Below are 57,671 nucleotides of genomic sequence, written 5' to 3' on the forward strand. Positions count from 1 at the left end.
TCGACTTGCTGAGCGCTTCGGACAAGGAACTGCGTGGCATCCGGGGCAAACGGATCTCGATGATCTTCCAGGACCCCATGACATCCCTGAATCCCTACATGCGGATACGGGACCAGTTGACGGAACCCCTTGAACTCCACCTCGGCATGAAGGGAAAACCTGCCGAAGCCCGCGCCATCGAGGCTCTCGAAGAAGTCGGAATCCCTGATGCCGCCTCAAGGATCGGCTCGTATCCTCACGAGTTCTCAGGCGGCATGCGCCAACGCGTCATGATTGCCATGGCCCTGATCACCCGTCCCGAACTACTCATTTGCGACGAACCGACCACCGCCCTCGATGTGACGGTTCAGAAGCAGGTCCTCGATTTGATCCGTGATCGCCAGAAGGATCTCGGGACCGCAGTCGTATTCATCACCCATGACCTCGAAGTCGTCTCCCAAGTCTGCGACCACGTGAATGTGATGTATGCCGGTCGCATCGTGGAAAGCGCTACGCGCAAGGAGCTCTTTGCCAACCCGCTTCACGCCTACACCCGGTCGCTGCTCCAGAGCATCCCGGCCCGCCATCAGAAGGGCGAAGAACTCTACACCATCCCCGGCCTGCCGCCCGACATGTCGAACCCGCCCGCCGGATGCGCGTTCCAACCCCGGAACCGGATCGGCAACTCCGATGCCTGCCTGATGGATCGGTCGCCCCAGTTGAAGGAAATCCAGCCAGGCCACTACGCCCAGGACTGCCCGGGCTGCCTCGCCTCGTAAAAACTGAAATGGAGCACGGCAAGACCGTGCTCCATCCCAAAGATCGCTGCTACCGCGTATCGGCTCAGCCGGTCACACGCATCGGCATGATCACGTAAAGGAAGCTGCCGTCGATCCGGACCACACCCGGGCTCATCTCGTCGATCAAGTCGAGATAAACGGTCTCTTCCTCGAGATTCTGCAGCGGAGCCTTCATGAACTCAGGATTGAATGCGATCTGCATCTCCTTGCCTTCATAGGGAACCTCAAGTGTTTCCTTGGCCTCACCCACATCCGGCGAGTTCGCACTGACTTCCACGCTGTTCTTGCCGAATACCAGTTTCACCGAGTTCGACTTGTCCGAGGAAAGCAGCGAAACACGACGGACGGTCTCAAGCATCGCCTCACGAGGCAGCTCGACACGTTCGCTCGAATCGCCGGGGATCACTTGGCGGTAGTTCGGGTAGTTGCCCTCGATCAGCTTACTGACCAGCAGATGCTCGCCGACCGAGAAGGAAATCTGACTGTCGCTGAGGCGAAGCAGCACCTCACCCTCCGTGCCCAGCAAACGCTGCAATTCCTGAACCGCCTTGGTCGGGATGATCACATCCACTTCTTGGCTCGCTGGGAAATCCAGGTCGCTCTCGACCATGGCAAGACGGCGGCCATCCGTCGCCACCAGGGTCATCTTGCCCTCACGGAAAGAGGTGTAGATGCCGTTGAGCACATAGCGCGTCTCGTCGGTGGAAATCGCATAGCCGGTCTTCTTCAGACCGTCGAGGAGCAGCTGTTGGGGAATGCGATATTCGTTTGCCCCGTCGAAATCCGGCAAAGGCGGGAAATCGTCCTGCCCCAGACCAATGATCTTGAAGAATGACGGACCACACTGGATCGAGGCCGTGTTCTTCGCATCCACCGAGACTTCCACCTCGCTGGCGGGTAGCTCACGAATGATGTTCACCAGTTTCTTCGCAGGAAGCGTGGTCGCACCTTCCTTCTGAATGTTGGCCTCGACCGATCCGGTGATGCCAACGTCCAGATCCGTGGTTGTGAGTTGGAGACGACCGTTCTCAGCGACCAACAACACGTTGGAGAGAATCGGGAGGGTGGTCCGGGTGCTGACGACGTGCTGCACCTTCTGCAGCCCTTCGAGGAGCGCCTCTTTGGAAACGGTAAACTTCATTGCTGATCCAAGCGCTTGTTCCGTGGTGCGCTTGCCCAATGCTTTTCGCTTTTATGAAGCGTTTGCAAGCCTTCGTTTTGACTCCGGCAAGGTTCTACGAATTTTGACAGAGCTCGCTGAATTTCAAAAACTTTTGCAAGTTGTTCAGCGTCTGAGCTCCGACTCGATAAACTGCACCTGTTCCCTCACTTGCCGGTCGGTTTCAATCTGCGCTTTTACCTTCTTCACCGCGTGAATGACGGTACCGTGATCCCGCCCACCGAACGCATCCCCAATCTCCACCAGAGAGCATTTCGTGTGGGTCCGACTCAGATACATCGCGATCTGCCTAGGCACGGCGATACTCGCCGGGCGCCGCCGACTCGTCATGTCGGCCAGACGCATGTCGAACTGCTCGGCCACCAAACGCTGGATCGAGTCGATCGTCACCTGCCGGCTGTTTTCTTCGCGAAAGAGATCCCGGAGGAGGTGCTCCACCTTATCGACCGTCACGCGCTCACCCGCCAGCGACGCGAAGGTCCCGACCCGCATCAGGCCACCTTCAAGACGGCGCACGTTGGTGGTCAGGCGCTCGGCGAGCAGACGGATGATGCCATCATCCACCTTCACGCCCCACTCGGCCACCTTGTGCTGGAGGATGGCCAGCCGGGTCTCGAAGCCAGGAGGCTGCAACTCGACGGTCAGACCACACTCGAAACGCGACACCAACCGGGGCTCGAGGTTCTTGATCTCAGAGGCAGGGCGGTCACTGGTCAGGATCACCTGGCAGCGTCCATCCAGCAGGGTGTTGAAGGTGTGGAAGAACTCCTCCTGGGAGCGCTCCTTCCCTGCGATGAACTGAACATCATCGATCAGCATCATCTCGGCGGTGCGATACCGCCGCCTGAACCGCTCGAGATCGCCCTTGCGGACCGCATCAATGAACTCGTTGGTGAACTTCTCGCAGGTCATGTAGACAACCTTGCCAGAGGCTTCGCTGGCAAGCCGCTGGCGCCCAACCGCCTGCATCAGGTGGGTCTTCCCCAATCCAGGTCCGCCGTGAATGAAGAGGGGGTTGAATGCCGATCCCTTGCCGGTGGCCACCGCTTCGCAGGCAGCATGGGCAAACTGGCTGTTCGCGCCCACCACGAAGGAGTCGAAGGTGAACGAAGGATTCAACCCAACACGCTTCAAACGCTTCTCCACCTCGATGCCGTCGTCCTCGCCGACCGTGTCCGGGAACAAATCCTCGGCATCCTCCGAATCCACGGATTCCTGCACGACCTCGCTTTTCGCAACCTTGGCCTGCTCGATCACCAACTGCACCTCCACCACCTCATCGACCATCTCGTTCAAGGCCGCATGGAGTTCGGTCATGTAGTTGCTCTCGATCCATACCTGATGGATCTCATTGGGAATCCCGATCTTGGCCACGCGGTTCTCCACCTCGACCAGACGACACGCCTTAAACCAACGCTCGAACGCATCCACGCTGACGAGTTCACTGAGACGACCCCGTACGGCCGCCCAAGCATCCTCCATGTCCACGCCGCGCTCCCCATGGCCCTCACTGTCCTTCACCTCCACCTGTTCCATCTGATTTTCCGACTCTAAAAAATTTGGTTTTTCTTTCACACACCCCTAACGACATCGCCTTCGACTGCCCCGGTGCAGGGAGGTTTTTACCCCTCATCCCAGCTCCAAGAGAAACCCTTTTCAAAGCCCTCTAACAGATGGAGCAACCACCCCTGTTTCCACGGGCGTTCCACGGCTCGGATTTTTTTAAATCTTGACCAAGGGAACACTTAACGCAGCTAAACCATTCGCACCCACGCAGATCTTTGCACTCATTCCATTTTGCTATTTATAAGCTCTTTGTGGTATTTTTTACGCGCAATCCGTGAGTGTCGAATTCGTCACACTCTACAAAACTTTCCCCTTCACCACTGCGACCTTCGAGGTGAGATCGCAAGTCTCCTATGCTGAGTGTGTTGTCGCACATCCTCCGCCGGAGTTCCACTCACGGCGTCCTGATTCGGCGATGAATCAGGCTGCTTGCTTCCTCTCGTAGTTCTTCCCCGGCAGCCATCCACAAAGGAAGGTCAGAACGGCGGTGACCGGCCACGTCCAAGCGTAACAGAACAGAGACAGCACCTTGCCCTCTTCAAGCAAGTCGGCGTCAAAGGTGTGGAACACGCTGAGCCAAGTCAGGGGGACATCGACATTGCCGAGCAGCACCCAGATGTCGGGCCGGATCAGCGCCACCAGGGCAAACGAAGCCGCAGCGCCCACGATCAGGCCCGGGATACTGCCGCGACCCACCATCGCGCACACCATCAGCCCCAACAGGGGGCCGACCGTGTATGAAGTCATTCCGAACGCGAGCGGAAGAATCGGGATACCCTCCCGCGCCTCATTGAGCAACAAGGTGAACCCCGTCAGAAGCAGGCCCCAGATCATGACCAGCACCCGGGACTTCCACACCAGGTTGAGCTTTTCCATCTCCTCATCGGTCCGGTCTTCCGGGTGATACCAGAGCGACAAGGTGGTCTGGCTGAGCGCGGCCAGGATCGAGTCCAGACTCGAAATTGAGGCCGCAAATACGCCGGCGAGCAGCAACCCGCTGACCCCGGCCGGCAGGACGGTCACAATCCACATCGGGAAAATGTAGTCGTGCTCTCCCGTCACCCGAACCTGGCTGTTCCCTATCGTGTCAGCCCCGGCCTTCACCAACTCGGCCTCTGCTTCGTTGAAAGGGTGAAGATGATAGTGAACGAAGAGGGCGGCCCCCACCATGAGCATCAGCAGCGTAAGCACCTGGCCCACGCAGCTGAACATCAGGGCCTTGCCCGCGTCCTTCGCATTCCGGCAACAGAACATGCGCTGGGCATTCAGCTGATCGACCCCAAAGGCCGTCAGATTCTGGAAAGGCACGGCAAAAATCGCCACCCAGAACGTGAACTGCAACTCCCGCTCAAACCCGAAAGTGAAGTCCATGACCCGAGTGCGCCCGAAGGAATCCGCCAAACTCCAGAACTCCCCGAAGCCACCGGGAACGCCCCCAACGATCCAGATCAGTGCGAGAACGCCCCCGAAGGCGAACAGGATGAACTGCATCACATCGGTCCAAATGACCGTCTGCATCCCCCCCATCAGCGTCCAACCGATCGCAAAGAGCCCGATGATCAGGATGCTGATTTCGATCGGGAGCCCGGTCACCACCTTCAGGGGAATGGCCGCGACAAGCACTCGGACACTCTGTCCCAGGATGCTTCCCAAGGTGAATAGGACCGTCGCGATCTTTTTCGCACCTCTACCCAAGCGGCGCCCCATGTAGTCGTAGGGACTGTAAATCTCCTGCTCGTAGTAAAGCGGCACGAGGAACTTCGCGATGAGGAAGCGGGCAAGAATCGAGCCGATCGCCCACTGCAAGTAGGAGAAATCACCATTGAGGGCGAAGAGAGTGCCCGGCACGCCGATGAAGGTGACTCCGCTGATCTCCGTAGCGATGATTGAGCCACTGACGGCTGGCCACGGCAGCGAGCGTCCGCCGAGGAAGAAATCCTTGATCGTGGACTGCTTGCCACTCATCCGATGACCTACCCACGTGCACAGCACCAGATAACCGAGCAGCACGCCCCAGTCCCATTTCGTAAAAGCACCGGCCAAGCCAACGATCTCCATGGCCGAAGTTAGGGAGATTGTCGGCTCAGCGTCCACGCCGGATTTGCCATCCTGTCGGATCCGCCCCACGCTCTGCCCGATGAACGCATCCCAGCTCGCGGAACTTCTCCACCGCCGACTCTCCATCATCGGCGATCATGAATGGCGGGATCGCGATCCGGATGGTCAGTTTGCGGCCCTCAAGGAGGTGTCCGAAGCAATCGACCGCTGGCACCGCGAACACCGGCATGAAATCGACGCCCGCCTTGATCATTTTCTGACAGGCGCTTCCTACGAAAAGGCGCTTCGCTACGTAGAATCCGAAGGTTCTTGGCGAGGCCACTGACTTTCTGCCAAACGCGGGGATCCACTCTTGCTCATGGCTCTGCAGGGCCCTTAGTCTGCCGCCAAGCACAGTGAGTTCCAACCCCAGCGGCATCCACATCACCGGTATTCTCCCAGCGCGCTGGGGGTCTTCACGCTTCCCCGGGAAGCCCCTGCATGAGATCGCGGGAAAGGCGCTCATTCATCACGTGTGGGATCGCTGCCAGCAATGCAAGATGCTTGATGACGTGTGGGTTGCGACCGACGACCCGCGCATTGAGGAGGCTGTCCGAGCCTTCGGTGGCAAGGCGATCATGACTTCAGACAGCCATCCAACTGGAACCGACCGACTGGCGGAAGCCATCGAAAAACTTCCTGCCACCACACACGTCGTCAATATCCAGGGGGACGAACCCCTGATCGACCCAGCATTGATCGACGAGTTGGCCACCCTGATGACGGTCGAGCCCGAGCTCGACATGGCCACCGCGGCCAATCCTCTCGACCCCTCGGATCCAGCGGTCGGCGACCCGAATGTGGTCAAGGTCGTCACCGCCATCGACGGCCGGGCACTCTACTTTTCCCGCTCGCCCCTTCCGTATTTCCGCAACCAGGTCGCCGGACTTCCGGTCTACCGACACAAGGGCATCTACGCCTACCGCCGCGGATTCATCCAACAGTTCGTGGCTTGGCCTCCATCACTGCTTGAGCAAGCCGAGTCCCTCGAACAGCTGCGCGCTCTGGAAAACGGAGCCTCCATCAAGGTCATCCCGACCCACGATACCGCACCAGGCGTCGACACCCCCGAGCAAGCCCTCGAAGTCGAGCGCATCCTTCTTTCCACCTCATCCTGATCACCTCTTCACGCTGCATGAAATATATCTTTGTTACCGGAGGCGTTGTCTCCTCCTTGGGCAAGGGACTTGCCGCCGCATCCATCGGCACACTTCTCGAACACCGCGGCCTGAAGGTCCTGATGCAGAAGTTCGACCCCTACCTCAATGTCGACCCGGGCACCATGTCGCCCTTCCAGCACGGTGAGGTCTACGTCCTCGACGACGGTGCGGAAACCGACCTCGATCTCGGACACTACGAACGCTTCACGTCGGGAGTTCTCTCGAAGATGAACAACCTGACCTCGGGACAGGTTTTTGACTCGGTCATCAAGAAGGAGCGCCGTGGCGAATACCTCGGGAAGACCGTGCAGTTCATTCCCCACGTGACCGATGAGATCAAGGACCGGCTGCGTAGCGTCACGGCCGACAATCCGGACGTTGATGTCCTCATCACCGAAATCGGTGGAACCGTGGGCGACATGGAAGGCCTCCTCTTCCTCGAAGCACTCAGGCAGTATGCGCTGGAAGTCGGGAAGGAAAACGTCTGTTTCATCCACGTGACCCTCCTCCCCTTCATCAAGGCTGCCGGAGAGATCAAAACCAAGCCCACCCAGCAGTCGGTCGCCAAGCTCCGTGAGATCGGCATCCAGCCCGACATCATCATCTGCCGCACGGAGGCGGATCTGGATGAGGACAACCGGCGCAAGATCGCCATGTTCTGCAACGTGGAGCGAAAGAACGTCGTCGCCTTCCGCGATGTCGACCACACGATCTACGAATGCCCGCTCGATCTCCGTCGTGACAAGATCGACCGCCTGGTCGTCGACAAGATCGGCCTTGGACACACACCATCGCCAGCGATCGAAGATTGGGAGCGCTTCGTGCAGAAGGTCATCCATCCGAAGCACAAGGTCACCATTTCCGTGGTCGGCAAGTACATCGAACTGCAGGACGCCTACAAGTCGATCTACGAGTCACTGATCCACGCCGGTGCCCATCACGATACCAAGGTCAACATCGTCCGTGTCGAAGCCGAGGCCATTGAGGATCACGGAGCAGCAAGTGCCATTGGCGACGTCGATGGCATCCTTGTCCCCGGTGGCTTCGGTGACCGCGGCACCGAAGGCAAGATCCTCGCCGCTCGCTACGCACGCGAGTCCGATATCCCCTACTTCGGCATTTGCCTCGGCATGCAGATCGCGACCATTGAGTTCGCGCGCAATGTCTGCAAGCTGCGCGATGCGAATTCGACCGAGTTCGACAAGGAAACCCCCTATCCGGTCATCTGCCTGCAGGAGGAACAAAAGGGCGTCGAAGACATGGGAGCGACGATGCGCCTCGGTGCGTGTGAAAGCATTCTCTTCGCTGGCACCCGGGCGTCGGATCTCTACGGAGGTGCTGCCACGATTCACGAGCGCCATCGCCACCGATACGAATTCAACTCCGACTTCCAGGATCGACTGCAGGAAGCAGGCTTGGTCATCTCATCAGTCTCCGCCGACGAGGGGCTCGTTGAGATCATCGAGATCCCCGATCACCCCTTCTACCTCGCCGCCCAGTTCCACCCCGAGTTTCAGTCAAAACCGAACAAGGCGCATCCCCTCTTCTCCGGATTCATCAAGGCCGCCCTCGAACACTCCAACCTCTGAACCCAGCATCCCGCTCATGAAAGTCCTCCTCATTCCCGCACTCACCGCCATCACCACCTTGCTTCTCACCGCCTGTGGGAATCGAGTCGACATGCCTTCCGGCAAATCCAAGGGATACACCTCGGCACGACTGGTTCAGACGGACAAGAAGCCTGATTTCGCCGACGTTGACGCTTCGACCAACCGCATGATCCAGAAGGCTCTGGCTGACACCTTCCGCGCCAACGGACTTCAAGTGAAGACAAGCGATGCCGACCTCGTCGTCGGCTACCTGCTGCTGATCCAGGACAACGCTTCGACGCTCCTGATCGATGACTACTTCGGCTACGGCAGGGACGCCGAGCACATCGCCGATGTGGCTCACGTTCGTGGTGTCGTGGAAAATCAGCGCCCCGATCAGTTCGAGCGTGGAGCCATCGTAGTCGATGTCATGGACGCCAAAACCAACAAGTTGGTGTACCGCAATTTTGCGAAGCGCGACATCCACAAAGGGCTCTCGGACTCGGTTCGCCAACAGCGGATTCAAGAGGCCGTCAACGAGACCATGCAGAAGTTTTTCCGCTGAGTCGGCGCCTGAGGAAGCCCGCACGGTTCTCCTTGCCAATTCACAACCGGGGCGATAACACTCCGGCCCGCCGACGCCAGCGTTGGCACCCCATCCTGATTCTTTCAGGACCCGTAGTTCAATGGATAGAATAGCGGTCTCCGAAGCCGTTGATACAGGTTCGACTCCTGTCGGGTCCACCAGGATGGAAGTATCTCCGGGGTCTGTCGACCGATGGTCCCTCCCATCTCGTCAGGATTTCCCGCAGTCCCTTCGATGCTCTGGAAAGGGAGTCCACCTGAGCATGCGCCCAATTCCCCGCCGCTGAATCCCGACACGGGCCCGGAAAGCAAAACCCCACGCAACAGCGCCTGGGCACGCAGCTTCTCTCCAAGACAATCCCACTCGGGACGATGTCGTCGAGTGCCGGACACACGATGGTGGTTTCTGGCTCTCTGTTGCGGGAATGGTGGGCGGTACTGGGTTCGAACCAGTGACCCCATCGGTGTGAACGATGTGCTCTACCACTGAGCTAACCGCCCCTGTCCCTTGCAGGCGAGGGCGATGGGATAAGGCACCGACCAAGCCTTGGCAAGCATTTTGGGAACTCCTCTAGAACTCGACGATCGACCCCAGTTCCGCCACCGAAACATCACCCTTGTGATCCTTCCTCAGGGCATCACGCAGGGCAAGAGATCGATCCTCCTCCCCATGCACCAGCCACACCTTGGAGCGGGAGCCCGTCATGGCTTGGAAGTAGTCCATCAACTCCGAGTGATCGGCATGACCGGAGAACGAGTCGATCGCCTCGACACTCGCACGAACCGCATGTCGCTTACCGAAGATATTCACCTCCTTGCGTCCGTCCCGGATGAACCGGCCCAAAGTGTTCTCCGCACAATACCCCACGAAAAACACCGTGTTGTGCGGGTCTCCAATGCCCGACTTCAAGTGGTGCCGAATCCGTCCCGCCTCACACATGCCTGAAGCAGAAATGATGATACACGGTCCCTCGAATTGGTTGAGCTTCTTCGACTCCACAACCGACCGCACCAGCTTCAACCCCTCGAAGTGAAATGGATCCTTCTTGTCCTCGAAAAGGAAGGAATACACATCCTCGTTGAAGCATTCGGGGTGAAGGCGAAATATCTCGGTGGCTCCCACCGCCAAGGGACTGTCGACGATCACAGGCACCTGCGGGATCTTCTTCTCGTGGAAAAGGCGATGCAGCACGTAGATAAGCTGCTGCGTCCGCTCGACCGCAAAGGCCGGGATCAACACTTTGCCTCCCCGTGCCAGAGACCGTTCAAGAACCTCCGCCACCGCTTCGTCGGCTCCAGTGGGAAGCTCGTGCTCGCGACCGCCATAGGTCGATTCCATGAGGAGGAAATCCACATCCTGAACAGCCACCGGGTCGCGCAGGACATCATTCCCCCCTCGACCAATGTCACCCGAAAAGAGGAAGCGCTTCCGCTTTCCACCATCCTCGCGATCCTCGACCTCGAGAAGAACCTGCGCCGCCCCGAGGATGTGACCAGCGTCATAAAACCTGAGCGTCACCCCGTCGGCAATCAACATCGGGCGTTCGTAACCAACGGTCACGAACTGCCGGAGGCAACGCTCCGCGTCTTCCTTCCGATACAGCGGCTCAACGGGTGACTCACCATCCTTCGCCCGCTGTTTGTTCAACCACTCAACATCCTGCTCCTGAATGTGGGCACTGTCCGCAAGCATGATGGTGCACAAGTCACGGGTGGCGAAGGTCGCATAAATGTTCCCCGAAAAACCACGCTTCGTGAGGTTCGGGAGATTACCGCTGTGGTCGATGTGGGCGTGCGACAACACAACGACGTCCACTTCGGCAGGATCGAAATGGGGAAACCCGCAGTTGATGTCATAGGCTTCCGACCTGCGCCCCTGATAGAGCCCACAATCCAGAAGGATCTTCTTTCCGTTCACCTCCAGCAAATGCTGCGAACCGGTCGTCGTACCGGCGGCTCCACAAAATTTGAGTTTCATCAATCCAAGACTCCCCATTTCTCCCTTCCCTGCCAAGGAGGATCGTCCTAAGACGGCCGCCAAACCACTTCACCCGGCATTCCGCCGGGCCCGATCCTCACTCATCCATGTGTAGAGCATGACCCACAGGGTCAGAGCCAGCGCATAGAGCGGGATCTGCACCGTCTCGGGCAGGGTATAGAGCACCGTCACAATCGGAATCCACACACACCAGATCGCAACCAGGGTCGGAAAAATACTATCTCGATAGTATCTTGTCGTGAGAAAGGATCGCGACCACTGAAAACCGGCGTCCTTCCAGTCGTAGAGGATGGCCGTCATGGGCGCGGTGAGGACGGGGGTGAAGACGAACTGGTCGATCAGGACCTGGGGAACCACCACCGCCAAGGACGCCTCATCACCGAACCATTCAGCCTGACGTCGGTAGAACCAGTCGACCAGAATCCCAATGAAGCTCCAGAACGGGATGGCGAACAGCACGTTGGTGGTGTTCCGCTTGCTCCACTTCACCCGTTGCAGCACGACCCAGCGAAGCACCTCAGGCAGGACGCCTCCCGCGATGATGCCAACGGCGATACTGAACCAGTAACCCGACTCGGTCTTGATCATCGCGATCCGGTCCAGAAACCCCGCCACAGGCGGGCACAGGTAGTAGGCGACCAGCACCCCGACCATCACGCTCTGGACGAGGAGACCGGGCACGAGATTCGCCCTGGCGGCGCGAAATCCAGCCGACCATGGAGCTTCCCGGTAGCGCTCTTGCTCTGACATCGCGACATCCCTTCATGCCCAGAGGTCGATTCCAAGCCCCGATCCGGAATGCCACAACCCTGCCGGAAGTTTTTCATCCGCACATCAATTCTTTACAATCCGCACTCAGTCTTCTCCCGATGAAACACGCATTCCTGCTCCCTCTCCTCGTGTTGCCAGCACTGGCCCACCCCGACCATCCCCCCTCGGTCCACGGGGAGGACCTTGGCCTTCAAAAGGCACATGAAGAAGTCTCCGCGACCAACCAGGTCTCAATCCGGATCGAAGGGGACCTGCGCATCATTGAATCCAATGGCATTCCCGATCACGAGACCGGGAAGTTTCCTGGCCGCGGAAATCCCCACGCGGTTCGAGAACAGTCCTCCAGCCTGAGTGTCCCGCTCAAGCCGAAGGTGGCCGAGGAACCCATCGCACTCACTCGCCAACCCTTCGGAGTGGCGTTGAACGGAGTGCTGTTTGATCCGGGCACCGCCGAATTCTACCGCAACGACCGCAGCTCGGAATGGAACTACGAAGCGCTCAGCGGCGAGATCAATCTGGGCTTGGACGAACACCATGCCCATGTGCAGCCAAACGGGGCTTACCACTACCATGGGCTGCCCACGGGCTTGCTTGACAAGCTGGCAGGAAACGAAAAGGGAATGGTTCAGATCGGTTGGGCTGCCGATGGATTCCCGATCTACGGGCTCTACGGCTACAAGGATCCCAAGGATGCCGCCAGTGAAGTCGTCGAGTTGAAGTCCAGCTACCAGCTGAAGGAAGGAAAGCGCGAGGGAGGTGCCGGGACTCCACGTGGTGAGTATGACGGGACCTTCACACTGGACTACGAATACAGGCAAGGCATCGGTGACCTCGATGAGTGCAATGGCCGGGAAGGTGTCACTCCGGAGTTTCCGGATGGCACCTACTACTACGTCCTGACCGCCGACTACCCCTTCATTCCCCGCATGTTCCGAGGCACGCCGGATGAATCATTCGAACGCAAGGGCCCCGGGCCCGGTGGCCACCCCGGCGGGACGGGCGGCGAACGCCCCCACCCACCCATGGGCCCACGGTCGGGTGGATCGCGTGGACCCGGTGGTCCTCCTCGCCGCTGAAAATGGAGGATTTACAAGGCCTGCATCCGAGGGGAAAGATGATCCGTGTTTCGGATCGCCTCCCTACTCGCATTCACCCTGATCTCGTGCTCTTCCGGCGGTGACGCCGGTGCCCCCCACCATCCGGACCTCAGACTGTGGCAGGTGGCTCAAGGCGCTGAGGGCAGTTCCGACCTGTTCAAAAACTACCGTGTCGATGGCCCGGTTCTCTGGAACCAGGGATGGCCGTGGAAACTCGATCTCACCGGTGTCGCTTGGGACCGGTCGAACACTGCGACCGCCATCACACCGCGACACGTCGTGATGGCATCGCACTACATCCGGAAGCAAGGGGAACCATTGGTCTATCACGACCGGAAGGGAAACCGGCATGTGCGCCGCGTGGAGAAGGTGATCCATTTCAAGGAGAGGAAATTCTCCGGGGACGTCGCGATCGGCCTGCTCGATCAACCTCTCCCCGCCTCGGTCCGCACCTATCCCCTTCCTGCGCCACGGGCGGATGGAGGCGAAGCGCTGATTGGCGCTACCGCTCTGATCACGGAGCAGAAGCGCAAATTGTATTTCCATCAGATCGGCCGCATCTCCAATACGACGATCGGCTTCCGCTCCGACAGAAGGAACCCTGAATCCAGGCAGAAAAAATTGATCGCCGGCGATTCAGGACATCCCTCGTTCATTCTATCCAAGGGTGAACTCGTATTGATCGAGACCCACACCGGTGGCGGCGCCGGATCCGGCCCCTTCTATGGTGCGAAGGCCGTGCAGGATTGCCTCAGCACGATCATCAACGAGCTGGATCCAGCCTACCGGTTCAGGACTGTCAACGTCGATGATATCACTCTGAACGACGCCAAGCTCGGGAGGAAACAATTCGTGAAAGCCCCCTCTCGGCCCCAGAACCCGACACGCCCTGCAGATACTCCCCAACAGCCGGCTCAACCGGGTGAACCCCGACGCCCGCGGCCACGGGTGGTGGTTCCACCACCCAGGCCAAAGACCAAAGACTAGTCAGGGCATCAGTGCGAGATCTCGACTTCGTAGTCGCCAAGCGCCCACTGAATGCCTGCGAGGTAGTGACGCAGGACCTTCGGGTGCCAGAACATGTCGTGGTTGTGGCCTAGCGAACAGTAGAAGACCCGCCCCTCGCCCCAGGTTCTGGCCCAGGCGACACCGTAGTCGTTGTCCTTCCGCTTCAAGCCCTTGACCTTCTCACTCTTCTCGGGGTCGAGGCGAAGGAGCATGTCGACCTTGCTTGAGTCATACGGGTCCTTGTGCTGATAGATCTCCTCCTTGAACTCAAGCGGTTCGCCTTCAAACATGGCAACCAGCGGGTGATCCTTCTTTCCGTCTTCGACCTTGATGTGAACCTGGGTTCCAGCACGCCATGGGTGACCATCGAAGTAGCCGTTGATCATCTCCCCATATTCGGCCCAGTTGTAGAAGGTATCGGTCGCCGCGTGGATCCCCACAAAACCCTTACCGCCCTTCACGAATTTCATCAGGCTGTCCTGAAGCACCTTCTCGTCCTTGGCCCCCTTGAAGACATTCTGTGTCGTGCTCAGAAATAGAATGGCATCGAACTCATCGATCTTACCCGGCTCGAAATTCTCCAGCTCATCGCTGATCACGACGTCAAAAGCACCCGTCTTCTTCCCCATTTCAGCCAAGGCAATCTTCCCAGTCGCGATCGACTTGTGACGGAAGCCCACCGTCCTCGAGAAAACGAGTACCTTGCGCTCCTTCTTCGGCTTCGCATAGGCCTCGCCGGGGAGGGCCGCAGTGATCTTCTTCTCCGCACCGGCAGGAGCAGACTCCTTTTTGGATGCGGCAACGAGAAATACACAGGCTCCCAGAACGAGAGGCAGAATCATGGATGTTTTCATAAGCGGATCGGTTGGTTGTCTTCAGTGCGCGACTTTCGTCCAGGCGGCGTTGTTCTTCGATGATTCGACGGCGGCTTCGATGAATGCCATCCCTGCGAGACCGTCCTTGATGTCCGGGAAATCATAGCCTTCCGCACGCGGGTAGGAACCCTCGACTTCGTCGCCGATCGCCTCAGCGGCCGACATGTAGAGGTTGGCAAACGCTTCGATGAAGGCTTCGGGGTGGCCGAATGGCAAGCGAGTGTGCTTGACCGCTTCAGGACCATTGTAGCTGTTGCCTCGCCGCCAGATCTCACGAGGCTTCTCGGCAAACTTCACGATCAGCTCATTGGGATGCTCCTGATGCCACTCGATCGAGGCTTCCGTGCCGTAAACGCGGATGTTCAGGTTGTTTTCATCGCCGGTCGAAATCTGCGAGGAATACAGGATTCCCTTCGCGCCGCCCTGATAGCGGACCAGCATGTTGCCATCGTCGTCCAGTGGCCTGCCCGGAATGAATGTCGTCAGTTCAGCGGCAACTTCCTCCAGCTCGAGCCCGGTGATGTAGCGAGCAAGGTTCTCGGCGTGGGATCCGATGTCGCCAACACAGTTCGAGATTCCCGACACCGATGGATCCATCCTCCAGTTGGAAATCGAGCCCTCTTCCTCACTCTTCAACGCGGTGATCGCATAGCCCTGCGGGTACTCCGCAACAATCTTGAGGATACGCCCGAGCTTGCCGGACTTCACCATGGCACGCGCTTCCTTCACCATCGGGTAGCCGGTGTAGTTGTGCGTCAGGGCAAATACCTTGCCGCTCTTCTTCACGACCTCGGCGAGCTCGCGACCTTCCTCAAGCGAGTAGGAAAGCGGCTTCTCACAAATCACGTTGATGCCGGCTTCCAGAAACGCCTTGGCCACCCGCACGTGAAGGTCGTTGCGGACCACGATCGACACAAAGTCGATTCGCTCACCCAAAGGAAGCGCGGCCTCCGCCTCCGCCATCTTTTCGTAGGAATCGTAGATTCTTGATGGTTCGAGGAAGAAGTCCTCGCCCGAAAGCCGGCTCTTCTCGGCATCCGACGAAAAGCACCCCGCCACCAGCTCGATCCGACCGTCCAGATTGGCGGCCATGCGGTGGACAGCGCCAATGAACGCGCCTCTTCCACCGCCAACCATTCCCATTCGCAATTTTCGTTTCATGATCGTCTGAAGTATTTCTGTTAGTGATCGAAGCCCACCTTCACTGGTGCCTTGGTCCGCGCCGATTCATAGATCGCATCGATGACCTGCATGAGCTTCAGCGCCTCGTGCGCCGTATTGAGTGGCTCAGCCACCCCGGCAAGCGTCTCGATGAAGTTCGCCGCAGAAGCGCTTCGCCCCATGTCCTCGCATTCCTCAACAACCACCTGCCGGTTCACGGAATTCCCATTTTCCTGCACGTAGAGCTCACAGGTATCAATCGCCGTTTCGTCAAAACCGTCACGACCGAAAAGTCGCTCGACCTTGCCGCCTGCTCCGGTGCCCTGGAACACCACGGAGACCTCCTCACGTTTCACCATCTCCGCCCAGGAAACCTGCAACGACAGCACCTGCCCGGTCTTGAACGTGACAAAACCATGGGCGGCCGCCTCGACATCCGTCGTCCCATCCTTCTTGTCAGGAATGCCCCAGGGCCCTTTGAAATTCTTGTCGGTGATGAAGTCATCAAATGTCTGACCCATGACGTAGGCAGGCTCCGGGTAACCCATGAAGTGCATCGCGAGGTCCACCATGTGGAGCAGGTCGATCAAGGCACCGCCACCCGCGAGTTCGCGGGTGGTGAACCACCCACCGAAGCCGGGAATGCCGGTTCTGCGGACCCACTTGGCTTGGGCTGAATTGATCGTTCCGATCGTCCCGTCCGCGACGTAGGACTTCATCGCGAGCGACTCAGGTCTTGCCCGGTTGTTGAAATTGAACATCAGGGTTTTACCCACGGCCTGCGACACCGAGATCATCTCCTCGACCTCCGCCGCATTCAAAGCCGGCGGCTTCTCACTGAAGACATGCTTCCCCGCCTGCAGTGCCTGGATGGCAAGGGGTTGGTGAAACTTGTTGGGGACAATGATGGAGACTGCGTCGATATCCTCCCGCTCCAACATCTCATCCACCTTCTCGTAGGCGTCCTTGATCACCCACTCCTTGCATGCCCGTTCGGCAGCTCCGGGAGCCGGATCCGCCACCGCTACGATCTCAGCTCCAGCCTGACGGAAACCTGCCTGATGATAGCGTAGCATCCCGCCCGCACCGATCACTCCTACTCGAATCGACATGTGGTCTTATTGGTTGGAGTTGTCGAATGCGGCGTCGAAGGCAGCCTGATTCACCGGGAAATCCAGGTCCTTCACATAAGCACAGCTCTCGGTCGCGCCGTGGAAGCGGTCCATCCGACCGTCCTCCCACTCGATCGACAGCGGGCCTGTGTAGCCGATGTCGTTAAGGGCGACGATCACTTCCTCGAAGTTGATGTCACCCCGTCCGACACTACGGAAGTCCCAGTAGCGGCGCGCATCCGTGAAATCCGTGTGTCCGCCGAACACTCCGACGTCTCCATTGCCGTGCCCCCACCAGGCATCCTTCATGTGGGCATGATGGATCCGGTCCGCGAACGCCCGGATGAACTTCACGTAGTCGACCCCCTGGTAGCCAAGGTGGGACGGATCATAGTTGAACCCGAAGCGGGAGTGACCACCGACGGCTTCCACGGCTCGTGCAGCCGAGGCGATGTCGAATGCGATTTCAGTCGGGTGGACCTCGAGCGCGAAGTAGACATCCTCGGCCTCGAACGCCTCAAGGATGGGCGCAAACCGTTTTGCGAAATCATCGAATCCGGCCTGAATGTATTCCTGACTGGTCGGAGGGAATGCATAGAGTGCGTGCCAGATCGATGAACCCGTGAATCCGTTCACCACGGCTTTCCCGGAGCCTCCAGGACGTCCTGCCATGTAGTTCTTGCCCGCATCGAGGAACTTGCGACACGCCTTGGCGGTATCGATCATCTCTTGGGCCGCACGCTGACGAACACCTTCCGGGTCCCCATCACCCCAAACGTGATCAGGCAGAATCGCCTGATGCCGGGAGTCGATCGGGTCACAGATGGCCTGACCGACCAGGTGCGATGAAATCGCGAAACACGAAAGATCGTGCTTTTTCAGCAGCTCCCAGCGAGCGGGAATGTAGGCCGGATCATTGAGTGCCGCCTGAACATCGAAATGATCCCCCCAACAGGCGAGTTCGACACCGTCAAAGCCCATGGCTTTGACTTTCGGGAGCAGTTCTTCGGCGGGAATATCCGCCCATTGGCCGGTAAAGAGAGTAACAGGACGTGACATGGTATTAGGTTTGTGGATCAACAAGAGTGCGTGAATCTAGCGCCCGACCTTTCAGCCCGGCGACCGGAAAATGCCGGTGTTTTGGAGAAATCGAGACATCAGCTGCGATCGAGCCCCACGAGCCGCCGCCAGCGCCCCTGAAGTCCTCTGCAGACCTCCCCTTCAGGCCAAGGTTTCTGGTCAAATTCGACGACGGGAACCACCCCGCGGATGGCGGAGGTCAGGAAGATTTCCGACGCTTCTCCAAGCTCCTGCATGGGAATCCTCCGCTCCCGGCATGGAATTCCCAGCTCGCTGGCCCACCGAAGCACCTTGGACCTCATCGTCCCCGGCAGACAGCCACTGTCCAGCGATGGGGTGACCAACTCCCCTCCAATCACGGCAAAGCCATTCGATGTCGTCCCCTCGCACCAGTCTCCCTTCGAATTGGCAAAAAGAAGCTCGTCCAAATCCCCCTGACCAGCAGCCATCCGAAGCGCCATCAGATTCTCGGCGTAGCTGGTGCATTTCACCCCCGCGAGTGGAGAGCGCTCATCCCTCGCCCACGGCGCCGTGGCGACCTTCAACCTACGAGGCCCCTCCGTCCAAGGAACGAGGGTGAGCACCGTCTTCTCGTTTTCTCCGTGATCGGACGCCAATCCACCTTCCCCCGCGGATCGCATCACCCGACCTCGCAGCATCCCATCCTCAAACTCCGCCGAGTGTTGCTGAATCGCTTCGGCAACCACCCGCCAATCCGGACACCGTAGACCCATCCGCTCGCATCCGTCCTCCATCCTCTGCCTGTGGGACGGCGCATCGACGATGCTCCCCTCCACCACCAACAGGGTTTCGAACACCCCCATGCCATGGGACAACGCACGGTCGTCCAACCAGTCACCCGATCCCTCCAGCAGCCATGAGCTCACAATCGGAAGACTGAACGATGCTTCGCCATCAGCAAACCCAAAATATCATGATGCCGATTCCGCTCCTGAGCGGTTGCATTTCCTCAGCATCCGGCGAAAGACTTCAGAAACACCCGCGAATCACGACCACTGGACAACAACTGATCCCGCCGTGCGCCGGGAAGATCTGAAATACTACCTTCGCGGTATTTCATCGTATCGAGGAAGAAACTTGCGGCGCGATTGCTCAGGGCGAACACCTCGGGAACCCCATCGCGCTTTGCGACACATTCCGCATGCCGTGCAAGGTCCGCACCATATCCCCTCCCTTCGTGCGCCATTTTCACGTAGAGACAGGCCACTTCGGCCGTCCGTTCCGCGGGATAGCCATGGACGGCGACACAGCCGACAACATTCCCGTCGATGGTCATGACGTGATAGTCATCGATCCGGTCCAGGATGTCCTCGTAGTTCCGGGGCACGAGCTTGCTCCTCCGCACCGAGCGCCCGATCATGCCGAGCAACTCCGGAATATCCTCTTCCCTCAGAGCACGGATCTCCCGATAGGCATCGGCGTGGACCATCGTGCCGACCCCTTCGTTGGAGAACAGTTCATCGACCAACACGCCCTGCTGCCGACCGTTCAGCACATGCACCCGAGGCACCCCCTGCGCGCAGGCGGCGGCAGCGGCCAGAAGAAGATCCGCACCGATCACATTGCCATCCTTGGCAACGGACGGAGCATCGCCCGCACGGACGGCCGGTACCGGTTCTCCATCAATCAAGATGGCCTGCTCAAGCAGGGTAATCAATTTAACCGCACCCATTTCCACGGTAAAGGTCACGACCTCAGAGTCGAGTGGTGCATTCGACGAGGCATCCGCGACCACGGTCTGTCCCCGGCCGTGGATCGACTTGGCTTCGGCAACCGCAGCCGGATCTCCCAAGGGGACTGACAGGCGGGCCGACTTGATCTCGCACTCAAGCGTCCAGTCGTAGAGCTCCTTCACATCTCCCCCAAGGACGCCCAGCACCAGCTTGACGCCCACCGACTCCAGTGCCGCCAGATCGAGCAGGCTTTCGGCCACCGCAGGTTCAGGCAACAGGCCGGCCTCAATCAATACGACGAACACCCGCCCACGGAACTGCGGAACATACTGAAGAACTGCCCTTACATCACCCTGCTCGGCCACGACGTGACGCTAACGGGTCTCCACACCGGACGCAAGGGAGGTATCCGCCTCCCGCCTGCGAATGCACAGAACCCCCGCCAAGTGGCACATCGGGAAAACCATGATGCAAACGAGCCCGGGACCCATTTGCCAGTAGTCCGGATTCGGCGTTTCGACCACCAGCAGCCAACAAAACATGACGGTCAAACCAACCACAACCAAGGAAGAGCTTACAGCGATGAACCACCAAAGCACGCGGTTGGCGGCCACGATCCCAATCACAAACGGAGAAACGAGGACCACCAGAGTCCCGAGAAGCAACCCACCGGAAATGGCCGCACCCAGAAGATCAAAACTGCCTGGATCGATGACCTCGCTCAAGAGTTCAGGCCAGATCCGGTAACCCATGAATGCCTTCATCTCAGCGACGCTTGCACCACTGCTGTAATCCCGACCATAGCTGAACGGGACCACCTGCAATAGAATCAGGAGAACCGCAGCACCGGTGAAGAATGCCAGCGCGAAGAGATCGGACCGCCTCCAAGTCATCCACGCCGCCCTTTCCAGATGCCGACCACCAGTCCTGACAGCCCCAACATGACCACTCCAAGGTCTCCGATCAGCATGTAGAGCGTGAGGGATGGCTCCTTCGGAATGTCCACCTCGGCAAGCAACCATCCTCGGGTAAAGTGGCTTCCATTCTCATCCCTGAGTTCCTGGGGTGGCCCTCCATCAGGATGAGCCGTACTCCCCAATGGATTCACCGCGGCCGATACGCCATTGTTGGCACTGCGAACCATGGGCCGTCGCAACTCGATCGCCCGGAAGCGCGCATTGGCAAAATGCTGGGCGGCACCCGGACTCTCCCGGAACCAGCCGTCATTGGTCACATTGACAATCCACTGCGGTCCTTGACGGATAAACCGCCTCATCAGACGGGGCACTGTATCCTCGAAACACACCGATGGAATCAGGCCGACACTCTCGCCCGCGGCCTCGACCATCAGAGGATCAAAGCTCTCACCCTTCGCAAAGGCGCCCCCATAGCTCGCACCGGACTGCTGCTCGTAAATCGCCTTCAGAAACGGCAGGGTTTCCACCAAGGGGATGTATTCGCCGAAGATGACCAGATGATGCTTGCGGTAGGTGAGCAATTCACTGCTTTCGTCAAACACCGCGAGCGAGTTCCACAGACGCGCGTCAACCTTCTCAACAAAATCCTGACCCAACCGTTCGCCTTCGACCTCGTTCAGGCCCATCGCAAGCGTGAACGTTCCCTGCTCCCGGATCCGGGCCAAGGTCTCGAGATTCTGCCCCCACATCGCCCAGTCCTCGTCACCGATTCTGAGAATCCGCCCATACAGCGCCGACTCCGGCCAGATGATCCAGTCCGGCGTGTTCAAGCGGATCTCCTGCCCCAGCGCCGCCGCCTCCTCAAACCGACTGGCGTCCTGCCGTTCAATCTCCTCGAGCGCCTCAAGGGTTTCCTCCTCGTATCCGAAATGAATCTCTTCAGGCGACCACAAACGCTTCGCCGCATCCTGCGGAACATTCAACTGCACGAGCAGCACTTTCAGCCTCACATGCTCGCCCTGAGGCACCGTGTGCAAACGCCAGACGCCATAACAGAACGCCACCGCGATCAGCATGGCTGCGACTCCGAAATCCACGTGGGGCTTCAATCGCCCACGCTTCGTTTCCGCCCACAGGCGGACCCCCGTCTGAACCAGCACCGCCTGCAGGAAGACCGGCAGGAACGACAAGCCACAGATCCCCAGCAGGTCGGCAGACTGGGCCATCACCGGAGTTTCATGGAAGGCGACCCCCAGGGAATTCCAGCCGAATCCGGTAAACAGCCAGCCCCGCAACCATTCAAGTCCGCACCATGTCGAAGCCGCGGCAAATGCAAAGATCAGCGAGTCCCATGAGGCGCGCCAATGGCTTTTCGGATCGGCCGCTTTGCCGACCTTGGCACGAACCTTTCGCTGGATGGCAGAATCCTTCTTACCCTCTTCTTCCTTGGGCTTCCAAGGGTTCACCCATTTCCCGATCAACAGCCCCCATACCCCCGGAAAGATACCGAGGTAGGCAGCCAACGCGACCCACCCCACCGAGGTCACCTCGGTCAACCAGTGCAGACTGACCAGAGATGCGACAAACCCGGCCAGCCAGCCCATGCCAAAACCCTTCCAACCCCGCCTGCCCTTGGCAGACCAGATCGCAATGAATAGAGGTAGAAGACAGACCCAGACCCAACCGGCCCAATTGAATGGCGGAAACAGCAATCCGATGATCCCGCCCGTCACCACCGCGGCACCGATGCGCAGGACACCGCCCCCCCTTGGAGAAGAACCAGCCATCGTCAGCGCATGCGCTCCGCCGCATCCGATTCAATCGCCGACCAGAGCCGGTCAAGCGATTCCGAAACGGCGGCCTTTGATCCAGCAAGCTCATCCGTGGGCGGGGACTTCGCGAACAGGTAGAACTTGATCTTCGGCTCCGTCCCCGACGGACGGACCGCGAACGATCGGCCATCCGCCAGATCAACAAACAACATGCCTTCCTTGGGAAGCTCGTCGCCCTCTTCGTCAAAGATCGTCTCCACCGAAAAGTCACGCACCCGCTCGACCGCCACCCCATCCACCTCGGTGGGAGGACGCTGCGAGAACGACCTGGCAAGGGACTGGATTTTTGCGGCCCCATCCGCCCCTTCCATGACCAGCGCCTTTCCACGCTCCTCATGGTAGCCAAACTCCTTGTAAATCTCGTCGAGCAGATCCGGCAGCGTCGTCCCCTTCGCCTTGGCGTAGGCCGCCACTTCGGCGAACATCACGGCCGCACCATTCGCATCCTTATCGCGGACGAAGTCACAACCCAGATAGCCGTAGCTTTCCTCACCACCGAACAGGAAGAACCGCGAGTATTCCAAGCGCAGCTTGCGGGTCGTGTCCTCGTCGAGCGAGCGATAGTCGCCCTTCTTGTCCTCGGGGATGGCGTCCTCGTATTTCCTCAGCTTCGAGGCGATGTACTTGAACCCAGTCAGCGTATTCACCACACCCAGACCGAACTTGGCGGCAATCGCACTCTGCAGTTCCGTCGTGACGAAGGTTTTGACGAAAAGCGCGCGCGCCCGAGTCGTCTCGTTGAGCCAACCAATCTCGAAGGCCGCCTGGGCCCGATACCATGCCATCAGCGACCCGATCTGGTTACCCGTCAGCAAGCGCATGACCCCCGCTCCGTCACGAGCGACCACTCCCATGCGGTCACTATCAGGATCCGTTCCGATCACGATCTCCGCACCCTCCTGCTCGGCGAGGGCGATGCCCATCTCGAGAGCCGCGGCATTCTCCGGGTTCGGCGAGGCGACAGTCGGAAACCGCCCGTCACGCACGTCCTGCTCCGGCACCGTCAGCACCTCGAAACCGAGTTCCTTCAGCATCGGAACCGTGATCTGGCCACCCGTGCCATGGAGGTTGGTGAACACCACCTTCGCGGAAGCCCCCTCAAGCAACGACGGCTGCATCAGCAGTGACTTCAGTCGGTCCATGTAGCCCCGATCCGCCTCGGCACCCAGCACCGTGATTCGGCCGCGCTGATCGTCTGCAACCGCATCATACTCTTCGCTCTCGATGGCATTCACCTCCGCGATGATCTCCGATGCGTGCGGCTCGACGATCTGAGCTCCATCATTGAAGTAGGCCTTGAATCCATTGTCGTGCGACGGGTTGTGGCTCGCCGTCAACACCACCCCGGCATCCGCCCGGAGGTCCCGGACCGCGAATGAGAGCTGAGGCGTCGAGCGGGCATCCTCGAACAGCCACGCATCGCAACCCAGTTCCGACGCGACCTTCGCGCAGAACTCGGCGAAATCCCTCGAAAAGTGGCGGGTATCATGAGCGAAAACCAGCTTGGGCTTCCGCTCCGTTCCCACATGCCGCTTCGCATACGCGATCAATCCCCGCACCGCTCGCGAGACATTGAAGAAATTCATCGATGCCGTGCCACTGCACGGATGCTCCGGCCTCTCATTCGGTCCACCCTCGCCCTGCTCCGCAGTCGTGACCACCCGCCCGATCGTCCGCCCTCGCAATCCGCCGGTCCCGAAGGCCAGAGTCTTGAAAAACCGGTCATTCAACTCCTCCCACTCACCACGTACCGCGAGCTCCGTCACCGAAGCAAGCACCACTGGGCTCGTCGAGGCATTCAGCAGCAAATCGATGTTCTTGCGGGCGTCAGGCAGTAGAAGTCCGTCCTTGGTGGCTTGGTCGAGGGTCGAGGCGAGGTCGCTCATGTCGCGGCGAATGCTAGCGCGCCCACCGTACAAGGCAATGCCGCCCATTCGAGAAATGAGCGGCATTGCAAAAATCAGGACTCAGGAAGGAGATCAATTCGCATTGGGAAGCAACCAGAGCACCTGATGGTAGGCCTTCCCGGTTCCGTCCTCAAAGACCTGGAGGTTGGCGCGTTCAAAGCCCTTCTTCCGCATGCTCAGGTCGATCTGGTAAAACTCACTCTCGGACAAACCCCAGAAGACGGCGAACTCACGATGGTTCTCGCCGGTGAACTTCTTCATCACGTGGCGATACTGATGGAAGCCGCCGTTGTTGCGCCCCTCGGTATAGGCAAAATACATGCCCTCTTTCCGCTCTTCGTAGGCCACCTGTTGGTCCGCCTTGCTCATCCATTCGGAGAATTCGCTCTCCTTGAATGGCTCTTTCAAACTCGAATATCCACTGCTCATGTTGGTCTTCTGCGATGAGGTCGCGGTTGTCTTTTCACCACAGGAAAACGACAGACTGGAAACAGCCACCACCAGCAAACACTTCAATTTCCGCATAGCCGATTGTTAGCCCAGACCGCTCGTCCTTGGCAAGGGGCGAACCTGCCAAATTGGCGAAATCCGTCCACCAACCTCAAGTCACTCCGTCGCTGCCCCGAACGCACGAAAAAGGGTGCGGTGACCCATGGCCACCGCACCCTGTGAGATTCGTGCTAGATACTGCCGATCAGCTTAGAAGCTGAACGAGGCACCCAGGCCGAAGGAATTCGAGGTGTCCTGATCGGAACCGAACTCAGCACGGTAGCCCGTGGAGAAGGTCCAGGCGTCGGTTGCATGCCAGACGGCACCCACACCCACCGAGAAGAAGTCATCACCCATTCCTGGAGCGAGCACGGAGAACGGAGTTCCCACGCCACCGAAGGACGACGTGAGCGTCCGGTCGGAATCCATGAAGTTGTAGGTGTAACCAACGCTTCCCAGAACCAGGAAGTTGTTCGTCACTGCATACTCAGCGGTGAAGTCGAACTCGGCGAGGAATGCATCCTCATCGAATCCAAGCACCGTCAGGGCAGAAGCGGAACCGGTCTCGATGATCGTGTCCGTATCAGCCTTGAGGTAGTGCAGTCCGAGCGATGGAGTCAGGCGCAACTTGTCATTGCGATAGACATCACCACTGACTCCGGCCCACAGGTCGATCACGTTCTGGTCGACTCCATTGAAGGAGTTGAGACCGGCGATCGTGGCGCGTGTGCCGTCATACTCGTAGCTACCGTAGGTAAGACCACCGCTGATGAGGATGTTGTGTTCGGCGTTTGCAAGGTAGGAACCGAAGATTCCTGCCACATAGCCTTCAACATCCGAATTCAGGAAGGTGTTCTCAACCTCACCGCTGTCATAACCGAGGAACCCACCGAAGGTGAAGCTGTTCATCGCATGGCGGATGCCAACGAGTCCTCCGTTACTATTGATGTCGTAGTCTCCTCCACCCAGCGACGAGTCGGACCCGCCGTCGTAGTGGCTGAACGCTGCGAATGCCGTGGTGTTCTTCGCATCGAAGATCGGCGCAGGTTCAGGAGTCATACCACCCTTGGCACCCTTGGCGCTGACCATTCCACCCTTGGCACCCTTCTCCTCAACAGGAGCCGGGGCTGGAGTGTACGGTGCCGGTCCGGCAACACCCATCGCAGTGCGGGTGTAGTTGCGCGTCACACGCAAACCGTAGTCGGTGAATCCGGCATACCCCTCTGGGGACAGGCTGTTCAGCCCACTACCCGCACGGTCGCAATCCTCGATCAGATCAAGGAAGATCGCATCAAACGGCTGGGTCTCATCGATGAAGTTGTCCGGATTGAGCACCTCGTCGGAGAGCGCACTGGCGATCACCGATTGGTTGGGGGTCAAATTCGGAAGATCACCGAGGTCCTGGCCCTGCTCGACTCCCACACCGTAAACGATGCCCGTGCCGTTATCGAACAGCATCAGGTTGTCGAAGTCCGAGATGTCGAACAGATCCACCTGACCGGAGTAGGCGCTGGCATCGATCACGAGCGCCTGGTCGCCGCAAGCAAGTTCAAAGAACTGCTTGTCGAGCTGGAGGGTCGTATCATCAAGGTAGGCCGTTCCGGTAACCGTGAGGCTGTCGGTAATGACACCGTGTCCTTCAAGGCCATCGAGGTCGATGTGGAGGATTCCACCAGGGCTCTGGTAATTGCCACCAGCCTGATAGTCACCGCGCACCGTCAGGTTGCCGTGGATGTTGTTGTATCCAGGAGAAACCGTGCCCGAGTTGTAGAGCAGGCTTCCACCGTCACCGATCGAACCGTTACCCGCGAGGGTCGTATTGGCACCGACGTTGAGGTCACCAAGGACACGGGCGTTGCCGTTTCCAGGACCTTCGCCGATCACCAGCGTTCCTTCGTTCACATTGGTGGTTCCGGTGAAGTTGTTGGCGCCATTGAGGATCAATGTGCCAGCACCTTCCTTCCAGAGACCGCCACCGCCGCCACCGTTCTGAATCGCTTGATTCAGGCGGAAGACGTTGGCTCCACTGTCGATATCGAACCCGGCACCACCACCGAAGATGGTGATATCACGAGCCGTCGAGCTGAACGAATTCCCCGTCACGCGGAGGGTGCCACCATCGAAGGTGAGATCACCCGCGAGGTTACCGAGGTTGCCTTCTTGGCTCACGATAAGCACACCACCATTGATGTTCCATGGAGTGAGCTGGTTGGTCGTGCCGGAGCGGATGTCCCACTCGCTTCCATCTTCCTTCACGAAGATGTCGAAGCCTTGGAAGAGGCTGCCGAAGCCGGAGACATTGAACGAACCGTCGTCCTCGCCCCCGAGCGCGAACGTATCGTTCGCACCAGTGGAGATCGAGTTGCCTTGGAACGCGTAGTCGTTCCAGAGTTCGAGCTTGTTGCCACCGCCGGTGAACTCGACCGCATTGGCTTGGCCGGTCCGGCCCACACCACCTGCAATCAGTCCGTCGTTGATCACCGTGGTGTTACCCACGCCGACCACACCGACTCCGCCGACACCATTGATACCGTCGGCACCACCGGATCCACCGGCGAGACCAGCGGAACCGCTAGCACCTGCATCACCGTCAGCACCGTCATCACCGTCAGCACCAGCGAGACCGTCATTCCCGATTCCGCCCGTGCCTCCAGCGAGGCCATTTCTGCCATCAGCCCCGATGTTGCTGTCCGGGCCGGCGGTTCCAGCTTCGCCGGCTTCACCGTCGGAACCAAGACCGCCTTGAGCACCGTCAGATCCGTCAGCGCCTGCGGCACCTTCGTTGCCAACACTACCGGTCGCACCCTGATCACCAGCATCGCCGACGTCATTGGATCCCACGCCGAACGCACCCGATGCACCATTGGCGCCTTGGGCTCCGTTCGAAGCGCCTGCTCCAGGAGAACCTGGTGCACCATCAGCGCCTGCGGCTCCTGGGACACCATCGACACCATCGGAACCATCGGAACCAGGAGCACTGGGGGCACCATCGGTGCCATCCGCACCTGGGGATCCCACAGCACCAGGGTTGCCAGCGGCACCAGGATCACCTGGTTCGCCGTCTAGACCTGGCTGGCCGGGTTCACCCTGGGCACCAATTGCACCTGGGTTTCCATCCGTGCCGTCGAGCACGGTGCCAGGGCCGACTCCGCCGACTCCGTCACTGCCTCCATCTCCTGGGTCTCCTGCAGAGGAGCCCTGATCGAGTGTGCCTCCGCCGGCGCCACCATTGCCGCCAACACCAGCGTCACCGCCGGTCACGTCGCCAGCACCTCCAGCGCCGCCGCTACCGCCGTCGCCGCCGTCGCCGCCGTCGCTGAACGCTGAGCCACCGCCGTCGCCGCCGTTCCCGCCAGCTCCAGCAGCTCCGCCCGTGTCGCCGCCAGCGCCACCAGCACCACCAGTTCCGCCGACACCACCGTCACCACCGATGCCAAAAGCAGAATCTCCGCCGCTGCCGCCGACTCCGCCAGCGCCACCGGCACCACCAGCACCCGCAGCACCCCCAAGACCTCCTTGACCAGGAGTTCCAGGATCACCGCCGGCACCACCAGCACCACCAGCGCCTAGGGCGCCACCGGTTCCAGGGGTTCCAGCCTGGCCTGGCGTTCCTGCTTGGCCTGGGGTTCCCGCAAGGCCACCAGCAGCGCCGGCTCCTCCAGTACCACCCGTGCCACCCAGTCCGAGGGCACCACCAGCTCCGCCGACTCCGGCGTTTCCGGCTTCACCAGGAGTGCCTGCGGCACCTCCGGCTCCTCCAGTGCCACCTGCTCCCGGGGTGCCTGCGGCACCGCCAAGACCACCAGCACCGCCTGCGCCGCCGTCGCCAGCTGCGCCAGCTGCACCGCCAAGGCCGCCGGTTCCAGCGGTGCCACCGGCACCTCCAGCTCCGCCAACACCGGCTGCGCCTGCTGCGCCGCCAGCACCGCCAGTGGCAGCAGCACCGCCAGTGCCACCGAGGCCACCATCAGCGCCTGCGCCAGCCGCTCCAGCGGCACCGCCTGCTCCGGCTGCTCCGGCATCTCCGCCGAGGCCGCCAGCGCCACCGCTTCCAGCGGCTCCAGCAGATCCAGCAGCTCCACCGGAGCCACCTGCACCACCGTCACCACCACGAACCGTGCCGGTATTCATCAAAGTCGCACCAGTATCCAAGGAGACACCAATCCCGCCGTCACCACCGTCACCAGCATCACTGCCGTTGCCGCCGTTGCCGCCGTTGCCACCTTGGCCACCATCACCAGCAGCTCCGCCGTCTCCAGCATCACCACCATTGCCACCGTTGCCCGCGTTGCCGCCGGTTCCACCGTCTCCGCCGGTTCCGCCGTTACCACCATTGCTGGCAGCACCACCGTCTCCACCGAATCCGCCGAGGCCACCGAGGCCACCGAGGCCACCGAGGCCACCGTCTCCGCCGACTCCGCCGACTCCGCCGTCTCCAGAGGTTCCGCCGAGACCACCGTCTCCGCCGTCACCACCGGATCCACCGTTACCTGCGTTGCCGCCGTCTCCGGCAACTCCACCGGTTCCGCCGTTGCCTGCGTCGCCACCGTCTCCTGCAGCGCCACCATCACCGCCGATTCCGCCGTCGCCGCCGTCTCCAGCGTCGCCACCAGCACCTGCGATCCCGGCATCACCGCCGCTACCAGCAGCTCCACCGTCTCCAGCAGCTCCGCCGTCTCCAGCAGCTCCGCCGTCACCGCCGTCACCACCGTCGCCGCCGACTCCACCGATGCCACCGTCTCCGGCCGCTCCGCCGTCTCCGCCGACTCCGCCTGGACCGGCGTCACCACCGGCACCACCAGTTCCACCAGCTCCGCCGTTGCCGCCGTCGCCAAGGTTCGCGTCGCCGTCGCCACCTGCGCCACCGACTCCGCCAGTGCCACCGTCGCCGCCGTCGCCACCGTCACCACCATTGGTTCCGTTGCCTCCGACACCACCGACGCCACCGACTCCGCCAGCAGAACCTGCTCCGCCATCGGAACCGTTGCCACCGACTCCGCCGTCACCGCCTACTTGGCCGTCACCGCCGTCACCGCCAGCGCCTGCTGCGCCGCCGTTGCCACCGTCTTGGCCATTCGCTGCGTCGCCACCGATGCCACCATCGGCACCATTGCCGCCGAGGCCACCGTCGCCGCCGACTCCGCCGACTCCGCCGTCAGCACCATCACCGCCGACTCCGCCAGTTCCGCCGACTCCGCCGATACCACCGACGCCACCGACGCCACCAGCACCGCCGACTCCGCCGACGCCACCAGTTCCGCCAATTCCGCCCGTGCCACCGACTCCGCCGGTGCCACCTTGGCCTGCATCGCCACCAGCACCGCCGTCGGCGCCGTCGCCACCAATGCCACCATCGGCACCAGCACCTGCAACACCGCCGTCTCCGCCGATGCCACCGTCAAGGCCTGCACCACCGGTTCCACCTGCGCCGCCGGTTCCACCCGCGCCGCCGGTTCCACCCGTGCTACCGACTGTGCCATCGGCACCTGCGCCGCCGACACCACCTTCGATCAATCCATTATTGGTCAGCATCGATCCTGCACCGACTTCGGCACCAATGCCGCCGTCGCCACCGTCGCCGCCATCCGCAGAGGCACCGCCGTTGCCGCCATTGCCACCGAGGCCACCGAGGCCACCGATACCACCAGCTGCACCGTTACCGGCACTACCACCGAAGCCACCGGCTCCGCCGTTGCCGCCGTCTCCACCATTGCCGCCGTCACCGGCTGCTCCAGCGGAGGCACCATTGCCACCGTCGCTACCGTTGCCACCGGTACCACCAATGCCGCCGATTCCACCGACGCCACCAATGCCACCAATGCCGCCGACCGCTCCCGTGCCGCCGGTTCCACCGACGCCACCTTCTCCGCCAAGGCCACCGTCAGCGCCGTCGCCGCCGTCACCGCCAAAGCCACCCGTGGCTCCGGTTGCACCGTCACCGCCGTCGCCGCCGTCGCCGCCAGCTTGAGCGGCACCGCCATCAGCGCCGTCGTTGCCTGCTGCGCCGTCGGTTCCGTCTCCGCCAACTTCACCGTCCTCACCGGCATCGCCGGTGCCACCGTCTACGCCGGGTGCACCATCGTTGCCGACTTCGCCATCATTGCCTGGACCACCGGCGCCGCCGGTTTCACCAGTAAGACCGGGTGAGCCAGCCTCGCCGTCCTCACCTGCCGCACCTGCGGCACCAGGGTTACCATCACCACCAGGATCGCCATCATTCGTGCCAGGTCCTGCACCGTCAGCTCCGTCGGTTCCGGGAGCACCGTCACCGCCATTGCCGCCGTCACCGCCAGCTGCACCGTCAGAACCACCATCAGCTCCTGGGGCACCGACCGTTCCGTCGATTGCAGGGCCACCGTCAGCAACAGCTAAGCCGTTATCTCCGGGTGCGCCATTCGTTCCAGCTGCAGCACCATCAGCACCGGGATCACCAGGATCTCCGTCAATGCCATCCGCGGCTGGAGCTTCTGTCATTTGATCAACCCCGTCGTCACCGATCAGGCCATTGCCGCCGGCACCACCACTGGCGCCTGCGCCACCGGTTCCTCCGACTGCACCTGCACCGCCGGTTCCACCGGTTCCACCTTGGCCACCTGTGGCACCCGTTCCACCGACGCTGCCGTCAGTCCCGGCTCCACCGACGCCACCTTCGCCACCTTGCTGACCTTGGCCACCTTGACCGCCGGTTCCACCGATCGCACCGGCTCCGCCAGCACCACCAACAGCGGCGTCACCGCCATTGCCGCCAGCGGCACCGTCCAAGCCATTGCCGCCTGCACTGCCGTTCCCAGCAGCACCACCGGCACCGCCGGTTCCACCAGCCTGGCCATCCACGCCAGCACCACCGGTGCCGCCTTGACCACCCTGACCACCTTGACCGCCAACCCCACCGGCTCCACCAGTGATGGTCGACTCGTTGGTCACATTTGAATTCGTGCCGATCGAAACACCGGCTCCGCCCGTGCCACCGTCCGAACCTGCGGCGCCATCGCCACCGTCCGAACCATTGCCACCCGTTGCGCCGGTTGCACCATTTGCGCCCACCGAACCATCGGTTCCGTTGGCTCCGGTCGATCCATTGTTGCCGTTCGCACCGCTACCACCGTTCTCGCCGTTGGTCGCTGCGATACCCGCAGTTCCGTTGAGTCCATCGGTGGCATCCGAGCCAGTCCCGCCGATCTGACCGGCTGCACCCACTCCACCTACACCACCGACCGCGCCGATGGCTCCGGTGGTTCCATCAAGTCCATTGGCGCCGGTTTCACCAACCAAGCCATTCGTGGCATCGCCACCTGCTTGGCCGGTCGTACCAGCCTGAGCATCAATTGCGCCGTCTGCGCCGTCTTCGCCTGCGCCACCAGCAGCCAAGGCGTCGTCGCCATCCGCTCCGTTAGTGCCAGGGTTGCCCGGGGCACCCGGCCCAACGCCATCAGCACCATCCACACCTGCAGTGCCCTGAGCACCTGCAGCAGGAGTCGCCGGGGCTGAAGGAGCCGCACCCGGAGCCGCACCAGCAGTGCCCGTTGTTCCTACGCCAGCCTCGCCCGGAGTATCGGTTCCTGCAGTGCCTGCAACACCATCGTCACCGTTGTCACCTGCCACACCATCGTCACCGTCGTCACCTGCCACTGCGGCGGGCCCAGCAGGAAGAGCCGTTGCTCCGTCGGCGCCATCAGCACCTGCGTCACCGGTTGCGGCTGGAGGAAGTGCAGCACCACTTGCCCCGGTCTGCCCTTGGGCTCCGTCGCCACCTGCACCACCGACACCGCCGGTGCCACCTGCGACTGCAGAGTTGATGGTGATGTTCGTGTTGTTGCCAATCGTCATGCCGGCACCGCCGGTGCCGCCATCAGTTCCGACCAAACCTGCGTCACCTGGAAGGGCGCCAGCTGCACCCGGAGTGCCGGGAGTGCCGGGGGTGCCGCTTGGAACGAGGCGCGTCGCACGCGGGGTGGCCACTCGGCCAAAGCCACCTGCCACGCGGCTGCTTGTGTTTTGAATGCCCCCACGCACCGAAGACTGAGGGGATTGAAGACTCACGAGGCTACTACCGCGTGATGTTTCAGTAAGAAGATTCAGCTGCTCTGCGAGCGTCTTCGTCTTGTCTGCCGCGGCCGCGTTACCACTGAGGGCGGCGCTCACCGTAGCGATTACGATCGCAGGAACTGCGTGTTTCGCTGCGTTCTTCGAGGAACTCGAGGCAGCGTTTTTGCTATTCTTTTTCATGTCTCTGGGGGCTTGGTGTATTTCCAATTGAGTGAGTCGAATCGACGTCCCTCCCCCCATGTTTGATCGCGGGGGGAAACGACCATTCTCAACACGTATGATTACGTATTGGCCATCATCTATCAGCTCACCGCAACCGACAGCAAGCCAATTCTCGTCGATTATGACCTGCAAAATGCACCCTAACAGAGCACTTTTTGCTTCCCATCACCCCAACTTTCACCGCGGTTGCTTTTAACTCCCTAACAATCCGCATCTTAGGATGATCAACCCAAACCTCACCGCATGGATTCATCCCGAACTGAATTCGAAGTCAGCTCCATCCCCTAGCTCAGAGGAAAACCCTTCGGGAATGGTTTGATCCGGGGCGATCCTCCCATTAGCCCCATCCCCGTCGACTCCTGCCCCGAACACCCATGACCCATTCCCTCGTTGATCAGGCGCTCGCACGTCGAAGTACCCTTGGATCGTCCAACAGCACGACTGCCTTTCGGATCGCAGATTCGATAGGCGATGGAATGCCAGGCATTGAACTCGACCAACTTGGCCCACACATTCTGGCTTCGGTCCGCAATCGAGAGCTCGAAGAACGCGTAAAAGCCATCACAGACCACTTACAATCTGCGATTTACCTAAAAATCCTCGACCCATCCGAAAAGACATCCCCCTGCCACCTCTCCGGCCCTCCGGTTGAAGAGCCGTTTGTCGTCCAGGAGAACGGAGTCCACTTCGAAATGTCGTTTCAGTCCGGATATTCTCAGGGCATCTTCCTTGATCAGAGGGACAACCGTCAAAAACTCCGAAGTGTGTTGGAAGAGGGTCAGACCTTGCTCAACACCTTCGCCTACACCGGGGCCTTCTCGGTTTTCGGAGCCTTGGCGGGAGCAACCACCACGACCATCGATCTGTCACAACCATACTTGGATTGGAGCAAAAGAAACTTCCAACTCAATGACATCGACGTCGAGACCCAGTATTTTTGCAAGGGCGATACCTTTCATTGGCTCAAACGGTTCGCCAAACAGGGTCGGCGATTCGATGCGATCGTGCTCGACCCCCCTACCTTCTCACGTGACAAGAACGGAAAGGTATTCCGAGTCGAGAAGGACTACCCACGCCTTGTGGAGCTTGCCAGTGGCTGTCTGGCGCCCGGTGGAACCATCCTGGCATGCACCAACTGCCGCCAAATCGACGAACAAGGCTTCAAACGCCAAATCCGATCCGCGTTTCGCCGTCCCGTTCATCTCGAATCAGCCCCCATGCCTTCCGACTTTACCGCACCTCCCTACCTCAAGTCGGTCTGGATCCGCTAGGAAGTGCCCCCGGGAGGAATCGAACCTCCATCTAAGGTTTAGGAAACCCTTGTTCTATCCGTTGAACTACGGGGGCGTCGGGCGCGGGAGACTACTCAGCCCACCGGCAAGAGCGCAAGCCCCGGGCTTGCCCCATCCCTCCCAAGCCTCAAGACTTCGGCAAGCGTGAGCACACGACGACCCACCCTTCTTCATCGCCTCGAATTCGGCCTCTACAAGGGGGTCGAGAAGATTCTTGGCGCCCTGAGCCTTGAGGACTGCGTCCATTTGGGCCGGATCGTCGGCGGAAGCATCCATCTCATTACCCCGAGGTATCGACGCCTCGTCGGCCGGAACCTGCGCATCGCCACGGCGGCGGAAGCTCTGAGCGACTCGGAAATCGACGCCTTGGTCGAAGAAACCTTCAAGCGTGGGGCCGCCAACTTTCTCGCAAGTTTCAGGACCCAGAGTTCCTCGACCCAAGAGCTTCTCGAGCGGATTGACGACCGGGGCATGAAGGTGCTCGAACCGAGTCTCACCGAGGGAAAAGGCCTGGTGGTCGCCATGCCGCACATGGGAAACTGGGAAGCCCTTTCGCAACTGGGGACCACTTACTCACCCGATCGACGTTATGGTGGCGTCTATCGCCCGCTGGACAATCCGCTGATGGACGAGTTCACCCGCCAGAGAAGAACGGCGGACGGTGCTTTGCTGTTCAGTCGAAAGGATGGATTCCACGCACCGGCCTCATTGCTTCGAGAAGGAGGTGCACTGGTCGTTCTAGCAGATCAACGGGCCGGCGCGAGCGGTGTCCCGCTTCCTTTTTTCGGCAAACTGACGACCTGCTCCCCCCTTCCTCACCTCATGGCACGCCGGTCCAAATCCTCGGTCGCCATCCTCGGGATCGTCACCACCGGGCCCGCCCGCTGGAGACTTGAGATGACGCCCGTCCCGGATGGCGGTGGCACCGAAGCCATCATGAGTCAGCTCGAGCAGGCGATGCGCCGGAGCCTAACCGATGTATTCTGGTTCCACGATCGGTGGAGGACCGACAGCGCCCGTCCCCTGAGTCTCTTCACAAAGACGGATCCCGCCGTCGCCCGAAGCGCCACCGTTCCCCTTCGGCTCATCCTTTCGACCCCGCCCGAGGCCGACGAACACGGAGTCAACCGCTTCATGACCGAAATGCTCGGCCTACGCCCCGACCTGCGGATCGAACGACTCGCGCCGAAGAACGCATCCTCACCGGATTCGAGGGTCATCCTTCATGACTGGGACCCGACCACTCCTCCGGAGCAGAGTATCGGGCTGATCAAGCGCATCGACGCCACCTATCGAACCCCGATTGATGCCGTCATTCTGCTAGGTAGCGAACTCCCTCTGGCAAAGGCCGCCAAGACGCTGGGAATCCGCTCCAGAATCGGCCTCGGCGTGCAAGGCAAACCGTGGACGAGATCACTGGCCAAGGCATCTTCCGACGAGCAGTGGGCCGACCTCGCCCACCAACTGGCTCAAGTTCCCACCCGCCGCCAGTCATGATATCCCCCCTGCGGATCACAGTCCTTTCCGACGGCAAACCCGGCCATCAGAATCAATCGCTTGGTTTGGCTGAAGCGATCAGTCGCTTGATCACCACCGAAGTCGAAACGCTCCCGGTCAAGAAGCGTCAGTGGTTCGTGGAGCGGCCCAGTCGCACCCCCGACCTCATCTTGGGTGCCGGGCACTCGGTCCACCTGCCCCTGTGGTTCCTTGCGAAACGGACAGGTGCTCCTTCCGTAGTGCTAATGAAGCCTTCACTTCCGCTCGCTCTCTTCGATCTGTGTGTCATTCCGCAGCACGATCTCGGAAGAGTGAAGCCTTCACCGAAGATCATCCCGACCGTTGGAGCGCTCAATCGGGTCCCGCCTCCGGGTTCCCACATCCGCTCGGGTGGACTCATTCTTCTCGGGGGACCGTCCAAACATCACGGCTGGGATGGAGTGTCGGTCGAGCGATGCATCAGCAGCATCTGTCGTGCGGATCCATCCACCCACTGGAAGATCACCGACTCCCGCCGAACCCCGGCGGGATTCCTCGATCACCTGAAGGAGCAATTTCCAAGCCTGGAAGCCCACCCCCACCAAAGCACCCGGCCTTCATGGCTTCCCGAGACACTCAATGAATCAGCCCAGACCTGGGTCAGCGAAGATTCCGTATCCATGATCTACGAGGCTCTTAGTAGTGGAACCCGGGTCGGCCTTCTCCCGATGCCGAGATCAAACCCGAACCACCGCGTCATTCAGGGGGTCGATCGACTGATCGAGGACCAAAGGGTCACCCCCTTTGCCGCATGGACGCCCGGAGAAGCCCTGCCAGAGCCCGCAAGCACCCTCCGGGAGGCGGACCGCGTGGCGGAAATCATTCTCGATCATTTCAACCTTCAAACATCGATCCAACCATGAAGGTCCTGCAGGTCCTACCTGAGCTGAACTCCGGAGGTGTCGAACGCGGCACCTTGGAACTCGCCCAACACCTCGTCGAACAAGGTCACGAGTCCCTCGTGATCTCCGGAGGAGGCAGGCTGGTGACGCAACTGGAACAGAACGGCAGCCGCCACATCACCCTGCCTGTCGGCAAAAAGTCCCTGCGCACCCTCAAGCTCATCCGCCCGATCAGGAGGCTCCTCGAGGAACTCCAACCCGACATCCTCCACCTCCGCTCCCGGGTACCTGCCTGGGTTTGCTGGCTGGCATGGCGAAAACTTCCTGAGACTCAAAGACCGCGACTCGTCACCACCGTCCATGGATTCTATTCCGTGAGTCGATGGTCGCAGGTCATGTGCCGTGGAGAGCGGGTGATCTGTGTCTCCGATTCCATCCGTGACTACGTGCAGACCAATTACCCGAGCACAAACGGGGGCCTCCTGAGGGTGATCCCCCGTGGAGTGGCACCAACCACCTACCCCTACGGCTTCGAGGCGTCCGAGGAGTGGACTCGGCAGTTCCATGGCGAGTTCCCTGAAACACGGGGCAAGTCACTTCTCACACTTCCAGGAAGAATCACGCGGTTGAAAGGGCATGAGGATCTCATTCACATCATGTCAGCCCTTTGCAAGAACCCCAGGATTCACGGCTTGGTGGTAGGAGGAGCTCACCCCAAGAAGGCTGCCTATCTCGACGAATTGCACCAAAAGGTCGCGGAAGCCGGGCTCTCCGACCGCATCACCTTCACCGGGAACCGGGACGACCTTCGGGAGATCCTCTCCATTACCCATCTGGTGCTTTCCCTGACCCGTCAACCGGAGTCCTTCGGCCGTACCACCCTCGAAGCGCTCGCCATGGGAATCCCGGTGGCAGGCTATGCTCATGGTGGCGTTGCGGAACAACTCGATGCACTCTTCCCGGAAGGCCGACTTCCAGCACTTGATCCCGTGGCGGCCACCCCGATCATCAAGCGACTGATGGAGCACACCCCTGCAGTCAGGAAGCCGAACCCATTCACGCTCGACAAGATGCTTGAGGACACGGTCGCCGTTTACAGGGAGCTACTCTCAGACAGCGCCTGACCGGCAGCCTCGCCCCCTATCGCCCGACGGCATCAACCTGACTTGCTTCCAAGGCCACATCCTCTTCTTCACCGGGGTCCGAGGCGCCCTCCGTCAGAATTCGGGACTCTTCGGTCGGTCGATTGGATTCCTTGCCGATCGCAACCGCGATCCACCGGAACTCCTCACTATTGTCGAGGATGACCTTGACCATCATGGTGAGCGGCACGGCAAGCAACATGCCGATGGGCCCCCAGAGCCAGCCCCAGAACATGACCGAGAGAAGAACCACCAGGGTCGACAAACCAAACCGCCGCCCCATCAGCATCGGTTCGACGAAGTTCCCCAGGAAAGTGTTGATCAGGAAAAAGCCGAACATTACCACGACCGCGTCAGCAGGCGTTTTCACCAGCAGCGCAAGAACGGTCGGCGCGACCCCCGCGATGAACGATCCGACGACCGGGATGTAGTTCAGAGCGAATGCCAGAATTCCCCACAGCGGATAGAAATCCAGTCCCGCTGCCCAGCAAAGCGTGCCGGCAAGAACGCCGGTGACCAGACTGATCACCGTTTTGATTCCCAAGTAGCGCTGCGTGTCTTTCAAAGCGCTGACCATTCTCTGAATGTTCGGCCCCCTTGCTTCGCACACCGCATCCATCCGCCGCCCGAACATGCGGGCCTCGGTCAGCATGAAGATGGTTAGAATGATGACCACCAAAGAGGTTCCGAGGAAGCTGACGACGCGTCCGACCACGTCCGTTCCGAAACTCCAGACCTGCATGAAGTCGACATCCCGCAGACGCGCGAGATTCTGATCCACGGTCTCATTCAGTTGCGCCCCTGCATCCTCAACTCCCCAGCTGTCCAGCTTGCTTGAAATTCCGGCCGCCGCTTCCTGCACGCGCTCCTTGGTCAGGTTGTAGTATTCGGTGTGCCACTTCTCCTGAAGGTCTCCGATGACCGCGATGGCGAGCAACACGACCCCCGCGATGAATGCGAAATCCACCAGCACGGTCAGCAACACCGCCACCGCCCGCGGCACCCGATGATTCCGCAACCAATTCGTGATCGGAAAACTCACCGTCGCAATGAAGAACGCGAGCAGCATCGGCACGAAGAATCCTTGTGCCGCTTTCAACCCGGCGATCACCACAACCAGCGAAGCCAGCAGCAGCAGCACCTGTCCTGCTCGGGGTCGGCGGGGATTAGCCAAGGCTCTATTCATTCGTGGCGGGATCTTACGCGCCAGATGCCTAAACGACAAAGAATTCCTTCCGCCAATTTTGTCTTACCGGACGGGACACAGATCCCGCCCCGCCCTCCAGCGGCGTCATGAAACTCCCAGCTTTCTTGCTCCGGTCCACGCACGCGCACCAATCGCCCGCTCTTCCGGCTGGGCAAAGAAAGCGCTCATTCCCTTTCGGCGATTCAGATCGTTCAGTGCCGGAACAAGATCCGGCCACCTCCAACTGAAACCATGCTCCTTGAGCCGGGTGGGTTCCACCCAGCGGCTCTTCGTGACCAACTCGGTCTCGGTCCGTATCATCCACGCTCCAAATCGAAGCGCCCAACGGGGTGTCGGAATTCCGATTGGCATAGCGAGTGCTTCCCGGAATGACCTCATCCAATCCGCATTGGGAACCGCTTCGGGGGCCGTCACATTCACGACTCCATCCAACAGCGGCTGGTCCTCTAACCAATGCAAGACCGAGAGGAAGTCCTCCATGTGGATCCAACTGACCCGCTGCTTTCCACCTGCCATGGAACCACCCATGCCCGAGCGGACCAAACGACCGAGCACATGGTGGACGGAACCCGGTTCGTTCGCCAGCACCATGCCGATCCGCAACGCGACCTTCCGGGTCTCTCCGGGGCACCTTTGCCCGAAGAACGCGCCTTCCCATGCCTTCGCAACCTCAACCGAGAACCCCGTCCCAATCTCACCGCTCCACTCGCCTTGCGGACGATCCCCGGCATGACGATACCAGGTCGCCGAACTGGCGTTCACCCAAAGCCTGGGAGGCGTCTCCAAACCCCGAATCGCCAGACCGATCGCCTCCGTGCTCTCGATCCGGGAATCCAGAATCTCCTGACGATTTCCTTCGGTGTAGCGACAGTTCACGCTTCGACCGGCGAGGTTGATGACCGTTTCGGCCCCCTCGAGAGCCAAAGCCCACGGCCCCTGGGTCCGGCCATCCCACTCCAGAAACATGGCTCCCTCGTCGACACCCTGCCGATCCCGGGCGACCGCCACCACCTCCCGACCACGACGAAGGAAAGACCGGGTCAAATATCGCCCGAGAAATCCGTTCGCACCGAAGATCACCACTTGTCCCTTCACCGGACACCTCCCTTCACCTGACCGGCGGGCCATTCTGGCCAAGAGCAGCGATCATCCCCGCACTCAACCTCGTGCTTCTCGAGCTCCGCCATGACTTCGCGGTCCGAGGAAAATCCGAGCAGGCTGGAAAGCTTCAATCGATTCGACGAGATCGCATCAACCACCTTCAACAATACGGGGCGAAAGACCGGCGCCGCCAGACGCGCACTCCACAATCGATATTCCCGCGTCGCCCACAAGCAGACCAACCAGGCATCGGCGCCCTGCCACCAGTGACCGTCATCCGCGAGGACGATGCACTCCCGGTCTGCGCCAAGGTCAAGAAGACCAGGCATTAGCAGCTCCGCCTCCTTCTCCCTGAATCCCATGAACTCCACCGGAAGCCACAGGGCCTGAGACTCCAGCCACCTGCGGAAGCGGCAGCACACGCCACAGCCCGGGTCGTAGAACACCGTTAGACCAGTGATGTCCCCGTTCATGCCTGTCCCTCCTTTGCGATACGCCGGCCCTTGGGCATCACCGGAGGTCCACTACGCTCAAGTTCGGCACGACGCCGCAAGCGGGTGAACACAAACAGATTGAAGAAGTGCATCGCCCCCAGCACCAGAAGCACGATGCCCATCTTCCCACTGAGAGCCTCAAACACTCCCTGAACCGCACCCACCTCGTGATTGAGCTTCAGGTAGAGCGAAACGAACCCGATGTTGATCAGGTAGAAGCCCACCACCAGCAGATGATTCACGCTGTCAGCGAGTTCCTCGTTACCGTGAAAACAGTCGACGAGGAAAATTCGGCCGTTGCGGTGAAGCGTGCGCGCCACCCAAATCGTCAGAGCAATCGCCAGAAGCAAATAAAACGCGTAGGTTGTGACTGTCAGATTCATGTTTTTGGTTCGTTTGTTTTTGTTGTTTCAGTATCGGGTGAAACTTACACCCAAATTTTTTTTAGCTCAGTAGCTTGGATGCCAGTTGCACAGCGAATCCGTGTTTCATCCCAGCCACTCGATCCGCCACCTTCGAGGTGAATCCGACGAATTCTTCGAGCTGCCTCATCTGCTCATGAAAGGCCTTTCCTTCTACACTGCTCATGCCCCGGCTTGCCTCCGCGCATCCGTGAAGCACGCCAAGCGCGGGCTCAATCTCCCTCCGTTTCCGCTCCCTCGCCACCGTGGTGAAGATCTTCCACACGTCCTTCTCCGCTTCAAAAAACTCTTTCCGCTCGCCTTTCTTTACTACGATGCGAAGCAAACCCCAGGCAACCAACTCCTTCAGATTGGTGTGGGCATTGCCACGGCTGATCTCCAGCTCTTCCATGACCTGGTCGGTGCTGAGAGGCGCCGGCGCCGTCATCAGCAGCGCGTGAATCTGCGCCATCGTGCGATTGATGCCCCACTGAGTTCCAAGTGCTCCCCATTGAGCCACAAACTCATCCCGCGATTCCTTCAAAGCTGCCTGCTCATCACTCACAACGTTTTCAGTAAACTCTGAAAATTTGGGATTACAACATCAAAATGCCCGAAATGGTTGCGCAGGGTGACGATCTCGCCCCATCCACCACTTTCTGCTTCCGAAAAATGACAATAAGGGTAGCAATCAGGCGGTTTGGCCAGAAACCTGCTTTTAGAAACCACCACACCATGAAACTCCTACGTCATTCCCCCTCTTTGGCAGCACTTCTCGTGCTCTCATCCCTGCCCGTGCAGGCACAGCTGATCATCAGTGAAATCATGCAAGACCCTTCCGCTGTCGGCGACAGCAACGGGGAATATTTCGAGCTATACAATCCGACGGGAGCCGCGATCGATATCGATGGCTGGGTGATCAAGGATGCTGGTAGCAATACGCACACGATCTCAAATGGTGGTCCTCTGGAAGTACCTGCGGGTGGTTTCCTGGTTCTGGGAAACAATGCCGATTTCGCCACCAACGGCAGCGTCGTGGTTGGCTATGAATACTCCGGTTTCTTCCTCGGCAATTCAGATGACGAAGTAATTCTCGAGGACGATCTGGGTGCTGAGATTGACCGCGTTGAATACGACGGTGGGCCCAACTTCCCCGATCCCTCCGGAGCCTCAATGGAACTCAAGGATCTGACACTCGACAACAATGTCGGCGGCAACTGGGCAGAAGCGATCACCGAGATCGTCCCCGGCGGTGACAAGGGCACCCCGGGAGCGGGTCCTCCCGTAGGCAACGGTCAACTGGGGCTCTCGCTTGATGTCGCCTCCATTTCCGAGGATCAGAGTGCCTTCATCACCGGTACGGTCACTGCACCGGTCGCTCCGACAAGCGACCTCACCGTGACCGTCACGCTCAGCGATGAAACCGAGGCAATCACCGCGGATGCAACGATCTTCGCCAATGACACCACCGGAACCTTCCTGATCGATGCGGTCGATGACTTCTGGGCGGATGGCGACCAAACCGTAACCGTAACGGTCTCGGCCCCCACCTATGATCCCAACGACACGACCTTCACGGTCACCGATGATGACGCAGGCTTCCTGGTCATCATCAACGAGGTCTACAATGCCATTGATAGCCTGCCTTTCGACGCGAACAACGACGGCACGGGCAACAGTGACGATGAGTTCATCGAAGTCGTGAACGTCAGTGGCGGCACGCTGGACCTGTCGGGCGCGACGCTCTCGGACGAGTCCTTCGTTCGACACATTTTCCCCCCCGGCACCATCCTCGAACCCGGCTGTGCAGTGCTTGTCTTCGCAGGAGGAGACGTCCAGGAGGGTTCCGTGCAGTTCGACTTCGGCGACACACCCGTTCAAATCGCCGACTCCGGAACCCAGTTTCCGGGCCTCAGCCTGACCGATACCGGAGACGCGGTATTCCTTCGCGACACCGATGGAAGCATCACGGGTGTTTTCGATGCGGAAGTCCACGCAGTCACCCTTCCCGACCAGAGTGGAGATCTTGTGGCGAGTTCCATTACGACCTCCACCGATACTGACGCTTCGTCCGGATACATCCTGCACACCGCGACGATCGAAGGCACGGAGATGTCACCTGGAACGACTCCTGCCGGCGGAAGCTACTGCAGCCTCACGGACTCGATCACGGTGACCATCAATCCCGGAACCCGCACAGAGTCCGACGGCTTCGTTGCCATGGCCGGCACCGTCTCCATCCCAGCTGCAATCGGCAGCGATCTTTTTGTCTACGTGGATTCTTCGGATCTTGGCGAAATCGACCTCAGCTTGATTTCCCCACTCATCATTCCATCTGGCTCTACGTCGGCCGATCTCGACCTGCTCTTCGTGGACGATGCTGAAGCGGATGGCACCCAAACCGTCACCCTCACAGGGCGGGCGATCGGGTATCTCAACGGCACCGCCTCGGTCGATGTCGAGGACGACGGGGACGCCGGAGTTTTCACCGATCTCGTCATCAACGAGTTTGATGCCAATCAGCCAGGCACCGACGACGCCGAATTCATCGAACTCTACAACAACTCCGGAACGCTTCAGCCACTCGATGGCTTGGTTGTCGTCCTCTTCAATGGCAGCAATGATACGATCTACGACGCGTATGACCTGACTGGCTTCAGCATTGATGGCAATGGCTTTTTTGTCATTGGCAATGGGAGCGTCCCTTCGCCGCAGATCACGCTCAGCAGTCTCCAGAATGGCGCTGACGCCATCGCTCTCTATTCCGGATCGATTGCGGACTATCCGAACGGCGCTTCGGTTGTCGGACTTCAGGGGACCTTGATTGACGCCGTAGTCTACGGCGGCAGCGACACCGGTCTCCAAGACGCACTCGACCCCAGCGGTAGTTCCGTGGCGGAATCCGGTAGCGCAGACTCGGCGGCGGCTCGGACTACTGATGGCGGTTCCCCGTTTGCGAGCAACTTGTTCGTCACTCAATCGCCAACGCCTGGAGCAACCAACGTTATCGCCGAAAACAGCTTTGCGACTTGGGCTGCAGATCAGGTTCCAGCAATCGTCGACGGGCCTGACGGAGACGCGGACTTGGACGGCATTGCAAACCTCGTTGAATACGCCCTTGGCCTCGATCCGAACGCAGCAAATGGAACCCCCGGCACATTGAGCGGCGGCACGCTGACCTTCACCAAAGGTCCTGAGGCGAAAATGGATGGCAATCTGATCTATGAGATCGAAACCTCGACCGACCTCGGTGTCACAGATCCTTGGGCGCCGAACGGATCCGCGGTGGATGGCAGCGATGATATCTCTCTCGACATCATCACTGCGGGTGGTGTCGCGACCAAGTTCTTTGCCCGTCTCAATGTGAGCGAAGCCGTGGTGGCCGAATAGGCTTCCGACCGACCCACATCCAAGATTCAAGAACCGGATCCCCGAACAACGGGGATCCGGTTTCTTTTTGGTTTCATCTTCCGGATCTCAAGCAATCTTCAGCCATGGACCTCTCCGAATTCCGTAAGGAATACTCTGATCGCGGCCTGCTCCGCGATGAACTGAATGCCGATCCGCTGGCTCAATTCGAGCAGTGGTTCTCTCAGGCGATCGAACTCAAGCTTCATGAGCCCAATGCGATGTCTCTGGCGACGGTGGACGAAAATGCCATGCCATTGCTGCGCACGGTGCTTCTGAAGTATTTCGACGAACAGGGTTTCGTCTTCTTCACCAACTACGAAAGTCGCAAGGCGAGTCATATCGAGAAGAACCCGAGGGTCAGCCTCCTCTTTCCCTGGATCACGCTGGAGCGACAGGTCATCGTTCAGGGCAGGGCCGAGAAAATCAGCTCGGCGGAGTCGCTGCGCTATTTCACCAGCCGTCCGCGTGAGTCACAACTCGGCGCCTGGGTCTCCAGCCAGAGCTCGGTGATCTCATCGCGGAAGTTCCTCATGCAGAAGCTCGCCGAACTCAAAGACAAGTTCTCCCACGGGGAGATTCCGCTTCCATCCTTCTGGGGCGGCTACCGGGTGGTCCCGGAGACCATCGAGTTCTGGCAAGGTGGCCCGGCCCGACTGCACGATCGTTTCCTCTATCGGAGAGACAAGGAAGCCTGGGCCATCGAAAGGCTATCTCCCTGACGCGATCTCAGTCGACCACCTGATAGCGCAGTCTCAGAAACCCCGCACCAGCCTCCTGCGGCACTTGAAGCTCCACTTGCTCGAAGCCACTCCAAACCGGAGCAAAAGGTCTCGCCTCGGTTCGGGTCCCCGGCGGCAAGTCTCCTGACCAGCCCTGGGCGTTGCGACTGAACTCGATCAGGTAGAACCGCCCTTCCTCTGCGGACGGATCCCGCCGCGTAAAGGTGTAGCTGAGTTGGTCCTCCGATGAATCCGGCACCGGGAGCAGCGGGGCACCTACAAGATTTCGTGAGGAGGCGATTGCCGGATTCCCACCGAAGGCATCCTCAAGAAGGTCACTCACCCCGTCTCCATCGCTATCCAATGCGGAACCTTCCTCGCCGTGCGGGGACACCAAGGGCCCTTGGATCAAAATTGTGGGCTCAAAGCTCCGTTCCGTGATGCCATCCGCTGAAACGCTCCACTGGAGCGAAAGCCCCGCCGGAAGCGAATTCCACACCACGGACACAGAGGTGGAGGCATTCGTGGCAAGGCCGGCCAATCGGCACTCCCAGCTCCCGTCCTCCTGCTTCACCGAGATCCATCCAGTTCCAGTGACTTGATCCGGTTGTGCCGTTCCGCTCACACGGATGCGGAGGTTATGAAGCTCCTCATTTCCCGAATTCGATACGCGCAGGGCGACTCCCCCCGGTTGTGATTGCCTCAAGTTCGCACCCGCAACCGTCTCCGCCGACAACCCTCCTTCGGGAACCGGATCGACCCGGGTCAGATGATACCCCTTCGCTTCCATGATCTCGTCGATCTCGTTGACATAGGCAGGCACGAGCGACATCGAACTCCTCAGTTTCCCGGAAACCTGATCCAAGGTGCTGGCGACCCCAAGAATGGTGGGCTGACCCTCAACGATGACGAATGCAGGAGAGCCGGAATCCCCTCCCTGATAGTGAATGTCCTTGGGATTGGTTCCCCCGGGATCGTAGTCGAAGTAGAGCAGGCGGGTCGTATCGAATCCCGGTGAGTTCTGCAGTGCCCACTCACCATCGACTGCGCGTTTCATCGCCTCACCCACCTTGCCGAAAACGATGGCCTCCTTACCCACGTAGACTTCATCGGCCGGGGTGAAGACGCCGAAGGGCTTGATTTGGGAGAGATCGACCGGTTGCTTCAAGGTGCCAATGAACAAGTCGGTCGCCTCATCATCAGCGTTCTTCACTATATCCAGCTCCAGAATCTCGTAGTCACGGAGGACTCCGTCCATGCCAAGAAAGCGGATCTTCCAGCTGAGATCCGGGAGATAGTGGGCAGCCCCGATGAAGTGCACCGGTGAGACGAGCGAGTAGTTCCGATACCATTCGGTCGGGTGCCCCGGCCATCCCATCCCACAGAACAAGGAGGCATTAGGGACGAACTGCGGATTCACGATGGTCGATGTGCCCTGCGGTCCGAAGACACGCTGAAATTCCCCCACCACCGACTTGTCCCGACTGCGGATCTGGAGCGCCTCCCCCGGAATCGAGGTGAGAAGGGCGAGAACGGCCAAAAGAAGAACCGGGCAAAATTGTGGGGCGCGTGGACGGTCCATTACCATGTGAATGAAAGTCCTTAGTTTCGCTTCGCCGGAACCGCAAGCCGCGACCGCGACTAGGGCCAAGCCAAACGGATGAAACCACCAGTTGGCGGAGCCTCCGACCAACCCAAGCTCACTCAGAAAAGAGTGGCAGCCCCCCCAGGACTCGAACCTGGAAATACTGAACCAAAATCAGGTGTGTTACCAATTACACTAAGGGGCTCCAGTGCCTTCGGCGGGGCGGAAACTAGGGGCCACATTCGCGATTGGCAATAGGGAAATCGCACAGAAATGCGAAATATTTCACCCCACCCGATTGCCCCCCTGAGCGATCTCGGGAAAGGCCTACTTCCTGCCAAAGGCCATCAGGTGGGCTCCGCCGCGGAGGAGAATCATGTCATCGACGACCACCGGAGAGGCAATGAGGTCCTCTCCAATCTCATGCTCCTGCACGTTCTCGAGGCCCGCACTTCCGATTTTGGCGGAGAATACTGTGCCGTCCTCGCGCGCCGCCAGGAAGGTATCGCCCGAAATCACCGGCGAAGAGTAGTAGATCTGAGCTCCACGCGGCAACTTTGACTGCCATTTGATCTCACCAGTCCCCGCTTCCACGCAGGTCACTTTGCCCCGGTCTTTCCCGCTGTCATTGAGAATGTAGGCCAGGCCATCCCGTGCGACCGGAGTTGCCGAGTCGCTCCCACACTTCGTGGAGCGCCAGAGCGAGGCCGACTCGGTAATATCCCCGGTGCCACCCAGCTTCACACCTGCGGTGAACTCACCGCGACCGAAGGGCACCACGGCCACGCCGTCCGTGATGACTGGCGAGGCGATGACGCGCCACGCCTTGAGCTTCTTCGGGTTGAATCCACCACAGACCCAGAGCTGTTCCCCCGTTTCCACCGAGTGTCCGGTGAGGTGATCCGCTCCCCAAACAACGATCGTCTCGCGCCCGTCCACATCCACCACATGCGGGGTGGTGTATGCATCCCCGGACTCAACGCCGGTCTCGAACTTGCGGTCCACCTTCCAGAGCTCCTTCCCGGTTCGCTTGTCCAAGCAGAGCAGGAATGATTTCCCATCCGTCTGCATCACCGCCAGCACCAGCCCCTTGGAGGTAACAACGGGAGAGGTCCCAACGTCCCACCACAGCTTGTCCTCACCGTATTTGTCGAAGACATTCAGATTCCACAGTTCCTTGCCCTCAAAGTCAAAGGCGCCGAGCTCTCCGGATTTGAAGTAGGTGAACAGGGTCTTCCCATCCGTCACCGGAGAGGAATTCGCTGAACTGCCTACCCGCTGGCCACGGCCGGGCCGCAGGGTTCCGAGGGTCTTCCGCCAGAGCTCCTTGCCGGCTGAATCAAATGCAAGCACCCCGTCCTCTTTTCCGATCGGAGAGGTGACGAAGATGCGCCCGTCGACCACCACTGGGGTCGAACATCCCCGACCCGGCAGTTTCACCTTCCACAGAAGGTTTTCCGAAAGAGATAGATCAGAAGGAACGTCGGCCTTGCCCACTCCGTTCGCGGTCGGCCCCCGCCAACTCGGCCAATCGTCCGCATGGACGGCGGTCAGGGACAAAATCGAAGCGAAGCACAGGGAGGCGGACACGTTCTCTCTCATGATCCGCCACTACTCGCCGAAAAGCCCGGATCTCTCAACCATCGAATTCACGATCTCTCGAAATCGTGGCACCCGGCGGGATCAGCCCGGGGATCTCCCACTCTCCTTGATCGAAAGGGCCAGACGTTTCCAGGCTGGATGATTTCTCGATTGTTCCGCCGTTTGCCCGAGGAAAAGACTCCAATTGTGGGGACCCACCGTCCCGGGCTGGTTGATCCGATCCGTCATATTGAACAGGTCGGTGATCATGATCGCCGCGTATCGCGAACTCGAGACCATCAAGCGATCGATGAGCTTCCAGAGCTTCTCATCGTTCATGGGACCCAAATCATCGATCCCACCGAAATCCGCCAAAGCCTGTAGGGCTTTCATCGTGTCGTTCCGGTCGTCCTCGTCGGCGGCATCCGGCGACACCCGCCTGCGGTAATCCTCCCACATCGCCGGGATGGAATCATGGTCGTGTGTGGCATAGGTGGCGAACGACGTCTCGGGCAACTTGTCGTAAGGAATCACCACGCCCTCCTCGTCGAAATCCCAATGCGGGATCCGAAACCCGCAGATGCCAAGCGAATAGAGGTGCGGACGCACATAGTCGGGCACACAACCCAGGTCCTCACCCACCACGGCATCTTCGCCGGCCACCTCCTGCACCATCTTGAGGCGGACATCCCCATCGGCCCGATTCAGTGCGCAATTCTCCGCGGTGTCATCGGGGCGCGGAACCCATCCGGGAAGCAGTCCTCCCGTCTTCTCCGCCGCCTCCTCCTTGCTGAGATCGATGAACTCCGCATTCCGGTTCGGTGTCCAAGGGAACCCGTAGATCCGATAGAATCCGAGCACGTGATCGACCCGGAATACATGGAAGATCCCAACGAGTTTCTGGATCCGTTGCCGCCACCAAGGGAATCCCTCCGCCTCCATCTTCTCCCATCGATAAAGAGGGATACCCCAGTTCTGACCCCACTTCTGGATGAAGCGATCGTGCTTGAACACCGTTTCCGGAGGCGCCCCGCCACACCAATCAATATCGAAATCATCACGACCGAAAAACACGTCAGCGGAGTAGCGACTCACACCGATGGGGATGTCCCCCATGAGCTTGAGGCCACGCTCGTCGGCATGTTTCCGCACCCCTTCCCATTGACGGAAGCACAGCCACTGCACCCACGCGAAGAACTCCAAACGGTCATTCACCGCTCCCGCATCCGCCCGCAACGCCGCAGCCAACCGGCCCCGTGCCCCATCAACGCTCTGAAACTCCTCGGGCCACTCATCCCACGCCTCGTTCTCGCCCTCGGCCTCCATCAACCAACGATACACGCAGTAGTCATCCAGCCACGCCGACTCACTCCGGCGGAATGATGCGAGATCATCGTGAAGCCCGGCCGGAGCGGACGACCATCGGCCCCACGCGACATCGAGCAGACGACGTTTCGTCCTCCGGACCTGTTCGTAATTCACCCGATCGGAAGCCGGCTCACCCGCCTGCTGGCGAGCCTCCGCCAGCAGATCAGCGTCGATACCAGGGACATCTTCAAATGCAAGGTAGAGTGGCTCCAGAGCCACACTCGAAATCGCGTTGTAGGGACTGTCGTCCACACCCATTTCATTGATGGGCAGCATCTGGAAGAGACCGACCTCATGATCCGCGGCGAGATCGATCCACTCATGCATCGAGCGGGTGTCACCAATTCCCAAATCCCCCTCTCTGTGGAGCGAAAATACGGGCAGGAGAAGAGCAGCGAGGCGTTCAGGCATGAGCGTTGGGTCAGATGTTGGCGAATGGTTTCAAATCCATTCAGGGTTTAAGCAAATTCATCGCCCGGGAAAAATCACCGCTGGGAAGGAGTCAGCGTCCTGAGAAACCACCTCATCCCCCCGCAGTCCCTTCAGCCACTCGTTCGCATAGCTCCCATAGCGATCGGCCAGCGCTTCAGTCAGACCGGCGTACTTGCTCACGAGGTAGTCCCTGAAATGGGGCGGACACGAACTCTTCTTCTTGGATTCGTTGACCTTCTTTCGCAGCCCTCCACCACCTCCGCTCGGCCTCGGCGCCCCCAAATAATCGCACACCGCCCCGAACAACCCGTCAGGATCCCTACGGATGGCATCGAAAAAGCCGATCATCAGTTGCTCGGGAGCATAATACTTGAGCACCAGGTCCACCGTCCGCAGATAGTCGGTCCGCATGTCCTGGGCCGGGGCATCCACCCGCCGCTTGAACTTGTCGAGATCCTCAAGATCCAAAGGCCTGCCATGCTGCTCTGCGAAACGCAGCATCGACCAGACCCGGTCGACCGGATTCCTGATCAGGAAAATCAGCTTCGCCTGTGGAGCAACGCGATGCATGTGCGCGATATCTTCCTCATACATCGCCGAATACGAAGGCGTCACATCCCCACTCAAGCCGCGGCGGATATCGAAGAGCGACCGATACCAGTCATCCGTGAAGTCGTTCAGGTGGAAGCGGGCCCACCAGCGCGCCTTTGAGATCTTGAGCGACCGCAGCGGGCGCCAGATGTCTCCGATCATCTTCTTCTTCCATACCGGATCCGCCATCCGGTCCTTCAGACGCGTCACCGCAAGGTGATCGGCCGAGAGATACTTTTCCTCGCGGTCGAAGTAGTGCAGCTCCTTCACCGGCGGCATCGCGAAGTCGGGATGTTTCTCGCAGTTCGCATGAAGCCAACTCGTCCCCGCCTTCTGCGCTCCGATACAAATGAAATCCGGCTTCATGAATTGAACTAAGCGCCAAATCTAAGGTGAGCCTCCCGGCAGGGCCACCCTCGATTCAGATTTCTGGGGCCATCCCTGCATCCCCGACCGTTGACAAGCCCGCGGCTGGCGACTCATAAGCAAAGCATGCGCGCCTCACGCCGATACACCACCGGGTTTCTGGTAGCGGTCGTATGCGCCACTGTAGTTGCGGCGGCGATCAATACCTGGGTCGACCCACTTCGCCTCACCGCTCAACCATGGGCTGACCCGGAGTTCGACCCCTATCGCGAGATTTCCTCGCAGATCCGGTCCGGAAAGGCCGGCATGCTGCGCCAGGCCGGACCGATCGATGTGGCCTTCATCGGTTCCTCACGCATCGCCAACGGCTTCGACCCCTCCCTTGAGCAGTGGGGAGACCGGAAGGTGCTGAACCTCGGATGCAGCGGCGGGTTCCTCTTCGAGTCCGTCGCCATCGCCCAATACCTGCTCCGGCACGACCCACCGGAACTCATCCTCATGGGCATCGACCCCGGTGACCTGACGAGCTCCGTCGACACCCGCCCACTCGGAGATTTCTACAGCTCCCCCTTCAACCCGGATGGGGATGCCCTGGATCGCGAGATCCGCTACTGGATCGGCATCTCGACACTCGAAGAATCCCTCGAGACGCTTGAGCGCAAGCGGCTCGAACGTCCAGCCACCTATACCCCCGAAGGCCTGCGGAAACGAGGCCTCGGCCGGGGACGAGGCGGCCACCGTCAGCTCGATTTCATCCGTTCGAATCTAGCAGGTGAAGCCTTTCTCGCCGACGACTCGCCCACCGCCAAAGTGGTGAATCCACCGAAAATTGAAGCCCTGCGGGAGCTTCTTTCGGCGGTCAGAGAGAGCCCGACCCGCCTCGTCCTTTTCCTGCAACCCCGCCATGCCCTCCTTGGATCCAGCTCGGACGGGATCGAGGAGCCGATCTGTCTCTATCAGGCGGAGCGTGAGGCGCTCGTCGCACTCGTGGGTGAAGCCAACGCCATCGAGTCTGTGGGGCCGGAGATCGACTACTGGGAGTTCCTCGACTTCCACCCGATCAATACCGAACCGCTGCCACTCGATGAAGGCGAGCCGATGAAATACTGGACGGATCTCGATCACTTCACCCTCCAGATCGGCAACGCCATGCAGGCACGCATGATGGGCTGGCCGGTGCAGCCCCCCATCGCCGCCGACTACGGTGCGCGAGTGACGGAAGAGTCCCTCCCAGCGAGGATCGAGCAGATCAAGCATGACTCGGTGGAATACCTGACCGGATCCGGTGCAAGGGATCTGGAATGGAAGGAGAACATGGCAAGCGAGACGCCCTGAAGCCGGATGATCTTCAACTCCTACCCCTATCTGTTCCTCTTCCTTCCGATCGCATTGATCGGATTCCAGTTGTTGCGCGGCGCTCCCTACCGCGTCGCCATCGGCTGGCTCGTGGCGATGAGCTTCCTCTACTACGCATGGTGGCGACCCGCGGACCTCTGGGTGATCGGTGCTTCCTGCGGCTTCAACTTCCTCGTCGGCCGACAACTCTCCGGGAACGCTGCTGAAGCGCGGAAACAGGGGATTCTGGTCCTGGGTGTCGTCGCGAATCTCGCCCTGCTTGCGTGGTTCAAGTACGCGGGTCTGTTCGACAAAACCTTCGAGGCACTCACCGGCGAAGGCCTGAACATTCCGGACATCATCCTTCCTCTCGGAATCTCCTTCTTCACCTTCCAACAGATCGCCTACCTCGTGGATGCACGCCGGGGTGAAACCAAGGAATACCACTTCACCGACTACCTGCTCTTCGTCTCGTTCTTCCCCCAACTGATCGCCGGCCCCATCGTCCACCACAAGGAGATGCTGCCACAGTTCGAGCGCGGCCGTGGCCGCGGCCTGAACTCCCTGGATTTCTCCATCGGAGTCACCATCATCGCGCTCGGCCTGTTCAAGAAGGTGGTCATCGCCGACTACCTGGCACGCAGTACCGGACCAATCTTCGATCTGGCTGCCGATGCCCAGTCGAGAGCTCCCACCATGGGCGAAGCATGGGCTGGCGCGCTCGGATACACGCTGCAGATCTACTTCGACTTTTCCGGCTATTCCGACATTGCGATCGGGTCGGCACGTCTCTTCGGCATCCGCCTTCCGCTGAACTTCGCTTCGCCCTACAAGGCCACGTCCATCGTCGAGTTCTGGCGACGCTGGCACATGACGCTTTCCCGTTTCCTCCGCGACTACCTCTACATTTCCCTCGGCGGCAATCGGAAGGGACCGGCCCGACGCTACGTCAACCTGATGCTCACGATGCTCCTCGGAGGGCTATGGCATGGCGCTGGGTGGACCTTCATCCTCTGGGGCGGACTCCACGGACTCTACCTGTGCATCAACCACGGCTGGCACACGCTGCGCAGGAAATTCTCACTCCGCCAGATTCCCAAGCCGCTCGCGCTCGGACTCACCCTATTGGCTGTCGTCTTCGCCTGGGTTCCCTTCCGCTCCGGCAACTACGAGTTTGCGGCCAATGGTTCGACCACCGCCGCGCTCGAAACGGCAGGCCAGATGTTCCGCTCCATGCTGGGTCTGAACGGGTTCACCTTCTGGCCTCCCGATACCGCCATCGTGACGGCCAAGACACGGGCGGTCCGCCCGGTGATCGCAGGACTGCTGGTGGTGCTCCTGCTTCCCAATACCCAGCAGGTGATGCGGCGGTATGTTCCCGCCATCGGCCTGCCCAAGCCCTCGAGCGGGTGCCGGCGCCACTGGTGGCAATGGCGTCCCACCCTGCCCTGGCTCGGATTCACCCTCGCAATCCTCTATGCCGTGGGTCGGGAGTTCGATCAGGTCAGCGAATTCATTTACTTCCAGTTCTAGGCTCGCACCCCCTGCCCAATCGGGACGGAATGAGCGTTGCCAGTGCCCGCGCAGCCCCCTAAATACCTCCTGCGCCTCGGATACGGATGATTTTCAATTCCTACACCTTCCTGCTTCTCTTCCTTCCGCTCACACTGCTGGGCTTCTACATGGTGGGATCGCGCAGCCTCCGCGGCGGATTCTCATGGCTCGTCGTGATGAGCCTGCTCTACTACGGATGGTGGAATCCGAACCCGGACCAGCCATGGTCACCGTGGTGGCTCGCCCTGATCCTCGGCTCATCGATTGGAAACTATTTGTTCGGGCGGTTCATCTCGGGCCATCAGGCCAGTCGGCCCGGCAAGATGGCGCTGGTCCTCGGCGTGACGGCCAACCTCGGCGTGCTCGGCTACTTCAAATACGCCGGACTTTTCACCAAAACGCTGGAAGCCCTCACCGGCAGTGGAATGTCGCTTCCCGACGTCATCCTCCCCCTCGGTATCTCCTTCTTCACCTTCCAGCAGGTCGCCTATCTCGTCGATGCCTGGCGGGGGGAAACCAAGGAATACAACTTCGTCGACTATCTCCTCTTCGTCACCTTCTTCCCCCAACTGATCGCCGGCCCGATCGTGCACCACAAGGAGATGCTGCCCCAGTTCCAGAAGGGACGGCACAACTCGCACCGCTGGGTCAATTTTTCCACCGGCCTCACCATCCTGCTTGCCGGCCTGTTCAAGAAGGTCGTCCTCGCCGACAATTTCGCGCCCATCGCCACCCGACTGTTCGGCATGGCTACGACGGGTGAGCGGGACCTGACCATGGGAGAGGCCTGGGCCGCTTCCACGAGCTACGCCCTCCAGATCTACTTCGATTTCTCCGGTTACTCCGACATGGCCATCGGTGCGGCCAGACTGTTCGGCATTCGACTGCCATTGAATTTCCACTCACCCTACAAAGCCACCTCAGTGGTCGACTTCTGGCGACGCTGGCACATGACCCTGTCGCGATTCCTCCGCGACTACCTCTACATCACCCTTGGTGGGAACCGCTGTGGAAAGGTCCGTCGCTACACCAACCTCCTCATCACGATGGCGCTGGGCGGATTGTGGCACGGCGCCGGTTGGACCTTCTTGCTCTGGGGACTGCTCCACGGAGCCTACCTGTGCATCAATCACGCTTGGTTTGCCCTACGCAAGGCGATGAGTTGGCCCGCCCTGCCAAAGCCGCTCGCGATCCTCCTCACCTTCGTGGCCGTTCTCGTCGCTTGGGTGCCCTTCCGGGCCGGCAGCTTCGAATTGGGACCCGACGGATCCACCGCCAGGGCCTTGGAAGCCACTCGTTCCATCCTCAGCTCCATGTTCGGGCTCAATGGCTTTGAACTCTGGCCCGACCGAAGCGCCATGGCCGTGAAGGACCGCCATGCATTCCGCGCCGTCATGTGCGTGCTCCTCGTCTGGTGCCTGCCGAATACCCAGCAATGGATGCGCCGCTACCAACCCGGTCTCGGGCTTGATCGGCTCCCCGGCGGTCAACTGGGTCCACGCCGTTGGTGGCAATGGCGCCCGACCGGCCCATGGGCCACCTTCTCGATCCTCCTGCTGATGGGAACGATCTACCAATTCGACAAGCTCAGCGAGTTCATCTATTTTCAATTCTGATTCATGCTCGGGAGTTCTCAACAACCCTACAGACGTTACGTCCGGTCCGTCGTCGGCTTCTTCGCCTTCGCCGTTACGCTTTTCGCGGCGGTGAATACGTGGATCAATCCCTTGTGGGTCACGCCGGCCCCCTGGACTGACGAAGGCTTCGCCGAATGGCGCCCGATCTACCGTCAGCAGCGGACCGCCAAGGCCGGCCTCGTCCGTTCCGAGTCCTGGGACGCAGCCTTCTTCGGCTCATCCCGGATCGATATTGCCATGGATCCCGCGCTCCCGGAGTGGGGCGATGAAAAGGCGGTCAACCTCGCGGTCAGTGCGGGGACACTTCCCGAAACGTCCGGCATCCTCCACTACACGATCCAGAATGATCCCCTCCAGCTCGCCGTCGTGGGCATCGACCTGGGGGACATGCTTCACGGTGGTTCAGGCATGCGGAACACCGGCTACATGGAGTCGCCATTCAACGAGAAGGGCGACGCCTTCGAGCGGGAACTCCGCTACGTCGTGGGCATCTCCTCATTCGAGGCATCTTTCCGGGCCATCACCAACCGGATCAACAAACGCCCGCCCGAATACACCATTCAGGGCCACCGACTCCGACATCAGGAGAACTACGACGTCGCCCAGGTCATCGACCGCGATTCCATCCCTCATGCCATGCGTGTCATCCGCGGGCGTCGTACCGGGATCAGCCCGAATCCGTGGAAGATGGAGTGTCTCCAACGCATCCTCGACGATACCAAGGCCGCGAATTGCAAGCTGGTCGTCGTCCTCCCGCCCAACCACGCCACCTACCTGGGCGTCTACTACTATCTCGACGATGTGGATCCCACCCATCTGATGGACCGCGAGCTGATCCTGAAAATGCTGAAGGATTCCAATGAGGCGCATCCCGATGCCCCCGCAGCGACGGTCTGGGACTTCAATGACTTCCACGCCCTGAACTGCGAGAAATTCACGCCGCCGGGCGAAAGGATGAAGTGGTGGCTTGATGGCACCCACGCCCGCAAGGCCCTCGGCGACGTGATGCTTGCGCGCATCATGGACTGGCCCATTGAAGGACCAGGCAAAGACTACGGAGTCGAGCTGACGCTCGATGGCCTGCAGTCCCGATCGGAGCAACTCTTCGCCGGCTACGAGCGGTTCAAGACCGAGAGTCCGGACTTGTGGAACTGGATGGTCGAAAGCATCAGCCACTATCAGGAGTAGCGACGCCCACCGCACCCATCCTCACCCCTTCGGAGCGATCCGGATGCAATCCATGTCGACCTCGAGCGTTAGATCGCGACCCTGCTCCTCGACCCATTTCTCGATGTCCGCGACCGCCGGGTAGGCATCGCCGCCGACTTGGGTGAAACACCGTGCGTCGTCGATCAGAATGACGAATGGCTGCTTCATCCCGGCGAAGATCGCCTTCAGTTCGGCCCACACCGGAGCTGCGAGCTCTCCCTTGGCGGTATCTCCTCCCGAGTAGTGGCCGTCGAGCCAGAAGAGCGTGGGAGCATCCAGTTCAGCGACGATCTCAGGCATCCGCTCTCCGCTGTCGCCCTGAAGCAGCTTCACCTTGTCCACGCCTTGGAAGCGCTTCACCGCCTCGTGATAGAACTTTTCGGCCAATTCAACCGAGTAGATCCGCTCGAAATGCGGCCGCATCGCTTCGACCGTGTCCCCCTTGAAGGTTCCGGTTTCCACGAAAATCCTCAGACCGAACCGTTCGGCATACTCCAAGTGCATGGCGCGCTTCGCCAAGGGTGGCGGCGGGAGCGGGCGACCATCCTCAATCCACTTCTTGTATCTGCGACGCTCCTTGAGCTGTTTCAACCAAGACATGCTTGGGCGGACGCTAGAATTCTCCAGCCCCGGTTCCAAGCGCATTATGGAGAATCGGACTTGCGACCCCATGGCGCTGCCGTCAATCTCGGTCGTGTTTGG

The 57,671-nt window shown here is 60.1% G+C and carries 48 protein-coding genes, 4 tRNA genes and 1 pseudogene (2 of these 53 running past the window's edge); 20 read left to right on the plus strand and 33 right to left on the minus strand.

The annotated features are described in order from the left end of the window. Positions 1-758 carry the 3' portion of an ABC transporter ATP-binding protein gene (locus JIN81_RS10555; protein ID WP_234044707.1) on the plus strand. 220 nt of this gene lie to the left of the window's left edge, so 758 of the gene's 978 nt are visible here — the last part of the coding sequence; its start codon lies beyond the left edge, outside the window; the stop codon is at positions 756-758. A gap of 64 nt (positions 759-822) precedes the next feature. Here JIN81_RS10555 and dnaN read toward each other — a convergent pair whose 3' ends face one another. The 3 genes from dnaN to JIN81_RS10570 all read right to left on the minus strand — a co-directional run bounded on the left by dnaN (position 823) and on the right by JIN81_RS10570 (position 5,583). Further along, the gene (gene dnaN, locus JIN81_RS10560; protein ID WP_200278939.1) at positions 823-1,920 is read right to left on the minus strand and encodes a DNA polymerase III subunit beta; all 1,098 of its coding nucleotides are present in this window, start codon (positions 1,918-1,920) and stop codon (positions 823-825) included. 144 nt (positions 1,921-2,064) lie between these two features. Continuing rightward, a complete protein-coding gene (gene dnaA / locus JIN81_RS10565; protein ID WP_200278942.1) occupies positions 2,065-3,495 on the minus strand; it encodes a chromosomal replication initiator protein DnaA in 1,431 nt (476 codons plus the stop codon). Positions 3,496-3,945: 450 nt separating this feature from the next. Further along, positions 3,946-5,583 carry a sodium:solute symporter family transporter gene (locus JIN81_RS10570; RefSeq protein WP_200278944.1) on the minus strand — a complete coding sequence of 546 codons (1,638 nt, stop codon included), beginning with the start codon at positions 5,581-5,583 and terminating at the stop codon, positions 3,946-3,948. 79 nt (positions 5,584-5,662) lie between these two features. Between JIN81_RS10570 and JIN81_RS10575 the strand changes: the two genes are divergently transcribed. The 5 genes from JIN81_RS10575 to JIN81_RS10595 all read left to right on the plus strand — a co-directional run bounded on the left by JIN81_RS10575 (position 5,663) and on the right by JIN81_RS10595 (position 9,118). Further along, on the plus strand, positions 5,663-5,908 hold the full coding sequence (locus tag JIN81_RS10575) for a hypothetical protein (RefSeq protein WP_200278946.1): 246 nt from the start codon (positions 5,663-5,665) through the stop codon (positions 5,906-5,908). 91 nt (positions 5,909-5,999) lie between these two features. Beyond that, positions 6,000-6,740, plus strand: a complete 741-nt coding sequence (gene kdsB, locus JIN81_RS10580; protein WP_200279211.1) for a 3-deoxy-manno-octulosonate cytidylyltransferase — start codon at positions 6,000-6,002, stop codon at positions 6,738-6,740. Positions 6,741-6,757: 17 nt separating this feature from the next. After that, positions 6,758-8,371 carry a CTP synthase gene (gene pyrG / locus JIN81_RS10585; protein WP_200278948.1) on the plus strand — a complete coding sequence of 538 codons (1,614 nt, stop codon included), beginning with the start codon at positions 6,758-6,760 and terminating at the stop codon, positions 8,369-8,371. 16 nt (positions 8,372-8,387) lie between these two features. Beyond that, positions 8,388-8,936: a DUF4136 domain-containing protein gene (locus JIN81_RS10590; RefSeq protein ID WP_200278949.1), complete on the plus strand. Its 549-nt coding sequence runs from the start codon at positions 8,388-8,390 to the stop codon at positions 8,934-8,936. 107 nt (positions 8,937-9,043) lie between these two features. Then, positions 9,044-9,118: transfer RNA gene (locus tag JIN81_RS10595), tRNA-Arg, on the plus strand. A gap of 264 nt (positions 9,119-9,382) precedes the next feature. Here the strand turns inward: JIN81_RS10595 and JIN81_RS10600 are convergent. The 3 genes from JIN81_RS10600 to JIN81_RS10610 all read right to left on the minus strand — a co-directional run bounded on the left by JIN81_RS10600 (position 9,383) and on the right by JIN81_RS10610 (position 11,705). Continuing rightward, a tRNA-Val gene (locus tag JIN81_RS10600) sits at positions 9,383-9,457 on the minus strand. A 70-nt stretch (positions 9,458-9,527) separates the two neighbouring features. Beyond that, positions 9,528-10,934: an MBL fold metallo-hydrolase RNA specificity domain-containing protein gene (locus JIN81_RS10605; RefSeq protein WP_200278951.1), complete on the minus strand. Its 1,407-nt coding sequence runs from the start codon at positions 10,932-10,934 to the stop codon at positions 9,528-9,530. 69 nt (positions 10,935-11,003) lie between these two features. Continuing rightward, on the minus strand, positions 11,004-11,705 hold the full coding sequence (locus JIN81_RS10610) for a hypothetical protein (protein ID WP_200278953.1): 702 nt from the start codon (positions 11,703-11,705) through the stop codon (positions 11,004-11,006). A 119-nt stretch (positions 11,706-11,824) separates the two neighbouring features. On the opposite strand from JIN81_RS10610, the gene JIN81_RS10615 reads away from it, so the two are divergent. Both JIN81_RS10615 and JIN81_RS10620 read left to right on the plus strand, forming a co-directional pair. Further along, positions 11,825-12,802, plus strand: a complete 978-nt coding sequence (locus JIN81_RS10615; RefSeq protein ID WP_200278955.1) for a YHYH protein — start codon at positions 11,825-11,827, stop codon at positions 12,800-12,802. A gap of 45 nt (positions 12,803-12,847) precedes the next feature. After that, positions 12,848-13,810, plus strand: coding sequence for a hypothetical protein (locus JIN81_RS10620; RefSeq protein ID WP_200278957.1), 963 nt, complete (start codon positions 12,848-12,850; stop codon positions 13,808-13,810). An 8-nt stretch (positions 13,811-13,818) separates the two neighbouring features. On the opposite strand, the gene JIN81_RS10625 is transcribed toward JIN81_RS10620, so the two are convergent. From JIN81_RS10625 to JIN81_RS19640, 14 genes and pseudogenes are all read right to left on the minus strand, one after another. Beyond that, positions 13,819-14,673: a ThuA domain-containing protein gene (locus JIN81_RS10625; RefSeq protein WP_200278959.1), complete on the minus strand. Its 855-nt coding sequence runs from the start codon at positions 14,671-14,673 to the stop codon at positions 13,819-13,821. 33 nt (positions 14,674-14,706) lie between these two features. Beyond that, on the minus strand, positions 14,707-15,867 hold the full coding sequence (locus JIN81_RS10630; RefSeq protein WP_200278961.1) for a Gfo/Idh/MocA family protein: 1,161 nt from the start codon (positions 15,865-15,867) through the stop codon (positions 14,707-14,709). 20 nt (positions 15,868-15,887) lie between these two features. After that, the gene (locus JIN81_RS10635) at positions 15,888-16,979 is read right to left on the minus strand and encodes a Gfo/Idh/MocA family protein (RefSeq protein WP_200278963.1); all 1,092 of its coding nucleotides are present in this window, start codon (positions 16,977-16,979) and stop codon (positions 15,888-15,890) included. Positions 16,980-16,985: 6 nt separating this feature from the next. After that, positions 16,986-18,038 (minus strand): sugar phosphate isomerase/epimerase family protein, encoded by a 1,053-nt coding sequence (locus JIN81_RS10640; RefSeq protein WP_200278965.1) that lies wholly within the window; start codon positions 18,036-18,038, stop codon positions 16,986-16,988. Positions 18,039-18,136: 98 nt separating this feature from the next. Continuing rightward, positions 18,137-18,946: an aminotransferase class IV gene (locus JIN81_RS10645; RefSeq protein ID WP_200278967.1), complete on the minus strand. Its 810-nt coding sequence runs from the start codon at positions 18,944-18,946 to the stop codon at positions 18,137-18,139. A gap of 83 nt (positions 18,947-19,029) precedes the next feature. Continuing rightward, a complete protein-coding gene (locus JIN81_RS19475; protein WP_200278969.1) occupies positions 19,030-20,118 on the minus strand; it encodes a GNAT family N-acetyltransferase in 1,089 nt (362 codons plus the stop codon). Between the two features lie 9 nt (positions 20,119-20,127). Further along, positions 20,128-20,646 carry a hypothetical protein gene (locus tag JIN81_RS10655; protein ID WP_200278972.1) on the minus strand — a complete coding sequence of 173 codons (519 nt, stop codon included), beginning with the start codon at positions 20,644-20,646 and terminating at the stop codon, positions 20,128-20,130. Beyond that, positions 20,643-22,457, minus strand: coding sequence for an apolipoprotein N-acyltransferase (gene lnt, locus JIN81_RS10660; RefSeq protein WP_200278974.1), 1,815 nt, complete (start codon positions 22,455-22,457; stop codon positions 20,643-20,645). Before lnt ends, JIN81_RS10655 begins: the two co-directional genes overlap by 4 nt. Before the next feature lie 2 nt (positions 22,458-22,459). Beyond that, entirely contained in the window at positions 22,460-24,388 is a 1,929-nt protein-coding gene (locus JIN81_RS10665) for a phospho-sugar mutase (RefSeq protein ID WP_234044708.1), read from the minus strand. 93 nt (positions 24,389-24,481) lie between these two features. Beyond that, a complete protein-coding gene (locus JIN81_RS10670) occupies positions 24,482-24,934 on the minus strand; it encodes a hypothetical protein (protein ID WP_200278976.1) in 453 nt (150 codons plus the stop codon). Positions 24,935-25,108: 174 nt separating this feature from the next. Further along, entirely contained in the window at positions 25,109-27,394 is a 2,286-nt protein-coding gene (locus JIN81_RS10675) for an autotransporter outer membrane beta-barrel domain-containing protein (RefSeq protein WP_234044710.1), read from the minus strand. After that, the gene (locus tag JIN81_RS19025; protein WP_234044711.1) at positions 27,376-27,948 is read right to left on the minus strand and encodes a hypothetical protein; all 573 of its coding nucleotides are present in this window, start codon (positions 27,946-27,948) and stop codon (positions 27,376-27,378) included. The genes JIN81_RS10675 and JIN81_RS19025 overlap by 19 nt, the downstream gene beginning before the upstream one ends. 207 nt (positions 27,949-28,155) lie before the next feature. Beyond that, positions 28,156-28,455 carry a hypothetical protein gene (locus JIN81_RS10680; protein ID WP_234044760.1) on the minus strand — a complete coding sequence of 100 codons (300 nt, stop codon included), beginning with the start codon at positions 28,453-28,455 and terminating at the stop codon, positions 28,156-28,158. Positions 28,456-28,642: 187 nt separating this feature from the next. Further along, positions 28,643-30,403 (minus strand): annotated as a pseudogene (locus JIN81_RS19640) (hypothetical protein); the annotation flags it as partial. A gap of 969 nt (positions 30,404-31,372) precedes the next feature. Between JIN81_RS19640 and JIN81_RS10700 the strand changes: the two are divergent. Continuing rightward, the gene (locus tag JIN81_RS10700) at positions 31,373-31,828 is read left to right on the plus strand and encodes a hypothetical protein (RefSeq protein WP_200278994.1); all 456 of its coding nucleotides are present in this window, start codon (positions 31,373-31,375) and stop codon (positions 31,826-31,828) included. Between the two features lie 599 nt (positions 31,829-32,427). On the opposite strand, the gene JIN81_RS10705 is transcribed toward JIN81_RS10700, so the two are convergent. Then, positions 32,428-32,676, minus strand: coding sequence for a hypothetical protein (locus tag JIN81_RS10705; RefSeq protein ID WP_200278996.1), 249 nt, complete (start codon positions 32,674-32,676; stop codon positions 32,428-32,430). A gap of 966 nt (positions 32,677-33,642) precedes the next feature. On the opposite strand from JIN81_RS10705, the gene JIN81_RS10710 reads away from it, so the two are divergent. Then, positions 33,643-34,437 (plus strand): class I SAM-dependent rRNA methyltransferase, encoded by a 795-nt coding sequence (locus JIN81_RS10710; RefSeq protein ID WP_234044713.1) that lies wholly within the window; start codon positions 33,643-33,645, stop codon positions 34,435-34,437. 4 nt (positions 34,438-34,441) lie between these two features. Here the strand turns inward: JIN81_RS10710 and JIN81_RS10715 are convergent. After that, positions 34,442-34,513 (minus strand) — tRNA-Arg (locus JIN81_RS10715). Positions 34,514-34,602: 89 nt separating this feature from the next. On the opposite strand from JIN81_RS10715, the gene JIN81_RS10720 reads away from it, so the two are divergent. Genes JIN81_RS10720 through JIN81_RS10730 form a run of 3 tightly spaced genes read left to right on the plus strand, consistent with a single transcriptional unit; the run spans position 34,603 to position 37,960 of the window. After that, entirely contained in the window at positions 34,603-35,955 is a 1,353-nt protein-coding gene (locus JIN81_RS10720; protein WP_200279000.1) for a lysophospholipid acyltransferase family protein, read from the plus strand. Further along, complete coding sequence (locus JIN81_RS10725) at positions 35,952-36,857, plus strand: mitochondrial fission ELM1 family protein (RefSeq protein ID WP_200279002.1); 906 nt, start codon at positions 35,952-35,954, stop codon at positions 36,855-36,857. Before JIN81_RS10720 ends, JIN81_RS10725 begins: the two co-directional genes overlap by 4 nt. Continuing rightward, positions 36,854-37,960 carry a glycosyltransferase family 4 protein gene (locus JIN81_RS10730; protein ID WP_200279003.1) on the plus strand — a complete coding sequence of 369 codons (1,107 nt, stop codon included), beginning with the start codon at positions 36,854-36,856 and terminating at the stop codon, positions 37,958-37,960. Before JIN81_RS10725 ends, JIN81_RS10730 begins: the two co-directional genes overlap by 4 nt. 16 nt (positions 37,961-37,976) lie before the next feature. Here the strand turns inward: JIN81_RS10730 and JIN81_RS10735 are convergent, their stop codons facing one another. The 5 genes from JIN81_RS10735 to JIN81_RS10755 form a co-directional block, all read right to left on the minus strand. Beyond that, entirely contained in the window at positions 37,977-39,164 is a 1,188-nt protein-coding gene (locus JIN81_RS10735; RefSeq protein WP_200279005.1) for an AI-2E family transporter, read from the minus strand. Positions 39,165-39,269: 105 nt separating this feature from the next. Beyond that, positions 39,270-40,313, minus strand: coding sequence for a TIGR01777 family oxidoreductase (locus tag JIN81_RS10740; protein WP_267907994.1), 1,044 nt, complete (start codon positions 40,311-40,313; stop codon positions 39,270-39,272). Then, on the minus strand, positions 40,277-40,759 hold the full coding sequence (locus tag JIN81_RS10745; protein WP_200279009.1) for a thiol-disulfide oxidoreductase DCC family protein: 483 nt from the start codon (positions 40,757-40,759) through the stop codon (positions 40,277-40,279). Before JIN81_RS10745 ends, JIN81_RS10740 begins: the two co-directional genes overlap by 37 nt. Continuing rightward, a complete protein-coding gene (locus JIN81_RS10750; protein WP_200279011.1) occupies positions 40,756-41,163 on the minus strand; it encodes a hypothetical protein in 408 nt (135 codons plus the stop codon). Before JIN81_RS10750 ends, JIN81_RS10745 begins: the two co-directional genes overlap by 4 nt. A gap of 61 nt (positions 41,164-41,224) precedes the next feature. After that, a complete protein-coding gene (locus JIN81_RS10755; RefSeq protein ID WP_325100873.1) occupies positions 41,225-41,746 on the minus strand; it encodes a GbsR/MarR family transcriptional regulator in 522 nt (173 codons plus the stop codon). 170 nt (positions 41,747-41,916) lie between these two features. On the opposite strand from JIN81_RS10755, the gene JIN81_RS10760 reads away from it, so the two are divergent. Next, positions 41,917-44,571, plus strand: coding sequence for a lamin tail domain-containing protein (locus JIN81_RS10760; RefSeq protein ID WP_200279013.1), 2,655 nt, complete (start codon positions 41,917-41,919; stop codon positions 44,569-44,571). A 104-nt stretch (positions 44,572-44,675) separates the two neighbouring features. Continuing rightward, entirely contained in the window at positions 44,676-45,311 is a 636-nt protein-coding gene (pdxH, locus tag JIN81_RS10765; protein WP_200279015.1) for a pyridoxamine 5'-phosphate oxidase, read from the plus strand. A 7-nt stretch (positions 45,312-45,318) separates the two neighbouring features. On the opposite strand, the gene JIN81_RS10770 is transcribed toward pdxH, so the two are convergent. The 5 genes from JIN81_RS10770 to JIN81_RS10790 all read right to left on the minus strand — a co-directional run bounded on the left by JIN81_RS10770 (position 45,319) and on the right by JIN81_RS10790 (position 51,234). Beyond that, on the minus strand, positions 45,319-46,851 hold the full coding sequence (locus JIN81_RS10770; protein ID WP_200279017.1) for a hypothetical protein: 1,533 nt from the start codon (positions 46,849-46,851) through the stop codon (positions 45,319-45,321). A 175-nt stretch (positions 46,852-47,026) separates the two neighbouring features. Continuing rightward, positions 47,027-47,101: transfer RNA gene (locus tag JIN81_RS10775), tRNA-Gln, on the minus strand. 122 nt (positions 47,102-47,223) lie between these two features. Continuing rightward, positions 47,224-48,498, minus strand: coding sequence for an outer membrane protein assembly factor BamB family protein (locus tag JIN81_RS10780; RefSeq protein ID WP_200279019.1), 1,275 nt, complete (start codon positions 48,496-48,498; stop codon positions 47,224-47,226). Positions 48,499-48,579: 81 nt separating this feature from the next. After that, a complete protein-coding gene (locus JIN81_RS10785; RefSeq protein WP_200279021.1) occupies positions 48,580-50,256 on the minus strand; it encodes a 4-alpha-glucanotransferase in 1,677 nt (558 codons plus the stop codon). 57 nt (positions 50,257-50,313) lie between these two features. Then, complete coding sequence (locus JIN81_RS10790) at positions 50,314-51,234, minus strand: sulfotransferase family protein (RefSeq protein WP_200279023.1); 921 nt, start codon at positions 51,232-51,234, stop codon at positions 50,314-50,316. A 126-nt stretch (positions 51,235-51,360) separates the two neighbouring features. Here JIN81_RS10790 and JIN81_RS10795 point away from each other — a divergent pair, with 126 nt between their 5' ends. The 4 genes from JIN81_RS10795 (at position 51,361) to JIN81_RS10810 (ending at position 56,948) form a co-directional block, all read left to right on the plus strand. After that, positions 51,361-52,569, plus strand: coding sequence for a hypothetical protein (locus tag JIN81_RS10795; protein WP_200279025.1), 1,209 nt, complete (start codon positions 51,361-51,363; stop codon positions 52,567-52,569). 6 nt (positions 52,570-52,575) lie between these two features. Beyond that, complete coding sequence (locus JIN81_RS10800) at positions 52,576-54,102, plus strand: MBOAT family O-acyltransferase (RefSeq protein WP_200279026.1); 1,527 nt, start codon at positions 52,576-52,578, stop codon at positions 54,100-54,102. Positions 54,103-54,188: 86 nt separating this feature from the next. Beyond that, positions 54,189-55,739 carry an MBOAT family O-acyltransferase gene (locus JIN81_RS10805; RefSeq protein ID WP_200279027.1) on the plus strand — a complete coding sequence of 517 codons (1,551 nt, stop codon included), beginning with the start codon at positions 54,189-54,191 and terminating at the stop codon, positions 55,737-55,739. Between the two features lie 3 nt (positions 55,740-55,742). Continuing rightward, positions 55,743-56,948, plus strand: a complete 1,206-nt coding sequence (locus tag JIN81_RS10810; protein WP_200279028.1) for a hypothetical protein — start codon at positions 55,743-55,745, stop codon at positions 56,946-56,948. A 21-nt stretch (positions 56,949-56,969) separates the two neighbouring features. Here JIN81_RS10810 and JIN81_RS10815 read toward each other — a convergent pair whose 3' ends face one another. Further along, positions 56,970-57,569 carry a hypothetical protein gene (locus tag JIN81_RS10815; protein ID WP_200279029.1) on the minus strand — a complete coding sequence of 200 codons (600 nt, stop codon included), beginning with the start codon at positions 57,567-57,569 and terminating at the stop codon, positions 56,970-56,972. 70 nt (positions 57,570-57,639) lie between these two features. Here JIN81_RS10815 and JIN81_RS10820 point away from each other — a divergent pair, with 70 nt between their 5' ends. Then, positions 57,640-57,671: the 5' end (the start) of a hypothetical protein gene (locus JIN81_RS10820; RefSeq protein ID WP_234044718.1), read on the plus strand. It continues 874 nt past the right edge of the window; the window shows 32 of its 906 coding nt (coding positions 1-32); the start codon lies at positions 57,640-57,642; the stop codon falls past the right edge of the window.

The sequence above is a fragment of the Haloferula rosea genome (assembly GCF_016595525.1).
GTDB lineage: Bacteria > Verrucomicrobiota > Verrucomicrobiia > Verrucomicrobiales > Akkermansiaceae > Haloferula > Haloferula rosea.

Excerpts from the sequence above, each read along its gene's own strand:
- JIN81_RS10815 (WP_200279029.1), bottom strand. The coding sequence starts at position 57,569 with ATGTCTTGGTTGAAACAGCTCAAGGAGCGTCGCAGATACAAGAAGTGG.
- JIN81_RS10735 (WP_200279005.1), bottom strand. The coding sequence starts at position 39,164 with ATGAATAGAGCCTTGGCTAATCCCCGCCGACCCCGAGCAGGACAGGTG.
- JIN81_RS10605 (WP_200278951.1), bottom strand. The coding sequence starts at position 10,934 with ATGAAACTCAAATTTTGTGGAGCCGCCGGTACGACGACCGGTTCGCAG.
- dnaA (WP_200278942.1), bottom strand. The coding sequence starts at position 3,495 with ATGGAACAGGTGGAGGTGAAGGACAGTGAGGGCCATGGGGAGCGCGGC.
- JIN81_RS10630 (WP_200278961.1), bottom strand. The coding sequence starts at position 15,867 with ATGAAACGAAAATTGCGAATGGGAATGGTTGGCGGTGGAAGAGGCGCG.
- JIN81_RS10610 (WP_200278953.1), bottom strand. The coding sequence starts at position 11,705 with ATGTCAGAGCAAGAGCGCTACCGGGAAGCTCCATGGTCGGCTGGATTT.
- JIN81_RS10590 (WP_200278949.1), top strand. The coding sequence starts at position 8,388 with ATGAAAGTCCTCCTCATTCCCGCACTCACCGCCATCACCACCTTGCTT.
- JIN81_RS10790 (WP_200279023.1), bottom strand. The coding sequence starts at position 51,234 with ATGAAGCCGGATTTCATTTGTATCGGAGCGCAGAAGGCGGGGACGAGT.
- JIN81_RS10615 (WP_200278955.1), top strand. The coding sequence starts at position 11,825 with ATGAAACACGCATTCCTGCTCCCTCTCCTCGTGTTGCCAGCACTGGCC.
- dnaN (WP_200278939.1), bottom strand. The coding sequence starts at position 1,920 with ATGAAGTTTACCGTTTCCAAAGAGGCGCTCCTCGAAGGGCTGCAGAAG.
- JIN81_RS10740 (WP_267907994.1), bottom strand. The coding sequence starts at position 40,313 with ATGGCCCGCCGGTCAGGTGAAGGGAGGTGTCCGGTGAAGGGACAAGTG.
- JIN81_RS10655 (WP_200278972.1), bottom strand. The coding sequence starts at position 20,646 with ATGACTTGGAGGCGGTCCGATCTCTTCGCGCTGGCATTCTTCACCGGT.
- lnt (WP_200278974.1), bottom strand. The coding sequence starts at position 22,457 with ATGGCTGGTTCTTCTCCAAGGGGGGGCGGTGTCCTGCGCATCGGTGCC.
- JIN81_RS10665 (WP_234044708.1), bottom strand. The coding sequence starts at position 24,388 with ATGAGCGACCTCGCCTCGACCCTCGACCAAGCCACCAAGGACGGACTT.
- JIN81_RS10750 (WP_200279011.1), bottom strand. The coding sequence starts at position 41,163 with ATGAATCTGACAGTCACAACCTACGCGTTTTATTTGCTTCTGGCGATT.
- JIN81_RS10800 (WP_200279026.1), top strand. The coding sequence starts at position 52,576 with ATGATCTTCAACTCCTACCCCTATCTGTTCCTCTTCCTTCCGATCGCA.
- JIN81_RS10785 (WP_200279021.1), bottom strand. The coding sequence starts at position 50,256 with ATGCCTGAACGCCTCGCTGCTCTTCTCCTGCCCGTATTTTCGCTCCAC.
- JIN81_RS10780 (WP_200279019.1), bottom strand. The coding sequence starts at position 48,498 with ATGAGAGAGAACGTGTCCGCCTCCCTGTGCTTCGCTTCGATTTTGTCC.
- JIN81_RS10725 (WP_200279002.1), top strand. The coding sequence starts at position 35,952 with ATGATATCCCCCCTGCGGATCACAGTCCTTTCCGACGGCAAACCCGGC.
- JIN81_RS10575 (WP_200278946.1), top strand. The coding sequence starts at position 5,663 with ATGAACGCATCCCAGCTCGCGGAACTTCTCCACCGCCGACTCTCCATC.
- pdxH (WP_200279015.1), top strand. The coding sequence starts at position 44,676 with ATGGACCTCTCCGAATTCCGTAAGGAATACTCTGATCGCGGCCTGCTC.
- pyrG (WP_200278948.1), top strand. The coding sequence starts at position 6,758 with ATGAAATATATCTTTGTTACCGGAGGCGTTGTCTCCTCCTTGGGCAAG.
- JIN81_RS10570 (WP_200278944.1), bottom strand. The coding sequence starts at position 5,583 with ATGGAGATCGTTGGCTTGGCCGGTGCTTTTACGAAATGGGACTGGGGC.
- JIN81_RS10670 (WP_200278976.1), bottom strand. The coding sequence starts at position 24,934 with ATGCGGAAATTGAAGTGTTTGCTGGTGGTGGCTGTTTCCAGTCTGTCG.
- JIN81_RS10625 (WP_200278959.1), bottom strand. The coding sequence starts at position 14,673 with ATGATTCTGCCTCTCGTTCTGGGAGCCTGTGTATTTCTCGTTGCCGCA.
- JIN81_RS10640 (WP_200278965.1), bottom strand. The coding sequence starts at position 18,038 with ATGTCACGTCCTGTTACTCTCTTTACCGGCCAATGGGCGGATATTCCC.
- JIN81_RS10730 (WP_200279003.1), top strand. The coding sequence starts at position 36,854 with ATGAAGGTCCTGCAGGTCCTACCTGAGCTGAACTCCGGAGGTGTCGAA.
- JIN81_RS10710 (WP_234044713.1), top strand. The coding sequence starts at position 33,643 with ATGCCAGGCATTGAACTCGACCAACTTGGCCCACACATTCTGGCTTCG.
- JIN81_RS10810 (WP_200279028.1), top strand. The coding sequence starts at position 55,743 with ATGCTCGGGAGTTCTCAACAACCCTACAGACGTTACGTCCGGTCCGTC.
- JIN81_RS10635 (WP_200278963.1), bottom strand. The coding sequence starts at position 16,979 with ATGTCGATTCGAGTAGGAGTGATCGGTGCGGGCGGGATGCTACGCTAT.
- JIN81_RS10795 (WP_200279025.1), top strand. The coding sequence starts at position 51,361 with ATGCGCGCCTCACGCCGATACACCACCGGGTTTCTGGTAGCGGTCGTA.
- JIN81_RS10745 (WP_200279009.1), bottom strand. The coding sequence starts at position 40,759 with ATGAACGGGGACATCACTGGTCTAACGGTGTTCTACGACCCGGGCTGT.
- JIN81_RS10805 (WP_200279027.1), top strand. The coding sequence starts at position 54,189 with ATGATTTTCAATTCCTACACCTTCCTGCTTCTCTTCCTTCCGCTCACA.
- JIN81_RS10760 (WP_200279013.1), top strand. The coding sequence starts at position 41,917 with ATGAAACTCCTACGTCATTCCCCCTCTTTGGCAGCACTTCTCGTGCTC.